The 55,567-nt window shown below is 71.9% G+C and carries 55 protein-coding genes and 1 pseudogene (2 of these 56 cut by a window edge); 44 read left to right on the top strand and 12 right to left on the bottom strand.

Features of this window, described 5'->3' with window-relative positions; all coding sequences use genetic code 11:
* Together BDZ31_RS19770 and pdxR are read right to left on the bottom strand one after the other, a co-directional pair.
* Positions 1-889 carry the 5' portion of a penicillin-binding transpeptidase domain-containing protein gene (locus BDZ31_RS19770; protein ID WP_183344391.1) on the bottom strand. 848 nt of this gene lie to the left of the window's left edge, so 889 of the gene's 1,737 nt are visible here — the first part of the coding sequence; the start codon lies at positions 887-889; its stop codon lies off the left edge, out of view.
* 369 nt (positions 890-1,258) lie between these two features.
* A complete protein-coding gene (pdxR, locus tag BDZ31_RS19775; RefSeq protein WP_183344392.1) occupies positions 1,259-2,662 on the bottom strand; it encodes a MocR-like pyridoxine biosynthesis transcription factor PdxR in 1,404 nt (467 codons plus the stop codon).
* A 184-nt stretch (positions 2,663-2,846) separates the two neighbouring features.
* Between pdxR and BDZ31_RS19780 the strand changes: the two genes are divergently transcribed.
* Positions 2,847-3,719, top strand: coding sequence for a hypothetical protein (locus tag BDZ31_RS19780; protein WP_183344393.1), 873 nt, complete (start codon positions 2,847-2,849; stop codon positions 3,717-3,719).
* A 39-nt stretch (positions 3,720-3,758) separates the two neighbouring features.
* Here BDZ31_RS19780 and BDZ31_RS19785 read toward each other — a convergent pair whose 3' ends face one another.
* A complete protein-coding gene (locus BDZ31_RS19785; protein WP_183344394.1) occupies positions 3,759-4,691 on the bottom strand; it encodes a class I SAM-dependent methyltransferase in 933 nt (310 codons plus the stop codon).
* Positions 4,692-4,721: 30 nt separating this feature from the next.
* On the opposite strand from BDZ31_RS19785, the gene BDZ31_RS19790 reads away from it, so the two are divergent.
* The 4 genes from BDZ31_RS19790 to BDZ31_RS19805 all read left to right on the top strand — a co-directional run bounded on the left by BDZ31_RS19790 (position 4,722) and on the right by BDZ31_RS19805 (position 9,386).
* Positions 4,722-5,495, top strand: coding sequence for a class I SAM-dependent methyltransferase (locus BDZ31_RS19790; RefSeq protein ID WP_183344395.1), 774 nt, complete (start codon positions 4,722-4,724; stop codon positions 5,493-5,495).
* 9 nt (positions 5,496-5,504) lie between these two features.
* Positions 5,505-7,097 carry a glycoside hydrolase family 57 protein gene (locus tag BDZ31_RS19795; RefSeq protein ID WP_183344396.1) on the top strand — a complete coding sequence of 531 codons (1,593 nt, stop codon included), beginning with the start codon at positions 5,505-5,507 and terminating at the stop codon, positions 7,095-7,097.
* Between the two features lie 131 nt (positions 7,098-7,228).
* The gene (locus tag BDZ31_RS19800; protein ID WP_221243205.1) at positions 7,229-8,044 is read left to right on the top strand and encodes a DUF3800 domain-containing protein; all 816 of its coding nucleotides are present in this window, start codon (positions 7,229-7,231) and stop codon (positions 8,042-8,044) included.
* A gap of 139 nt (positions 8,045-8,183) precedes the next feature.
* Positions 8,184-9,386 carry a glycosyltransferase family 4 protein gene (locus BDZ31_RS19805; protein ID WP_183344398.1) on the top strand — a complete coding sequence of 401 codons (1,203 nt, stop codon included), beginning with the start codon at positions 8,184-8,186 and terminating at the stop codon, positions 9,384-9,386.
* Positions 9,387-9,459: 73 nt separating this feature from the next.
* Here the strand turns inward: BDZ31_RS19805 and ahpD are convergent, their stop codons facing one another.
* Together ahpD and BDZ31_RS19815 are read right to left on the bottom strand one after the other, a co-directional pair.
* The gene (ahpD, locus tag BDZ31_RS19810) at positions 9,460-10,002 is read right to left on the bottom strand and encodes an alkylhydroperoxidase, AhpD family (protein WP_183344399.1); all 543 of its coding nucleotides are present in this window, start codon (positions 10,000-10,002) and stop codon (positions 9,460-9,462) included.
* Positions 10,002-10,583 carry a peroxiredoxin gene (locus BDZ31_RS19815; RefSeq protein WP_183344400.1) on the bottom strand — a complete coding sequence of 194 codons (582 nt, stop codon included), beginning with the start codon at positions 10,581-10,583 and terminating at the stop codon, positions 10,002-10,004. Before BDZ31_RS19815 ends, ahpD begins: the two co-directional genes overlap by 1 nt.
* A 104-nt stretch (positions 10,584-10,687) precedes the next feature.
* Between BDZ31_RS19815 and BDZ31_RS19820 the strand changes: the two genes are divergently transcribed.
* Entirely contained in the window at positions 10,688-11,659 is a 972-nt protein-coding gene (locus BDZ31_RS19820) for a hydrogen peroxide-inducible genes activator (protein WP_183344402.1), read from the top strand.
* An 8-nt stretch (positions 11,660-11,667) separates the two neighbouring features.
* Here BDZ31_RS19820 and BDZ31_RS19825 read toward each other — a convergent pair whose 3' ends face one another.
* From BDZ31_RS19825 to BDZ31_RS19835, 3 genes are all read right to left on the bottom strand, one after another.
* A complete protein-coding gene (locus tag BDZ31_RS19825; protein WP_183344405.1) occupies positions 11,668-12,480 on the bottom strand; it encodes an ABC transporter permease in 813 nt (270 codons plus the stop codon).
* 82 nt (positions 12,481-12,562) lie between these two features.
* A complete protein-coding gene (locus tag BDZ31_RS19830; protein ID WP_183344407.1) occupies positions 12,563-13,477 on the bottom strand; it encodes an ABC transporter ATP-binding protein in 915 nt (304 codons plus the stop codon).
* The gene (locus BDZ31_RS19835; protein ID WP_246345600.1) at positions 13,474-14,154 is read right to left on the bottom strand and encodes an acyltransferase; all 681 of its coding nucleotides are present in this window, start codon (positions 14,152-14,154) and stop codon (positions 13,474-13,476) included. Before BDZ31_RS19835 ends, BDZ31_RS19830 begins: the two co-directional genes overlap by 4 nt.
* Before the next feature lie 73 nt (positions 14,155-14,227).
* Here BDZ31_RS19835 and meaB point away from each other — a divergent pair, with 73 nt between their 5' ends.
* Positions 14,228-15,202 carry a methylmalonyl Co-A mutase-associated GTPase MeaB gene (gene meaB / locus BDZ31_RS19840; RefSeq protein WP_183344409.1) on the top strand — a complete coding sequence of 325 codons (975 nt, stop codon included), beginning with the start codon at positions 14,228-14,230 and terminating at the stop codon, positions 15,200-15,202.
* Positions 15,203-15,210: 8 nt separating this feature from the next.
* Here the strand turns inward: meaB and BDZ31_RS19845 are convergent, their stop codons facing one another.
* Positions 15,211-16,119 carry an HAD family hydrolase gene (locus tag BDZ31_RS19845; protein WP_343075650.1) on the bottom strand — a complete coding sequence of 303 codons (909 nt, stop codon included), beginning with the start codon at positions 16,117-16,119 and terminating at the stop codon, positions 15,211-15,213.
* Positions 16,065-17,249, bottom strand: coding sequence for an acetyl-CoA C-acetyltransferase (locus BDZ31_RS19850; protein WP_183344410.1), 1,185 nt, complete (start codon positions 17,247-17,249; stop codon positions 16,065-16,067). Before BDZ31_RS19850 ends, BDZ31_RS19845 begins: the two co-directional genes overlap by 55 nt.
* A 219-nt stretch (positions 17,250-17,468) precedes the next feature.
* On the opposite strand from BDZ31_RS19850, the gene BDZ31_RS19855 reads away from it, so the two are divergent.
* From BDZ31_RS19855 to BDZ31_RS19915, 13 genes are all read left to right on the top strand, one after another.
* Entirely contained in the window at positions 17,469-18,914 is a 1,446-nt protein-coding gene (locus BDZ31_RS19855) for a leucyl aminopeptidase family protein (protein WP_183344411.1), read from the top strand.
* Between the two features lie 97 nt (positions 18,915-19,011).
* Positions 19,012-19,422, top strand: coding sequence for a coenzyme B12-dependent isobutyryl CoA mutase small subunit (gene icmB, locus BDZ31_RS19860; protein ID WP_183344412.1), 411 nt, complete (start codon positions 19,012-19,014; stop codon positions 19,420-19,422).
* A gap of 141 nt (positions 19,423-19,563) precedes the next feature.
* The gene (locus BDZ31_RS19865; protein ID WP_183344413.1) at positions 19,564-20,355 is read left to right on the top strand and encodes an electron transfer flavoprotein subunit beta/FixA family protein; all 792 of its coding nucleotides are present in this window, start codon (positions 19,564-19,566) and stop codon (positions 20,353-20,355) included.
* Position 20,356: 1 nt separating this feature from the next.
* Entirely contained in the window at positions 20,357-21,334 is a 978-nt protein-coding gene (locus BDZ31_RS19870; RefSeq protein WP_183344414.1) for an electron transfer flavoprotein subunit alpha/FixB family protein, read from the top strand.
* A 4-nt stretch (positions 21,335-21,338) separates the two neighbouring features.
* A complete protein-coding gene (locus BDZ31_RS19875; RefSeq protein ID WP_183344415.1) occupies positions 21,339-23,078 on the top strand; it encodes an electron transfer flavoprotein-ubiquinone oxidoreductase in 1,740 nt (579 codons plus the stop codon).
* Between the two features lie 136 nt (positions 23,079-23,214).
* Positions 23,215-24,075: a CARDB domain-containing protein gene (locus tag BDZ31_RS19880; protein ID WP_183344416.1), complete on the top strand. Its 861-nt coding sequence runs from the start codon at positions 23,215-23,217 to the stop codon at positions 24,073-24,075.
* Positions 24,072-24,290, top strand: a complete 219-nt coding sequence (gene rpmE, locus BDZ31_RS19885; protein ID WP_183344417.1) for a 50S ribosomal protein L31 — start codon at positions 24,072-24,074, stop codon at positions 24,288-24,290. The genes BDZ31_RS19880 and rpmE overlap by 4 nt, the downstream gene beginning before the upstream one ends.
* A gap of 75 nt (positions 24,291-24,365) precedes the next feature.
* Positions 24,366-25,415, top strand: a complete 1,050-nt coding sequence (gene prfA / locus BDZ31_RS19890) for a peptide chain release factor 1 (protein WP_183344419.1) — start codon at positions 24,366-24,368, stop codon at positions 25,413-25,415.
* The gene (prmC, locus tag BDZ31_RS19895; protein ID WP_221243207.1) at positions 25,375-26,325 is read left to right on the top strand and encodes a peptide chain release factor N(5)-glutamine methyltransferase; all 951 of its coding nucleotides are present in this window, start codon (positions 25,375-25,377) and stop codon (positions 26,323-26,325) included. The genes prfA and prmC overlap by 41 nt, the downstream gene beginning before the upstream one ends.
* Positions 26,322-26,993, top strand: coding sequence for a Sua5/YciO/YrdC/YwlC family protein (locus tag BDZ31_RS19900; RefSeq protein ID WP_183344421.1), 672 nt, complete (start codon positions 26,322-26,324; stop codon positions 26,991-26,993). The genes prmC and BDZ31_RS19900 overlap by 4 nt, the downstream gene beginning before the upstream one ends.
* A 55-nt stretch (positions 26,994-27,048) precedes the next feature.
* Positions 27,049-27,492 carry an RpiB/LacA/LacB family sugar-phosphate isomerase gene (locus BDZ31_RS19905; protein WP_183344423.1) on the top strand — a complete coding sequence of 148 codons (444 nt, stop codon included), beginning with the start codon at positions 27,049-27,051 and terminating at the stop codon, positions 27,490-27,492.
* On the top strand, positions 27,489-28,784 hold the full coding sequence (gene glyA / locus BDZ31_RS19910) for a serine hydroxymethyltransferase (protein ID WP_183344426.1): 1,296 nt from the start codon (positions 27,489-27,491) through the stop codon (positions 28,782-28,784). Before BDZ31_RS19905 ends, glyA begins: the two co-directional genes overlap by 4 nt.
* Before the next feature lie 63 nt (positions 28,785-28,847).
* On the top strand, positions 28,848-30,074 hold the full coding sequence (locus BDZ31_RS19915) for a glycosyltransferase family 4 protein (RefSeq protein ID WP_183344428.1): 1,227 nt from the start codon (positions 28,848-28,850) through the stop codon (positions 30,072-30,074).
* Here BDZ31_RS19915 and BDZ31_RS19920 read toward each other — a convergent pair.
* Positions 30,056-30,679: a TetR/AcrR family transcriptional regulator gene (locus BDZ31_RS19920; RefSeq protein ID WP_183344430.1), complete on the bottom strand. Its 624-nt coding sequence runs from the start codon at positions 30,677-30,679 to the stop codon at positions 30,056-30,058. The genes BDZ31_RS19915 and BDZ31_RS19920 overlap by 19 nt on opposite strands.
* Positions 30,680-31,020: 341 nt before the next feature.
* Here BDZ31_RS19920 and BDZ31_RS19925 point away from each other — a divergent pair, with 341 nt between their 5' ends.
* From BDZ31_RS19925 to BDZ31_RS20020, 20 genes and pseudogenes are all read left to right on the top strand, one after another.
* On the top strand, positions 31,021-31,215 hold the full coding sequence (locus BDZ31_RS19925; RefSeq protein ID WP_183344432.1) for a hypothetical protein: 195 nt from the start codon (positions 31,021-31,023) through the stop codon (positions 31,213-31,215).
* 10 nt (positions 31,216-31,225) lie between these two features.
* Positions 31,226-31,591, top strand: a complete 366-nt coding sequence (locus tag BDZ31_RS19930; RefSeq protein ID WP_183344434.1) for a hypothetical protein — start codon at positions 31,226-31,228, stop codon at positions 31,589-31,591.
* On the top strand, positions 31,588-32,523 hold the full coding sequence (gene atpB / locus BDZ31_RS19935; RefSeq protein WP_183344436.1) for a F0F1 ATP synthase subunit A: 936 nt from the start codon (positions 31,588-31,590) through the stop codon (positions 32,521-32,523). Before BDZ31_RS19930 ends, atpB begins: the two co-directional genes overlap by 4 nt.
* A gap of 13 nt (positions 32,524-32,536) precedes the next feature.
* Positions 32,537-32,803, top strand: a complete 267-nt coding sequence (atpE, locus tag BDZ31_RS19940) for an ATP synthase F0 subunit C (RefSeq protein WP_343075642.1) — start codon at positions 32,537-32,539, stop codon at positions 32,801-32,803.
* Positions 32,804-32,807: 4 nt separating this feature from the next.
* A complete protein-coding gene (gene atpF, locus BDZ31_RS19945; protein ID WP_183344438.1) occupies positions 32,808-33,395 on the top strand; it encodes a F0F1 ATP synthase subunit B in 588 nt (195 codons plus the stop codon).
* Between the two features lie 6 nt (positions 33,396-33,401).
* Positions 33,402-33,932 carry an ATP synthase F1 subunit delta gene (atpH, locus tag BDZ31_RS19950; RefSeq protein WP_183344440.1) on the top strand — a complete coding sequence of 177 codons (531 nt, stop codon included), beginning with the start codon at positions 33,402-33,404 and terminating at the stop codon, positions 33,930-33,932.
* Between the two features lie 28 nt (positions 33,933-33,960).
* Positions 33,961-35,565, top strand: a complete 1,605-nt coding sequence (gene atpA, locus BDZ31_RS19955) for a F0F1 ATP synthase subunit alpha (protein WP_183344442.1) — start codon at positions 33,961-33,963, stop codon at positions 35,563-35,565.
* A 33-nt stretch (positions 35,566-35,598) separates the two neighbouring features.
* Positions 35,599-36,498, top strand: a complete 900-nt coding sequence (gene atpG, locus BDZ31_RS19960; RefSeq protein WP_183344443.1) for an ATP synthase F1 subunit gamma — start codon at positions 35,599-35,601, stop codon at positions 36,496-36,498.
* A gap of 70 nt (positions 36,499-36,568) precedes the next feature.
* On the top strand, positions 36,569-37,975 hold the full coding sequence (gene atpD, locus BDZ31_RS19965) for a F0F1 ATP synthase subunit beta (RefSeq protein WP_183344446.1): 1,407 nt from the start codon (positions 36,569-36,571) through the stop codon (positions 37,973-37,975).
* A gap of 10 nt (positions 37,976-37,985) precedes the next feature.
* Entirely contained in the window at positions 37,986-38,402 is a 417-nt protein-coding gene (atpC, locus tag BDZ31_RS19970) for an ATP synthase F1 subunit epsilon (protein WP_183344448.1), read from the top strand.
* A gap of 169 nt (positions 38,403-38,571) precedes the next feature.
* Complete coding sequence (locus tag BDZ31_RS19975; protein WP_183344450.1) at positions 38,572-39,711, top strand: M20/M25/M40 family metallo-hydrolase; 1,140 nt, start codon at positions 38,572-38,574, stop codon at positions 39,709-39,711.
* The gene (locus BDZ31_RS19980) at positions 39,708-41,270 is read left to right on the top strand and encodes an LCP family protein (RefSeq protein ID WP_343075643.1); all 1,563 of its coding nucleotides are present in this window, start codon (positions 39,708-39,710) and stop codon (positions 41,268-41,270) included. Before BDZ31_RS19975 ends, BDZ31_RS19980 begins: the two co-directional genes overlap by 4 nt.
* A 16-nt stretch (positions 41,271-41,286) precedes the next feature.
* Positions 41,287-42,582 carry a UDP-glucose dehydrogenase family protein gene (locus BDZ31_RS19985; protein WP_183344452.1) on the top strand — a complete coding sequence of 432 codons (1,296 nt, stop codon included), beginning with the start codon at positions 41,287-41,289 and terminating at the stop codon, positions 42,580-42,582.
* A 34-nt stretch (positions 42,583-42,616) separates the two neighbouring features.
* The gene (locus BDZ31_RS19990) at positions 42,617-43,717 is read left to right on the top strand and encodes a nucleotidyltransferase family protein (protein WP_183344454.1); all 1,101 of its coding nucleotides are present in this window, start codon (positions 42,617-42,619) and stop codon (positions 43,715-43,717) included.
* Positions 43,714-44,763 (top strand): bifunctional phosphoglucose/phosphomannose isomerase, encoded by a 1,050-nt coding sequence (locus BDZ31_RS19995; protein WP_183344456.1) that lies wholly within the window; start codon positions 43,714-43,716, stop codon positions 44,761-44,763. The genes BDZ31_RS19990 and BDZ31_RS19995 overlap by 4 nt, the downstream gene beginning before the upstream one ends.
* Before the next feature lie 82 nt (positions 44,764-44,845).
* Positions 44,846-45,223, top strand: a complete 378-nt coding sequence (locus tag BDZ31_RS20000; protein WP_183344458.1) for a MerR family transcriptional regulator — start codon at positions 44,846-44,848, stop codon at positions 45,221-45,223.
* Between the two features lie 25 nt (positions 45,224-45,248).
* Positions 45,249-46,700: an adenosylhomocysteinase gene (gene ahcY / locus BDZ31_RS20005; protein WP_183344460.1), complete on the top strand. Its 1,452-nt coding sequence runs from the start codon at positions 45,249-45,251 to the stop codon at positions 46,698-46,700.
* A 151-nt stretch (positions 46,701-46,851) separates the two neighbouring features.
* Positions 46,852-48,102, top strand: a pseudogene (locus BDZ31_RS20010) (adenosylhomocysteinase); the annotation flags it as partial.
* A gap of 36 nt (positions 48,103-48,138) precedes the next feature.
* Entirely contained in the window at positions 48,139-48,597 is a 459-nt protein-coding gene (locus tag BDZ31_RS20015; RefSeq protein ID WP_183344462.1) for an Rrf2 family transcriptional regulator, read from the top strand.
* Positions 48,598-48,650: 53 nt separating this feature from the next.
* Positions 48,651-49,640: a nucleotidyltransferase family protein gene (locus tag BDZ31_RS20020; RefSeq protein ID WP_183344464.1), complete on the top strand. Its 990-nt coding sequence runs from the start codon at positions 48,651-48,653 to the stop codon at positions 49,638-49,640.
* A gap of 76 nt (positions 49,641-49,716) precedes the next feature.
* Here the strand turns inward: BDZ31_RS20020 and BDZ31_RS20025 are convergent, their stop codons facing one another.
* Complete coding sequence (locus BDZ31_RS20025; protein ID WP_183344466.1) at positions 49,717-50,631, bottom strand: cytochrome c oxidase assembly protein; 915 nt, start codon at positions 50,629-50,631, stop codon at positions 49,717-49,719.
* A gap of 62 nt (positions 50,632-50,693) precedes the next feature.
* Between BDZ31_RS20025 and BDZ31_RS20030 the strand changes: the two genes are divergently transcribed.
* From BDZ31_RS20030 to BDZ31_RS20045, 4 genes are all read left to right on the top strand, one after another.
* Positions 50,694-51,416, top strand: a complete 723-nt coding sequence (locus BDZ31_RS20030; RefSeq protein WP_183344468.1) for a ComF family protein — start codon at positions 50,694-50,696, stop codon at positions 51,414-51,416.
* Between the two features lie 128 nt (positions 51,417-51,544).
* Complete coding sequence (gene hpf / locus BDZ31_RS20035; protein ID WP_183344470.1) at positions 51,545-51,901, top strand: ribosome hibernation-promoting factor, HPF/YfiA family; 357 nt, start codon at positions 51,545-51,547, stop codon at positions 51,899-51,901.
* A 144-nt stretch (positions 51,902-52,045) separates the two neighbouring features.
* Positions 52,046-54,961: a preprotein translocase subunit SecA gene (gene secA, locus BDZ31_RS20040; RefSeq protein WP_183344472.1), complete on the top strand. Its 2,916-nt coding sequence runs from the start codon at positions 52,046-52,048 to the stop codon at positions 54,959-54,961.
* A 151-nt stretch (positions 54,962-55,112) separates the two neighbouring features.
* On the top strand, positions 55,113-55,567 hold the 5' portion of the coding sequence (locus BDZ31_RS20045) for a hypothetical protein (RefSeq protein ID WP_183344474.1). It continues 175 nt past the right edge of the window; only the first 455 of its 630 coding nucleotides appear in the window; the start codon lies at positions 55,113-55,115; its stop codon lies off the right edge, out of view.

Genomic DNA, 55,567 nt, shown 5'->3' on the forward strand with positions numbered 1-55,567 from the left:
TGAAGGTCGAGCCGGGCGGGCCGAGGCCGGAGAACGGGGTCCCGGCCCAGCCGAGCACGGCCCCGTCGCGCGGGTCGACGGCGACCGCGCCGCCGGGCCGGTCGGCCATCGCGGCGATCGCGGCGCGCACGACGCCGGGGTCGATCGTCGTGCGGACCGGCGGCGCCGGTCTCGGCGCCTGCGCCGCCAGCAGCCGGCCGCCGGCGGTCAGGCGCCCGCCCGGCGTGCCGCGCAGGCGGTCGTCGAGCGCGCGCTCGAGGCCGTTGACGCCGACCTGGGCACCGGGCGGCACGCCCTCGGCGCGCAGCGCCGCGGAGCGCTCGGCGTCGATCGCGCCGCCGGCGTCGGAGTCGGCGGCAGCGACCGCCGCGACCATCCCGACCGTCTCGGCCGCGACCTCGGCGACCGCCGCGTCCGGCGCCCGCTCGGGCCCGGCGGCGAGCACCGCGCCGTCGGCCGCCAGCAGCGACGCGCGCGGCGGCAGCTCGGTTCTCGCCGCGAGCCGCTCCCCGGGGCGCAGGCCGGGGAAGGCGAGGTGAGGGCTCCAGACGACGCCGTCGTCGCCGACCTCGATCGCCGTCTTCGCGCGCACCGTCCCGAACGCGCGCGTCGGGACGCGCAGCGTCGCCTCCGCGCCGTCGTCGGTCTCGCTGACGGCGAGCGCGTGGACCGGCCCGTCCGCCGTCGCCGTCGCGCCGGCGCGGGCGAGCGCGGCGCGCAGGTCGGCGACCGAGACCGCTCTGCTCGATCTCGGGTCGAGCAGGCGGTGCATCGCGCGCGCGTCGCCGCGCTCCCACGCCGCGACCCAGGCGCGGGCGCTCTTCAACCGCTCCGACTCGCCGCCGCAGCTGAACAGCAGGACGACGAGCGTGACGAGCGCGAGCAGCACGGCCGCGAGCGCGGCGCGCCGGCGCAGATGGACGGCGCTGGCGCGCTGGCGGCCGCCGCGGTCGGTGCCACGCGCGGGAGACGCGCTCGGCGGGCGCCCGCCGGCCGCGCGCGGACGCGCAGGCTCCTCCGCGTGCGATCGCGGCTCTCGGTCGGTGCGCCGGCGTCCCCCGCCGCGCTGCGGTGCGTCTCCCATGCCACTCCGTCGCGACTGCGGTCGCCGTTCCCCCGGGCCGATCGGTCCATCCGTGAACCGCGCCCGGCATGCGGGAACGTAGCAGCAGCGACGCATCCTGTGGTTGCGACCGCTCGCTTCGTGGCTCGTCGCGACCCGGCTCGCCGCCGGCGCCGGTGCAGCGGCGCTCGAGCGCTACCGCGCCGCGGCGGCCAGCTCCTCCGCGTAGACGGCGCCGAGCTGCGGGACGAGCCGCGCGATCGCCGCCTCGCTCAGACCGCCGTAGCCGAGCACGACGCCCGGCGGGCCCGGGGCGACGCGGAACCACGACAGGCCGTGGAGGCGCATGCCGCTGCGTTCGGCGCGCGCCAGCAGCGACCGCTCGTCGACCTCCTTGGGCAGCAGCGCGACGGTGTGGAGGCCGGCCGCGACGCCGCCGATCCGCCACGTCGGCAGATGCTCGGCGAGCGCGGCGACGAGCGCGTCGCGACGGGCGCGGTAGCGCGGGCGCATGCGGCGCAGGTGGCGGTCGAGCTCGCCGCGCTCGACGAAGTCGGCGAGCGCCAGCTGGTCGAACACCGGCGTGCCGAGGTCGTCGAGCGCCTTCTCGGCGCGGACGCCGTCGAGCAGCTCCGCCGGCACCGCCAGCCATCCGAGCCGCAGCCCCGGCGCGAGCACCTTGCTGGCGCAGCCGGCGTAGGCGACCAGCTCGGGCGCGAGCCCCTGCAGCGCGCCGACCGGCCCGCGGTCGTAGCGGTACTCGGCGTCGTAGTCGTCCTCGATCACGATCGCCCGCTCGCGGCGGGCCCACTCGAGCAGCTCGGCCCGCCGCCGCGGTCCGAGCACGCCGCCGAGCGGCGACTGGTGGGCCGGCGTGACGAGCGCGGCGTCGGCCGAGAGGCCGTCGAGCAGCTCGGTTCGCAGCCCCTCCGCGTCGACGGCGACCGGCACCGGCTCCAGTCCGCAGTGGGCGAGCACGCCGCGGTGGACCATGAAGCCGGGATCCTCGACGACGACCCGCCGCGCGCCGCGCCGCGCCAGCGCGCGCGCCACCAGCGCGACCCCCTGCGTCAGACCGGTCGTGACGACGAGCCGCTCCGGCGGCGCGCCGACGCCGCGGGCGCGGCCGAGGTAGCGCGCCAGCGTCGCTCGCAGCTCCGGCGCGCCGACCGGGTCGACATAGCCGTAGGCGGCGTCGGGCGCGTCGCGCGCGACCGTCCGCAGCGACCGGATCCAGGCGGCGCGCGGGAAGCCGGCGAGGTCGGGCATGCCGGGGTGGAAGTCCTCGGGCGCGCTGCGCGGGACGCGCGACGGCGGCACCGGCGGCTCGGGCCGGGCGGCGACCGCCGCGACGATCGTGCCGGCGCCGCGGCGTGTCGTCAGGTAGCCCTCGGCCGTCAGCTGCGCGTACGCCTCGACGACGACTCCGCGCGAGACGCTCAGCTGCCGCGCGAGCTCGCGCGTCGCCGGCAGCCGCGTCCCGGGCGCCAGCTGGCCGCCGCGGATGCCGTCGCGCAGCTGCTCCTCGAGCTGCACGTGGAGCGGAAGCGGTCCGCGGCCGTCGTCGCCGGCGCGGTCGAGCGTCAGCAGCAGCTCCACGCGGCCCCGTTCGCCTGGTCCCCTCGGCGGCGTGCGGATTGACCCTGTCGAGTGGTCCGCATCCGCCGTACCGTAGCGCGGCCGAGGGGGCGCTGCGGTGGCGATCGGGCGACGACCGCTGGCGCGCGGCCGCTCGCAGCGCTACCGTCAGGCGCTGACAGAGATCGCTCGACAGGGGAGACGGATGACGGTGACGCATGGGAGCGCCCGCCGGATGCGGACAGCGCTCGTGACGGCGGCGGTGCTCGCCGTGGCCGCGCTCGCGGCGGCCGCCGCGCCGGCGGGGGCGTTGACGCCCCCGCTGCCGCCGACGCTGACGCTCGCTTCGGAGGGCGCAAGCGCGATCGAACTGTGGCGCGCGCCGGAATGCAGGGACTACGTCCTTCCGCCACCTCCTCCCGAGCGCGGGCCGGTCGCCGTGGCGGCCACGTGCATCCTCCCCGAGTCGGAGGTGCCGACGGCGGTCGTCGCGACGCCGGGCACCGTCACGCTGCGCTCGAACCGCGTGCTCAGGTCGTTCCTGAGCGGATACCGACACGAGGTCCCGGGTGCGACCGCGCCGACCGCGACGCGCGTCGACGAGACGACGTGGGCCGTCGCGCTTCCGCAGCTTCCGACGGACACGTTGCTCTGGGTCGCGACCACGGACGCGGCCGGGGAGAGCGACACCTTCTACCTGCGGCTGCGGCAGCCGGCGGTCGTCGACCCGCCGGTGGTCGAGCCGCCGGTGGTCGAGCCGCCTGACGCGACGCCCAGCGCAGCGACGGTCACCATCGCGCGCTCCGGTCGCAGAGGCCGCGTGGCGACGGTCGTCGTGCGCGCGAGCGCGCCGGGCCGGCTGTCGACCTACCTGACGGTGAAGGGCAGACGGCGCAGCCGCGTCGTCAGAACGACCGTGTCGAAGGCCGGCACGGTGCGCGTGCGGATCCCGCTCGGGCGGATCTCGGTGAGAGCGCTCGCCGGCGCCGGCGGCGCCACCGCCGTGCTGAGACCGTCCGATGGCGGCAAGGCCGCCCGCGGCGTGGTGCGCTGGAGCGGCTCGTTCGGCAGACGCTGAGCGCGGGAAGGGCGCCGGCCAGGGGGCCGGTGCTCCCGCTCAGGCGCCCGGCTTGTGGGCCGCGATCAGCAGGTTGTAGAAGATCGCGGCCGGCAGGCGACCTTCGAGCAGCTTGTCGTCGAGCTTCTGGAAGGCGAGGTAGCCGCGGTAGGCATACTGCCGCCAGCGCCACGGCACGTCCTCGGGCTCGGCGGTCGCCTCCAGCACGCGGTTGGTCCAGCCGAACCAGTTGGCCGTCAGCTCCTCGCCGCGGACGTTCACGTCGGCGAAGCCGGCCCTGCGGGCGACGTCGGCGAGGTCGCCGGGCGCGAAGGCGTGGATGTCGACGAACTGCTCGAGCGCGTGGTCCTCGTGGTGGCCCTGCGAGCCGCCGTGGCCGTTGCCGGCGGCGCCGGCCGGGCGGGCTCTCATCAGCCACCGCCACGCCGGGGCGGCGAAGCCTGCGCCGCGCTTGGGGATCTGCGCGAGACGGTCGCCGTAGCGCGACGGCTCGCCGGCGAAGACGACCGTCCCGCCGGGGCGCAGCACGCGGAAGAACTCGCCGAAGGCGCGCTCGAGGTCGGGCAGGTGGTGGAGGACGGCGTGGCCCATCACGAGGTCGAAGGAGGCGTCCTCGAACGGGAGGTCCTCGGCGCCGGTGACGGCGGTCTCGACGTCGAGCCCCAGCCGCTGCGCGTTGCCGCGCAGCGTCTCCACCATCCCCGGCGAGATGTCGGTGCAGGTCGCCCGCTCGATCACGCCCGCCTGCAGCATGCAGAGCGAGAAGTAGCCGGTTCCGGAGCCGATCTCCAGCGCGTCGCCGAAGCCCTCGTCGAGGCGCCGGCCGAGCACCTTGCGCAGCTTCATCAGCACCTGCTGCTGGCCCGGCTCGCCGAAGTCGATGCCCCACTTGGCGTCGTAGCTGTCGGCGGCGACGTCGTGGTACTTCTCGTTGACGAGGCGGATGTCCTCGGCGGTGCTTGGAGCCTCCATAGGCCGCGGGAGTCTACGCTGTCGATCCTCATGGAGACCGCATACGTTCAGTCGAACCAGCCCAAGGGCGTCCCGCCGCTGGAGCTGACCGGCGAGCGCACCCTGCCCGACGTGCCGGAGGAGAACTACTGGTACCGCCGGCACCTCGTCGTCTACGAGTGGATCGCGGCGCGCACGATCGGGCAGCGGGTGGTCGACATGGCCTGCGGCGAGGGCTACGGCAGCGAGGTGCTGTCACGCGGCGCCCGCTCGGTCGTCGGCGTCGACGCCAACCCGGAGGCGCACGAGCACGCGCGGCTGCGCTACAGACGGCCGAACCTCCGCTTCGAGCGCGATCTCGTCGAGCGCTTCTCCGAGCCGTGCGACGCGGTCGTCTTCCTGCAGACGATCGAGCACGTGCAGAACCCGGGCGAGATCCTCGAGCACTTCAAGTCGATGCTGTCGCCGGGCGGCGTCGCCTACGTCTCCACCCCGAACCTGCTGACGCTCGCGCCCGCGGGCGCCGAGAAGTCCGAGAACCCGTGGCACGTGAAGGAGTACCGCGTCGAGGAGTTCCGCGCGCTGTGCGCGGCGCACTTCCCGCAGGTCGAGCTGCACGGCCTCTTCCACGCCCGCAAGCTGGCCGTCCACGAGTTCGCGATCAGACGGCTCGGCTGGGACGCGATCCACAGACGGCTCGGCTTCACGAGAGCGTTCTACGACCGCTTCACACCGGCGATCTCGGCGCGCGACTTCGCGCTGCGCGAGGGCGACGACGCGCTGCTGGCGCGCGCGCTCGACTTCGTCGCCGTCTGCCGCGCGTAGGGTTCGGGCATGACCGGGGCCGACCGCGGCGAGCTGGCGCTCGTCCTCCACACGCACATGCCCTACGTCGAGGGCTACGGGACGTGGCCGTTCGGCGAGGAGTGGCTGTGGGAGGCGATCGCGACCTGCTACCTGCCGCTGCTCGACGCGCTCGACGCCCACGGCGGCGGCAACGTGACGGTGTCGCTGACGCCGGTGCTCGCCGACCAGCTCGCCGCGCCCGGCGTCGCCGACCGCTTCGCCGCCTTCCTGCGCGACGTGCGGCGCGAGACCCACCGGCTCGACGTCGAGGGCTGCCGAGCGGGCGGCAAGGAGGCGTGGGCGCGCGAGCTGGAGCGGGCGGCCGGCGACTACGAGCGCGCGCTGGCGCGGACCGCGGCGCTCGGGGGAGACCTGCTGTCGGCGTTCGCGCCGCACGCTGCCTGGACCTCGTCGGCGACCCACGCCGTCCTGCCGCTGCTGGCGACCGACGCCGGCGTGCGCCTCCAGCTCGACACCGGCATCGCATCGCACCGCGCCCGCTTCGACGGGACGGTCGTCCCGACGTCCGGCGCCGGGCGCGCCGGCGCGGCCGCGTCCGGCGCCGCCGCGCACGCCGGCGCCTCCGCGGTCGGCACCGCCCCGGCGACGGCACGGCCCGGCGCCGCCCCCGCCCGCGAATGGCGCGGCGGCTTCTGGCTGCCCGAGTGCGCCCACGCGCCGTGGCTCGACCCGCTGCTGCAGGAGGCCGGCGTCCACGCGACCTGCGTCGACCTGACCGACGTGCTCGGCCGCGGCGCCGCCGCCCAGCTGACGCCGCTCCAGAGCGCCGACGGCCCGCTGCTCGTGCCGATCGACCGCGCGACGATCGAGCTGGTCTGGAGCGACGCCGGCTACCCGGCGCACGGCCTGTACCGCGACTACCACGCCTTCACGGTCCATCACCACCGCGTCTGGAACAACGCCGGCGGGACCTACGATCCGGCCGCCGCGCGGGCGCAGGTGCGCGTCGACGCCGCGGACTTCGTCGCCCGCACGATCGCCCGCCTCGACGCCGGCGCCGCGGAGCTGGGCCGCCCGGCGCTGGCGGTCTGCGCGATCGACACCGAGCTGCTCGGCCACTGGTGGTACGAGGGCGTCGACTGGCTCGTCGCGGTGCTGGAGGAGGCCGAGCGCCAGGGCCTCGCGATCGCCCACCTCGACGACGCGCTGGAGCGCCATCCGCCGATCCCGGTCACCGACGCGCTCGCAGCCGCCCCGGCTGCCGCCGCCGCCCGCGCGGCGGCCCGGCCCGCCGGCCAGCCGCGCGAGCTGCCGACGACCACCTGGGGCACCCCGCGCGACCTCTCCACCTGGGACGGCCCGCAGGTCGCCGATATCGCCTGGCGGCTGCGCGCGCTGGAGCTGCGCACGCTCGCCGGCCCCCGTCGGCCGGGGCCGCGCGCGCTGCGCGAGCTGCTGGCGCTCCAGGCGAGCGACTGGGCCTTCCAGGTCACCCGCGAGCTGTCGGGCCCCTATCCGCGCGAGCGCTCCGCCGGCCACGCCGCCGCGCTGGAGGCGGCGCTGGCCGGCGAGGAGGGCGACGGCACCGTCCGCGCCCTCGCCCCGTACCTGGCGCGCTGAGCTGGCTCGACTGATATTCTGACCGGGTCAGACATGACATGTCGCCGAACCGGTGCACCGGGCGGCAATCCTACGACCACAGTCACTGTGGTCGTAGTTGTTTTCGGGGCCAGGGAATGCACATCTGTTACGTGGACGAGGCCGGATGCACTGGGCGGCTGCCGACCGCTTCGTCACCGATCCAGCCGGTTCTGGTCATCGCTGGCATCGTCGTTGCTCACGACAGGCTGCGAGGCCTGACGAGCGACTATCTCGAACTCAAGCGGCACTTCTTTCCTGAACTGGCGCCTCGCAGTGGACTCGCGCTCGATGGAGTCTTGGAGGAGATCAAAGGCAACCGCCTGCGAGGAAGCGTCCGCAGCACGAGTCGACGGAAACGACGGCATGCGATCGGCGTGCTCGACACCTTCGTGTCGATTCTGGAACGTCACGAGGCGCGGATCCTGGGGCGGGTGTGGATCAAAGGGATAGGCAGGGAGTTCCGCGGAAGGCCGGTCTATACCTCGTCGATCCAGAGAATCTGCGAGTACCACCAGCGGTACATGGTTGAGCAGGACAGCGTCGGAATCGTGATCACCGACAATCGCAAAGAGGTGCTCAACGTCCCCGTTGCGCATTCCGTGTTCACGCAGAAGAACAGGATCGCGGGAGACCCCTACGGTCGCGTGGTCGAGATCCCCACCTTTGCTCACAGCCAGTGCGCGGTGGGGATCCAGATGAGCGACGTCTTGTGTTCCGCGATGCTGTTCCCACTTGCCACATACGGCTACTGCCTCGGGCACGTCGAGAGCATCCACGTGAGCTCGCGGTACGAAGAGCTGAAGACCCGGTTCGGCGATCGTCTCGAGAGACTGCAGTTCCGGTATCGCGACAACGGACGGTGGCGAGGCGGAATCACCGTGTCCGATGCGATCGCACAGCGGTCCAGCGTCCTCCTGTTTCGCTGACGTGAACGACGGGCGCCAGCGGTCGCTGCCCGCGCGCGCCCTCGCGCCGCACCTGGCGCGCTGAGATGCCCGGCGCCAACCCTTCACGGCTCCACTAGACTCCGCGCGTCCGGTCAGGTTGGCCGGCGAGCCAGCCCCCATGGCCGCGACCCGCATCCTCATCCTGTCCTGGGAGTACCCGCCGCTGATCGAGGGCGGTCTCGCGCGGCACGTGCGCAAGCTCTCCGAGCAGCTGGTGCAGCGCGACGTCGAGGTCCACGTGCTGACGCGCGGCGACGGCGTCAGCCCGATCGAGCAGGAGATGGTGGGCGTCCACGTCCATCGCGTCAGCGAGCCGCGCAAGCCGGCCGACCTCGACGAGTTCCTCAGCTGGATCGAGCAGATGAACGGCGACATGGTCGCCGCCGGCATCGAGCTCGGCGCGCGGATGTCGTTCGACCTCGTCCACGGCCACGACTGGCTCGTCGCGACGGCCGGCGAGGAGCTGTCGCGCAGGCTGCGCTGCCCGTGGGTCGTGACGATCCACGCGACGGAGTACGGCCGTCACCAGGGCTGGGTCGACAAGCATCCGCAGTCGCACATCCACGGCGTCGAGACGTGGATGGCCAACCGGGCCGACGCCGTCATCACCTGCTCGCACTACATGCGCGACCACGTCAGCGACATCTACGGCCTCGACGACCAGCGCGTCGCGGTGATCCCGAACGGGATCGACCCGCTCGACCTGCAGCCGGTCGAGGACCTCGACGCGCTGCGCGCCCGCTTCGCGGCGCCGCACGAGCGGCTGGTCCTCCTGGTCGGGCGGCTCGTCTACGAGAAGGGCTTCCAGATCGCGCTCGAGGCGCTCCCGGGGGTGATCGAGCGGCTCGGCGACGTGCGCTTCCTCGTCGCCGGCTCCGGCACCGCCGAGACCGAGCTGAGGGAGCAGGCCGAAGCGCTCGGGCTGCTCGATCACGGCACCTTCATGGGGTGGATCGGCGACGACGTGCTCCACTCGCTCTACCGCATCGCCGACCTGACGGTCGTGCCGTCGATCTACGAGCCGTTCGGGCTCGTCGCGCTGGAGGCGATGGCCTCCGGCTGCCCGACGATCGTCGCCGACACCGGCGGCCTGCGCGAGGTCGTCCCGAACGAGGAGGTCGGCCTCCGCTTCCGCTCGCGCGACCCGCGGTCGCTCGCGACGATGATGGAGCGGGTGCTGTCGGACGGCGCGCTGCGCGACCGCCTGATCGCCGAGGCGAGCGAGCACGTGCTGCGCTTCGACTGGGCCGACATCGCGCGCCAGACCGTCGCGGTCTACGGCGAGCTCGGCGAGCTGCGCCGCGGCCCGCTCGCGGTCTGAGGCGCGGGCGCGGCGGAGCGGCGGAGCGAGCGGCGGAGCGGCACCCGCGGGCGCCGCTCCACCGTGAGCGTCCTCAGGCGAGCGACGCGGCGCCGAGCGTCGCGTCGATCTCGACCGCCTGCGCGACGCCGGCGACGACCGCCGCGACGCGCAGCGCGTCGAAGACCTGCTCGCGCGTCAGGCCGGCCTCGCGCACGACCTGCTCGTGCGACTCGAGGCAGGCGCCGCAGCCGTTGATCGAGGAGACGGCCAGCGACCACAGCTCGAAGTCGACTCTGTCGACCCCGGGCTTGCCGATGATCTGCATCCGCAGGGAGGCGCGCAGGTCGTCGTAGGCGCCGTGCAGCAGGTGCTTGGCGCGGTAGAAGACGTTGTTCATCCCCATGATCGAGGCCGCGCCGAGCGCCGCGTCGAACGCCTCCTCGGAGAGGTGCTCGCGCGCCTCCTCGGCCAGCTCGGCCAGCGTCCGCTGCGAGCGGGTCGCGGCGGCGCTGGCGAGCACGGTCCCCCACAGCTGCTGCTCGGAGAGCGTCGAGCTGGAGGTGACCGAGCCGATGTTGAGCTTCAGGTCCTTCGCGTAGGCGGGCAGCGACCCGCGCAGCGTCTCGAGCGCCATCAGGCGGCGCTCATCAGGGCGCCGGCGTCGATCGTCGCCTCGCCCTTCTTCCAGTTGCAGGCGCACAGCTCGTCGCTCTGGAGCGCGTCGAGCACGCGCAGGACCTCGTCGACGTTGCGGCCGACCGAGCCGGCCGTGACCATCGCGAACTGGATCTCGTTGTTCGGGTCGACGAGGAAGGTCGCGCGGTCGGCGACGCCGTCGGCGTTGAGGACGCCGAGCGCGCTCGTCAGCTCGCGCTTGAGGTCGGAGGCCATCGGGATCGCGAGGTCGCGCAGGTCCTCGTGGTCGCGGCGCCACGCGTAGTGGACGAACTCCGAGTCGGTCGAGACGCCGATCACGTCGCAGTCGCGGTCGTCGAACTCCTCGGCGAGGCGGCCGAAGGCGGCGATCTCGGTCGGGCAGACGAAGGTGAAGTCCTTCGGCCAGAAGAAGACGACCCGCCAGCGGTCCTCGCCGACGTTCTGGCTGCTCACCGTCGTGAAGTAGTCCTCCGGCTGCTTGGCGTCGACGGAGGAGAGATCGCCGGGGATGACGGCCGTCAGCTCGTAGGCGGGGAACTGGTCACCGATGGTCAGCATGCGTGCTCCAACTGGTTCGAATCGAAGGGGGATACGACTGCGGGCAACCGTATGAGAGCGGCGCTGAGCTGAGAAATCGGCCAATCCGTCACAGTGTGTTCGCGATGACCGATCGAACTGCCCAGATCTCCCGCAAACACGGGAGATCCGCGCCGACGCTGGCGCAGTTGCGCGCCTTCGTGGCGGTCTGTGAGATGCGTCACTTCGGACGTGCGGCGGAGCGGCTCGGGATCGGCCAGTCGACGCTCTCGCAGGCGGTCGCGGCGCTGGAGGCCAACGCCGGCGCCCAGCTGGTCGAGCGCAGCACCCGGCATGTCGTCGTGACCGCCGTCGGGCGGCGGCTGCTGGCGCATGCGCGCGCCGCCGTCGCGGCCGCCGACGCCTTCGCCGAGGAGGCGGCCGGAGCCGGCGGGCTGCTGTCCGGGCCGCTGCGGCTCGGCCTGATACCGACGGTCGCGCCGTACCTGCTGCCGGCGCTGCTGTCGTGCGCGGCGCGCGAGGCGCCGGAGCTGGAGCTTGCCGTCCACGAGGAGCAGACCGAGCCGCTCGTCGCGGCGCTGCGCGCCGGCGAGGTCGACGCCGCGGTGCTGGCGCTGCCGCTGGAGGAGAGCGACCTGCGCGAGCTGCCGCTCTACGACGAGGAGCTGGTCGTGCTCGTCCCGTCCGGCCACGCCTGGGCCGGGCAGACCGGCCTCGCGCCCGAGGCGGTCGGCGAGGCCGGCCTGCTGCTGCTGGAGCCCGGCCACTGCCTGCGCGATCAGACGCTCGCGCTCTGCGGCGAGCAGGCCGCGGCGCGCGGCGCGGGGGCGGCGGCGAACGCGATCTCGCTGCCGACGATCGTCCAGCTCGTCGCCGGCGGGCTCGGCGTCACGGTCGTCCCGGCGACCGCCTTGCGGGTCGAGGCGCGCCGCGCGAGGGTCGCGACGGCGAGACTGGCCGGCGACCCGCCGCCCCGCCGCCGCGTCGGGCTCGCCTGGCGGGCCTCCTCGGCGCGCGAGGAGCAGTACGCCGAGCTGGCGGCGCTGCTGCGGCGCGGCGTCCGCAGCGCCCGCCTGCCGGTCCGCGCCGCCCGCTGACGGCCGCCTCAGTCGATCAGCCGTACGCGCAGCCGCCAGATCGCCAGCCGCCACATCGCGACGCCGAAGGCGATCAGGAAGGCGAGGTGGCCGAGGTCGGGCAGCGGGTCGATGCCCATCACGACCAGGTCGCGCACGAGCTGGACGCAGTGGTAGAGCGGGTTGACCTGCGCGATCGCCTGGATCGCGTCGGGCAGCCCGTCGATCGGGAAGAAGGTGCCGGCGATCAGGAACAGCGGCGTCAGCAGGCCGCTCTGGACGTAGTTGAAGTTGTCGATCGAGCCGGCGATCGCGGCGATCGCGACGCCGAAGGCGGCGAAGCCCGCGCCGGTCACGAAGCAGACGATCGGGACCAGCAGCGCCGTCCATTTCGGCGACAGCCCGAAGGCGATCGCGACCAGCAGCGGCGCGTTGCCGTAGACGCCGGCGCGCAGCCCGATCCAGAGGATCTCGGAGGTGGCGATCTCGTCGACGTCGACCGGCGCGGCGAGGAAGGCGTCGTACGTTCTCTGGAAGCGGTACTTGATGAAGGTCCCGTACATCGCCGGGAAGGCGGAGGAGAAGAGGACCGCCGTGGCGACGATGCCGGTGCCGATGTACTCCTTGTAGTCGAGCCCGTTGACGCTCGAGACGAGCGCGCCGAAGCCGAAGCCGAAGGCGAGCAGGTAGATCGTCGGGTCGACGACCGAGGAGAAGGTCGTCGTCTTCCAGTAGCGCGTGAAGATCGTCGCGTCGCGGCTCATCACCCCGAGCAGGGCGGTCGGCTCGATCCGCCGCATCCGGCGACGGCGCTTCGGCCGCGGCGGCGCTGCGACGCTCATGCGCCGGCCTCCCAAGCAGCCGGGAGAATGAGCCGCCAGGCGAGTTCTCCCAATGGAAGGCAAGCCCTCTGGGCGCAGCTTTTCACTCGATCTCCTCCCCGGTCAGCGTCACGAAGGCGTCCTCGAGCGTCGCGGCGCGGCGCTCGCCGTCGGGCAGCCCGCCGTTGTGGCGCTCGGCGTGGAGGATCGCGAGCGCCGGCCCGGAGCGGCGCGTGACCCAGCCCTCGCGCGCGGCCTGCTCGCGCAGCTCGGCGAGCCTCGCGGGCGAGCCGTAGACCTCGTGGGCCTCGCGGCCGGCGTGCTCCAGCACGAGCTCGGCAGGGCGGCCCTGCGTGACGATGCGGCCTCTCGACATGACCGCGACGGTGTCGGCGAGCCGCTCGGCCTCCTCGATGTAGTGGGTCGACATCAGCACGGTGGTGCCCTCGCTGCGGAGGTTGTCGATCAGCGACCACAGCTCCTGGCGCACCTGCGGGTCGAGCCCGACGGTCGGCTCGTCGAGCAGCACCAGGCGCGGCCGGTGGACGAGGCCGCGCGCGATCAGCAGCCGCCGGCGCATGCCGCCGGAGAGCAGGTCGACGCGCGTGTCGGCGCGGTCGACGAGGTTCGCGATCTCCAGCGCCCGCCGCACGGCGGCGGCGCGATCGCCCTTCGGCACGCGGTAGAGCCGTGCGAAGACGGTCAGGATCTGGCGGCAGGTCAGCTCGACGTCGAGGTTGTCGAGCTGCGGCACGACGCCCATCTCGGCGCGCGCCTGCTTGGAGCTCTCCGGCAGCTGGTAGCCGAGCACCTCGATCGCGCCCTCGGTCGGGATCGTCTGCGAGGTCAGCATCCGCATCGTCGTCGACTTGCCGGCGCCGTTCGGACCCAGCAGGCCGAGGCAGATGCCGCTCGGGACCTCGAGGTCGAGCCCGGCGACCGCGGTCAGCGCGCCGAATCTCTTGACGACGCCCCGCAGCGCGATCGCGACGCCGTGCTCCTCGCCCGCGCCGCTCATGCCCACCGCATCCTCCTCGGCGCCTCGCGACGGCGGATCTCGCGCGCCGGGGCGCCCACCACGACGGCGTCGTCGGCGACGTCGCGCGTGACGACCGAGCTGGTCCCGACGATCGCGTTGTCGCCGACCGTGACGCCGCGCAGCAGCGCCGCGCCGTAGCCGATCCAGACGTTGTTGCCGACGCGCACGTCGCGCTTGTAGATCCCCTGAAGTCGGATCGGCCGCTCGACCTCGACGACGCCGTGGTCGAAGTCGATCAGCATCACGCGGTCGGCGATGATGCACTCGCGGCCGATCGAGACGTGCTGGTAGCTGGAGATCGTGCACTCCTGGCCGAGCACCGACTTGGCGCCGATTCGCACCTCGCCCTCGTGCGCGCGCACCTTCGTGCCGTGGCCGAGCCACGACCAGCGGCCGAGCACGACCTTCGCGTCCCTGCCGATCTCGAATCTGACGCCGGGGCAGACGAAGGCGATGCCGTCGGTCTGGAGCCGTCCGCGCCACCGCAGCTTCAGCCACGCCAGCCGCAGGAAGAGCACGGCGTAGCGGTGGTTGAGCATGCCGTTGCGGCGCACGAACCGCAGCAGCGCGCGCGGCCCGCCGGACAGCGGCGGCGGCTCTCCTCGCAGCTCGAAGACGGGAACGTCGACGTCGGTCGGCGCCATGACGGGCTCCATCGCCGGGATGCTAATGGGGCGGGGCGCCGATCGGGTCCGTCCGCGCGCGGCTCCTGCGATGATCCGCCGTCGCATGGCGCAGGATGAACGGACGCTCGCCCAGCGGCTGCTCGCGGGCGACAAGCGCGCGCTGGCGCGCGCGATCACCTTGGTCGAGGACGACCGCCCCGAGGGCTGGGAGCTGGTCAGGGAGATCTACCCGCACACGGGCAGAGCGGCGGTCGTCGGCTTCACCGGCCCGCCCGGCGTCGGCAAGTCGACGCTGCTCGGCGCGCTGACGAGAGCCGAGCGCGCACGCGGGCGGACGGTCGGCGTGCTGTCGATCGACCCCTCGTCGCCGTTCACGCAGGGCGCGCTGCTCGGCGATCGCATCCGCCTCACCGAGCACTTCCTCGACGCGGGCGTCTTCATCCGCTCGATGGCCAACCGCGGCGCGCTCGGCGGGCTGTCGGAGGCGGCGCTGCAGGGCGCGCTGCTGATGGACGCCGCCGGCCGCGACGTCGTCTTCGTCGAGACGGTCGGCGTCGGCCAGGCGGAGGTCGACGTGATCGACCACGCCGACACGGTCGTGCTGGCGCTGATGCCCGGCTCGGGCGACTCGATCCAGGCGCTGAAGGCCGGCGTGATGGAGATCCCCGACGTGATCGTCGTCAACAAGGCCGACCACCCGCTGACCGACACGATGGTGCGCGAGATCCGCGGCGTCCTGTCGCTCGGCCCGCAGAAGGGCTGGCGCGTGCCGATCGTCAAGACGCAGGCGGCCTTCGGGATCGGGATCGACGAGCTGGCCGAGAAGCTGGAGGAGCATCGCGCGTACATCCAGGCCGAGGGCACGCTGCTGGAGCGCCGCCGCCGCAACCTGATGAACGAGGTCGTCGCGATCGCGACGGCGCGGATGCGCCGCCAGCTGGAGGCGTCGATCCGCGACGACGCCGGCGTGCAGGAGCTGCTCGACGAGGTCTGCGAGCGGCGCCTGGACCCGGCCAGCGCCGCGACCGAGATCCTCGCCCGCAACGCGGGCGCGGTCGAACGCCAGCACGACGGCTGAGCGTCCGCTCAGCGCAGCCAGCGAACGCGCGACGGCGGGGGAGCGGGCGGCGCGCCGCGCCGTCGGCCGACCATCAGGCTGCCGGCACCGCCGATCGCGACCGCCGCGACCGCCGTGCCGGCGAGCGCGAGCCGCCTGCCGAGCCGCTCGAAGCGCAGCACCTGCCAGCCCTCCTCGCGCGCGACCCGCCCCAGCTCGGCGTCCGGGTTGACCGCCACCGGATGGCCGACGACGCGCAGCATCGGCAGGTCCGACTCGGAGTCCGAGTAGGCCCAGGAGGCGGCGAGGTCGATCCCCTCGCGGGCGGCGAGGGCGCGGATCGCCTCGGCCTTGCCCTCGCGGTAGGTGAAGGGCCCGTCCGGGCGGCCGGTGTAGCGGCCGTCGGCGATCTCCGATCTGGCGCCGAGCCCGCCGTCGAACGTCAGCACCTGCGCCAGCACCTCCGCCAGCTCGTGCGCCGCGGCGGTGACGATGTAGACCGGGCGGCCGGCGTCCTGGTGCTCGTAGGCGACGCGCAGCATCTGCGGGTAGACGCGCGGCAGGATCCCGGCGAGCACCTCGGGCCCGAGCCGCATGACGTCGCGGACCGGCACGTCGCGCATCAGGTCGAAGATCTGGGCGCGGACGGCGTCGGTGCCGGCGTCGGTCGAGCCCTGGAGGCGGAACTTCACGTTCGCCCACGCGCCGGCGGCGAGCTGGCGGCGGGTCAGGATCCCCTGCCGGTAGGAGGCGCGCGCGAACTCGAACGCGGAGGAGCCGGCCATCAGCGTCCGGTCGAGGTCGAAGAAGGCGGCGCCGCGCCCGGCGCCGCCCTCGTCCGCGCCCGCCCCGGCGGGCGCGGAGCCGCTGTCGGGCGGCTGGGTCAGGACTTCGGGACCTCCAGGATGACGGCGTCGCCCTGGCCGCCGCCCGAGCAGATCGCGGCGACGCCGATGCCGCCGCCGCGGCGCTGCAGCTCGAGCGCCAGCGAGCCGAGTATGCGGGCGCCGGAGGCGCCGATCGGGTGGCCGAGCGCGACCGCGCCGCCGTTGACGTTGACCTTGTCCTCATCGATGCCGAGCATGCGGATCGAGTTGAGGGTGACAGAGGCGAACGCCTCGTTGATCTCCCACAGGTCGACGTCCGCGGGCGAGAGGCCGGCCTTCTTCAGCGCGGCGAAGGCGGCGTTCGCCGGCGTTCTCGCGAGGTAGGCGAACTCCTCGGCGATCTGCGCCTGGCCGACGATCGTCGCGATCGGCCTCTTGCCGTTGGCCTGCGCCCAGTCGCTGGAGGCGAGCACGAGCGCGCCGGCGCCGTCGTTGACGCCGGGGGCGTTGCCGGCGGTGTGGGTGCCGTCCTTGACGAAGATCGGCTTCAGCGCGGCGAGCGCCTCCAGCGTCGTGCCGGGGCGCGGCGCCTCGTCGGTCTCGACGACGGTGTCGCCCTTGCGACCCTTGACCGTCACCGGGACGATCTCCTCCGGCAGACGGCCCTCGTCGGTCGCCTTCAGCGCCAGCTCGTGCGAGCGGACGGCCCAGCGGTCCATGTCGGCGCGGGTCATCTCCAGCTCGGCGGCGACCTCGCTCGCCTCGTGGGCCATGTGCTTGCCGCTGAACGGGTTGGTGAGGCCGTCGTTGATCATCGCGTCGAGCGCCTTGCCGTCGCCCATGCGGTAGCCGAAGCGGGCGCCCTTCAGCAGGTACGGCGCGTTGCTCATCGACTCCATGCCGCCCGCGACCGCGACCTCGACGTCGCCGGCGCGGATCGCCGCGTCGAGGATGCCGGCGGCGCGCACGCCGGAGGCGCAGACCTTGTTGATCGTCTCCGAGGAGACCTCCTTCGGGATGCCGCCCTTGATCTGCGCCTGGCGCGAGGGGATCTGCCCCTGGCCGGCCTGCAGGACCTGGCCCATCACGACGTGCTCGATCTGCTCGGGGGCGACGTCGGCGCGCTCGAGCGCCGCCTTGATCGCGATGCCGCCGAGCTCGGTGGCGTCGAGCGACGAGAGGCCGCCGCCGAGCTTGCCGATCGGCGTGCGCGCGGCGCTGAGGATCACGGTTCTGGGCATCGGGTGATCTCCGTTCCGGGGTGAAGGGCTCCAGCCGTGCGACGGCCGTGATCCGATCGTAGAGCGCGTCAGCGCCGACGGACGCCGATCGGCCGGCTCGCTCGGCGTCGTGCAGCCCGCGGGCAGCAACGACGATGCGGGTCGCGAGCTCCCGCGACCGCTGCGCAGGGCCGGCTGGCCGCCGTGGAACTCGCAATGCGAAGCACGTAGGCTGGCCCGATGAACATCGAGGCCACGACGAAGGCGCCGCTGGAGAGCGGCGCGGACACGATCGCGGTCGGGGTCTTCGACGGCGAGGACATCGCCCACGACGTCGCCGACGGCACGCTCCAGCGCCTGTTGGACTCCGGGGAGGCCCGTCGCGCCTTCAAGCACCTCGCCGTCGCCCACGCCGAGGGACGCCGCTGGATCGTCGTCGGCCTCGGCGACCGCGCCCGCTTCGACGGCGACCGCGCCCGCGTCGCGGCGGCCGCCGTCCACGCGCGGGCACGCGAGCTGAGCGCCGCCGCGCTCTGCTGGGAGGTGCCCCACCACCTCGACGACACGCGCGTCGCCGCGCTGGTCGAGGGGACGGTGCTCGCCGGCTACCGCTTCGACCGCTACCGCAACCACCCGGAGGAGGACGGCGCGCTCGAGCGGCTCGTCGTCAGCGCTCACCATCCGATCGACGCCACCGTCGAGGCCGCGGCCGTCGTCGCCGCGGCCCAGAACCGCGCGCGCGACCTGCAGAACACGCCGAGCAACGAGCTGACTCCCGAGCGGCTCGCCCACCGCGCCCAGGAGCTGGTCGCCGAGGCCGACGGCCTGTCGCTGGAGGTGCGCGGCGAGGAGGAGATCGGCGCGCTCGGGATGGGCGCCTTCGCCGCCGTCGCGCGCGGCTCCGAGCAGGATGCGCGCCTGATCGAGCTGAGATACGACGGCCCCGGCGCCGACTCGGCCGGCCCGCTGCTGGCGCTCGTCGGCAAGGCGGTGACGTTCGACACCGGCGGCATCTCGATCAAGCCGGCGATGAGAATGTCGGAGATGAAGTTCGACATGTCGGGCGGCGCCGCCGTGCTGGAGGCGATCGGCGCGATCGCGCGGCTGCGGCTGCCGATCCGCGTGCTCGGCGTGATCGGCGCGACCGAGAACATGCCGAGCGGGCGCGCCGTCAAGCCCGGCGACATCGTGCGCGCCTCCAACGGCACGACGATCGAGGTCGTCAACACCGACGCCGAGGGCCGTCTCGTGCTCGCCGACTGCCTCGCGCACGCGGTCAACCACGGCGCGCAGCGGATCGTCGACGTGGCGACGCTGACCGGCGCGATCGTCACGACCTTCGGCGCCAGCCACGCCGGCCTGATCGCCAACGACGACGAGTGGGCGGCGGCGGTCGAGGCGGCCGGGCGCGCCAGCGGCGAGCTCGTCTGGCGGCTGCCGCTGCACTCCGACTACGCCGACGCGATCAAGGGCCGCTACGCCGACGTCGTCAACTCGACCGAGAACCGCAAGGCGGCCTCGATCACGGCCGGCGAGTTCCTCCGCCGGTTCGTCGGCGAGGTCCCGTGGGCGCATCTCGACATCGCCGGCACGGCCAACGACACCGGCCGCCAGCCGACGCCGTCGGGGGGCTCGGGCTACGGCGTGCGGCTGCTGGTCGAGCTGGCCCGGCGGCTGGCCGCCTGAGCGCGCGCTTACCTACTGCACTCCTTCGCGGCGGGGCTTCCCTACTATTCGCCCCGCCGCGACGCCGTCGTCCCCAACCCGGTGCGCGGACACCGAGATGTCCTCAACAACAGAGCGAAAGATCCGCGTCGTCGTCGCCAAGCCCGGGCTGGACGGCCACGACCGCGGAGCGAAGATCATCGCCCGCGCCCTCCGCGACGCCGGCATGGAGGTGATCTACACCGGTCTGCACCAGACGCCGGAGCAGATCGTCGAGACCGTGATCCAGGAGGACGCCGACGCCGTCGGGCTGTCGATCCTCTCGGGCGCGCACATGACGCTGGTGCCGCGCGTCGTCGAGCTGCTGCGCGAGCAGGACGTCGACGACGTGCTGGTCTGCGTCGGCGGGACGATCCCGGCCGACGACATCCCCCAGCTCAAGGAAGTCGGCGTCTCCGAGGTCTTCACGCCGGGTGCGCCGACGCAGGACATCATCGACTTCATCCGCGGCGCGGTCCGCGCAAGCTGACGGGTCCCGTCCCGCTCAGGCGGGGCGCATGCGGTGTCGCACGGCCACCCATGCGATTGACTGGTCAGTCAACGGAGGTATCATGCCGCGCATCACATCGCCACGAACGTTCGTTTGGCTCTTTCTGAGGAGGCACCCGAGTTGAAGATTTGCGTCCTGGTCAAAGAGGTGCCGGACGCCGCCGTCGAGAAGCGCATCGACCCCTCGACGGGGCGGATGGACCGCAGCGGGGAGAAGAACCTCAACCCGTACGACACGCACGCCATCGAGGCTGCGATGCAGCTGAAGGAGGGCGGCGCCCTCCAGGTCGACGAGATCGTCGCCGTGACGATGGGCCCGGAGTCCGCCGTGCGCGCGCTCCACAAGGCCGTCTCGCTCGGCGCCGACCGCTCGATCCACCTGACCGACGCCGCGCTCGCCGGCTCTGACGTCGCCGCGACGGGCTACGCGCTCGCGAAGGCGCTCGAGAAGGAGCAGCCCGACGTCGTCCTGCTCGGGCAGCAGTCCGACGACGGCGAGTGCTACACGATCGGCGCGGTCGTCGCCGAGCACCTGAAGGCGCCGTCGCTGACCCAGGTGATCAAGCTCGACGTCGTCGACGGCGGCCTGCGCTGCGAGCGCCAGGCCGAGTACGGCTACGACACCGTCCAGGTCTCGCTTCCGGCCGTGATCTCGGTCGGCGACGCGATCAACGAGCCGCGCTACCCGTCGCTGAAGGCGATCATGGGCGCGAAGAAGAAGCCGCTGGAGACCGCCTCGGCGGCCGACGCCGGCATCGACGCCTCGCTGGTCGGCGGGGACGGCTCGCGCGTGCAGTGCGGCGAGTTCAAGGCGCCGCCCGCGAAGGCCGCCGGCACGATCATCGAGGACGAGGACACGGACGCGACCGTCGAGCAGATCGTCGCGTGGCTGGACGAAAGGAAGCTGATCTGAGATGGGCGGGATTCTCGTCTACGTCCTGCATTACGAGGGCGCGCTCAACAAGAACTCGCTCGGTGCCGTCTCGGAGGGCGCGAAGCTCGCCGGTGAGCTCGGCGTCGACTGCGACGCCGTCGTCGTCGGCGGCGGCGACCTGACGAACGAGCTGCTCGGCACGCTCGGCAGCTACGGTGCGAAGAAGGTCTACCGCGCCGAGGGCGCCGAGGGCCTCGCGCAGCCGGTCATCGACGTGATCGACAAGGTCATCGCCGACAACGGCCACAACTACGTGATCTTCGGCGGCGGCCTGCTCGGCTTCGAGATCGGCGCCGGCCTCGCCGCGCGTCGCAACGCCGGCGTCACGATGGAGGTCACCAACGTCGTCGTCGAGGGTGGCAAGCTGATCGCCGAGCGCCCGATCCTCGGCGACTCGCAGATCTCGCGCTCCCACTACAAGGGCGACCTCGGGATCATCATCGGCCGCATCAACGCCTTCGAGGTCAAGGAGACCGGCGGCGGCGCGGCCGAGGTCGTCGACGTCCAGGTCGACTACTCGCCGTGGTCCAACCAGGCGACGATGGTCCAGCGCGGCGAGCAGCGCGGCGCGGACGTCAACATCGAGGACGCCGACGTCCTCGTCGCCGGCGGCCGCGGCCTCGGCAAGGCCGAGGGCTTCCAGCTGTGCGAGGACCTCGCGGGCGTGCTCGGCGGCGCCGTCGCCGCGACGCGCGCGGTCGTCGACGCCGGCTGGTACCCGTACGCGGCCCAGATCGGCCAGACCGGCAAGTCGGTCGCGCCGAAGCTCTACCTCGCGGCCGGCATCTCCGGCGCGATCCAGCACAAGGTCGGCATGCAGGCCTCGGAGCACATCGTCGCGATCAACAAGGACGCGAACGCTCCGATCTTCGAGTTCAGCGACCTCGGCATCGTCGGGGACCTGAACAAGATCCTGCCGAAGCTGACGGAGGCCGTGAAGGCCAAGAAGGGCGGTTGATCGAATGGCCGGCAGCAGCAACGGCCGGGTCGTCCCGGCGGCGTATCCGCCGCCGGTCGACTCGCCGAGAGAGTTCATCAAGCGCGGCCTCGATCCCGAGGACGAGCTGATCGAGGTCGGCGTCGCGATCGTCGGAGGCGGCACGGCAGGTCTCGCGGCCGCGAACCGGCTGTTGCAGCTGCTGGCCGACGATCCGGAGCTGATGGAGAGCCTCGGCGAGGTTCCCGTCGCCGTGCTCGAGAAGGCGAAGACCTGCGGCGGCCACACCCTCTCGGGCGCGGTCGTCCGCCCCGAGCCGCTCCAGGAGCTGTACCCGGACATGACCCGGGAGGACTGGCGCAAGGAGGGCTTCGCCTTCGGCGAGGTGACCAAGGAGGCCGTCTACCTCACGCCGACGAGCAAGGCGAAGGTGCGGATCCCGACGCCGCCGAACTTCAAGAACCACGGCAACGAGGTGATCTCGGTCGCGGCGCTCGCCCGCTACCAGCAGCGGATCGCCGAGGAGCAGGGCGCCTACATCCTCACCGAGACCTCCGCGACCCAGCTGATCGTCGACGAGGGCCGCGTCGTCGGCGTCCGCTCCGGCGACAAGGGCCGCGGCAAGGACGGTCAGCCGCTCGGCAACTTCGAGCCGGGCACCGACATCAAGGCGAGATACGTGATCCTCGCCGAGGGCTGCTGGGGCTCGCTCACCGGCGCCGCGATCCGCGAGTTCGACCTCGACAGGGACCGCGAGCCGCAGGTGTGGGAGCTGGGCGTCAAGGAGGTCTGGAAGGTCCCGAGACCGCTCGACCGCCTGATCCACACGATGGGCCCGTGGCCGCTGAAGCTGTCGTCGAAGTACGGCCAGGTCGGCGGCACGTGGATCTACCCGATGAAGGACGAGAGAACCGGCGACGACCTCGTCTCGATCGGCTTCGTGATGGAGCTGGAGTACGCCGACGCGACGACGTCGGTCCACGACATGCTCCAGCTGTTCAAGCTGCACCCGCTGGTGAGAGGGATCCTCGAGGGCGGCGAGCGCGTCGCGTGGGGCGCGAAGGCGCTGCCGGGCGGCGGCTACTGGTCGATGCCGAAGCTGTCGATGCCGGGCGCGCTGCTGGTCGGCGACGCCGCCGGCATGGTCGACACGATGGCGCTGAAGGGCGTCCACCACTGCATCAACTCCGGCAAGATCGCCGGCGAGGTGATCTACGACGCGCTGAAGGCCGGCGAGGACTCGATCGAGATCTACGAGGAGAAGATCGAGAACTCGATCACCGGCAGAGAGCTGTACGAGGTCCGCAACGCCCGCCAGCCGCTCCAGCAGGGCATGATCAAGGCCGGTCCGGCGATCGGCATGTCGATCCTGTCGAAGGGCAAGCTGCCCCCGGGCCGTCTGAAGTGGCACAAGAACGACGAGAAGGGGATGTTCATCGGCAAGACCGCCGAGATCTACCCGAGACCGGACAACAGATACACGTTCGACAAGCTCTCGTCGGTCTTCATCACCGGCAACGCGACCCGCGACGACGCGCCCAACCACATCCGCGTGCGCAGAAACGTCCCGCGCGAGGTGGCGGAGACGTGGAAGTGGATGTGCCCCGCCGGCGTCTACGAGATCCCCGAGGACGCGCCGGAGAGCGGCAACGTCGACGTGATCGTCAACTACACCAACTGCGTGCAGTGCGGTGCGATCACGGCGAAGGGCGGTCGCCTCACGACCCCCGAGGGCGGCGACGGGCCGCTCTACACGATCACCTGAGCGAACCCTCCTGAGGGCCGTGCGCGCCGCCGGCGCGCGCGGCCCCCGTCGCTCCGGCCGTCGTCACCTGCGGTGGGGTGTGAACACGGTCACATCCACGCAACTTCTCTCGCCGGGCGTGGTTATAGCGGTCACCATGAGACGCGCAGGCACGATCACGCGCGTCCTCCCGGCCTTGCTGACCCTCGCGCTGGCCGCCGGCATCCCGGCGACCGCGGCGTCGGCGGCGACCGCCGGGACGACGGCGAAGAGAACCCGGGCGATCCCGCCGCCCCCATCCAAGAGCGGCTCCAAGCCGGCCTACTCGGCGCGGCTGCTCCAGTGCAGACGGTCGCCGCAGACGGCGAGCCGCACCGCGACGGTCAGCGCCGTCATGCGGCCGACCGCCGCGGGCAGAAGACTGTCGCTGCGCGTCGCCCTGTATCAGCGCCCGCTCGGCGGCGGCCGCTGGGCGCTGCGCGCCGACGTCCCCGGGCTGAGCGAGTGGACCAGCCCGAGCGATTCGTCGATCGGCAGCCGCGCCGCCGACGTCTACCGCTACCGCCAGGCGGTCGGGCGGCTCGCCGTCCCGTACGCGTACCGCTTCAGAGTGACCTTCCGCTGGAGCGACGCGAACGGCCGCCCGGTCGCGGAGGCCGTCGTCAACACGGCGACCTGCCGGGAGCCCGACCTGCGGCCCGACCTCGTGCTGACGAGAGCGGTCGCCGACCCCCTCCTGCCCGGCCAGACGAGCGCGCGCTACATCGTCACGGTCCGCAACGTCGGCCGCGCCGCCGCCACCGGCGTGCAGGTCGCGGCGACCTTCTCCTCGCCGACGCGCACCGTCCGCAAGCTGGCGCCGTCGGAGAGCGCCGACCTCGTCTTCTGGGGCCCGCCGTGCGGCGGCGCCGAGCCGGCGCCGAGCTTCCTCGCCGATCCCTCCAACCTGATCGACGAGGCGCGCGAGACCAACAACAGCCTCGTCGCGACCTGCCCGGCTACACTGGACGGACCATGAAGCCCGACATCCACCCCAACTACGTCGAGTCGCACGTCCGCTGCACGTGCGGCAACACGTTCACGACCCGCTCTGTGGAGCCGACGATCAACGTCGAGATCTGCTCGGCGTGCCACCCGTTCTACACCGGCAGACAGAAGCTCGTCGACACCGGTGGACGTGTGGAGCGCTTCCAGCGCCGCGCCGCGAAGCGCGCCGCCAAGGCCGGCGCCTGACGCATACCGTGCCGCTCGCCGCCGCCCGCTGAGCCGCGGCGAGCTCGCACCCGCTGCTGCCTTACACTCGACCCCATGATCGAGCAGCTCGTCGAGCAGATCGAGTCCCGGTTCGAGGAACTCGAGCAGCAGATGTCGGATCCCGAGGTGATCGGGGACCGTGAACGCTACGCCGAGACGGGCCGCCAGTACCGCGACCTCGAGGAGGCGGCGCGCCTCGCCGCCGAGTGGCGCCGCGCCGCCGACGACGCCGCCGGCGCGCGCGAGCTGCTGGAGGAGGACGGCGACGACCCCGAGCTGCGGGAGCTGCTGTCGAGAGCGAGAGAGCGGCTCGACGCGCTCGACGAGGAGATCCGCCTCGCGATGGTCGAGAAGGATCCCAACGACGACAAGAACGTGATCGTCGAGATCCGCCCCGGCGCCGGCGGCGACGAGGCCGGCCTGTTCGCCGGCGACCTCTACCGCATGTTCACCCGCTACGCCGAGCGGCGCGGCTTCAAGACCGAGCCGATGGCGGAGAGCGACGGCCAGTTCACCTTCGCGGTCAAGGGCGACGGCGCCTACTCGGTCTTCAAGTTCGAGGGCGGGACCCATCGCGTCCAGCGCGTCCCGGAGACCGAGTCGCAGGGCCGCATCCACACCTCGACCGCGACCGTCGCGGTGCTGCCGGAGGCCGAGGAGGTTGACGTCGCCGTCGACCCCAACGACCTTCAGATCGACGTCTACCGCTCGTCGGGGCCCGGCGGGCAGTCGGTCAACACGACCGACTCGGCGGTCCGCATCACGCACAGACCGTCGGGGATCGTCGTCTCGATGCAGGACGAGAAGTCGCAGCTGCAGAACCGCGAGAAGGCGATGCGGGTGCTGCGCGCGCGGCTCTACGAGGCGGCGCTCGCCGAGCAGCAGGCGGAGCTGTCGGCCAACCGCCTCGCGCAGGTCGGCAGCGGCGAGCGGGCCGAGAAGATCCGCACGTACAACTTCCCCCAGGGCCGTGTGACCGACCACCGCATCAAGCTGACGGTCCACAACCTCGACGCCGTGCTCGCCGGCGAGCTCGACGAGGTCTCCGACGCGCTGCAGGACGATGAGAAGCGGCGTCGACTCCAGCAGCAGGCAGAGGCCTGAGGCCGGCGCGGCCGCGCCGGCGGGCGACGCGACGGCGGCCTCGCCCGGGACCGGCTCGGCGCCCGATCCGGAGGGGTGGGCCTTCGCCGACGGTCCCTCGGTGCGGATGTCGCTCGCGATCGCGACCGCCGACCTGCGCGAGGCCGGCTGCGACAACCCGCGGCTCGACGCCGAGCTGCTGCTCGCCGACGCGCTGCGCGCGACGCGGACCTCGCTCCATCTGCACCCGGAGCGGATCCTCGCCGCCGACGAGAGCGCGCGCTTCGCGGCGGCGGTCGCCCGCCGCCGCGCCCGCGAGCCGGTCGCCTACATCCGCGGCACGCGCGGCTTCCGCCACATCGACCTGATCGTCGACCGGCGCGTGCTCGTGCCGCGGCCGGAGACCGAGCTGCTGGTCGAGGTCGCGCTGCGCCTGCCGCGCGGCGCGCGCGTCGCCGACGTCGGCACCGGCAGCGGCGCCGTCGCGCTCGCCCTCAAGCACGAGCGGCCCGACCTGCAGGTGGTGGCGACCGACGTCAGCGCCGACGCGCTCGCCGTCGCGCGGGCCAACGCGGAGGCGCTGCGGCTCGACGTCGCCTTCGTACAGGGCGACCTGCTCGACGCCGTCGCGGGGCCGCTCGACGCCGTCCTCTCCAACCCGCCGTACGTCCCCGACGGCGACCGCGACGGGCTGGAGCCCGAGGTTGCGGTCCACGAGCCCGCGCTGGCGCTGTTCGCCGGCGGCGACGGGCTCGACGTGCTGCGCCGCCTCGCCCGCGCCGCCGCGGCCCGGGCGCCGTTCGTCGCCTTCGAGCTGGGGCAGGGGCAGGCCGGCGCCGTCGCGGAGCTGCTGCGGGAGGCGGGGATGAGCACGGTCGCCGCCCATCGCGACCTCGCCGGGATCGAGCGGGTCGTCGTGGGGGAGCGGTGAGCGGCCGCGCGCTGACCGCGGCCGACGCCGACGCCTTCTCCGCCTGCCTCGCCGGCGGCGGCGTCGCCGTCTTCCCCACCGACACGGTCTACGGACTGGCCGCCCGCGCCGGCGACGAGGCGGCCGTCGCGCGCATCTACGCGCTGAAGGGCCGCGCGCCGGACAAGCCGGCCGCGACGATGTGGTTCGACCGCGACGTCGCGCTGGCCGCGCTCGAGGCCGAGTCGCCGCTCGGCCCGCGCCTTCGCGCCGCCTGCGAGGCGCTGCTGCCCGGCGGCGTCACGCTGCTGCTGCCGGACATCGCCGCCTCCGCGGGCGGCGTGCCGCGCTCGCCCGCGGGGCGAGAGCCGGATCCGCAGTCTCCGGCGCAAGCGCCGGCGCGCGGGGTGCGCGTGCCGCGGCTGGAGGGACCGTTGGCGGCGCTGGCGGTGGTGCCGCATGCCGTGACGCAGTCGAGCGCCAACCTCGCCGGCGGGCCCGACCCGCGCACCGTCGCCGAGATCCCCGCGGCGATCCGCGCCGGCGCCGACCTCGTGCTCGACGCCGGGCCGCTGCCCGGGACGCCGTCGACCGTCGTCGACCTGCGCCGCTACGAAGCCGACGGCAGCTGGGCGATCGTGCGCCGCGGCGCGGTGGCGGAGGCGGCGGTCGCGGCGGCGCTCGGCTGAGCGCCGCGCCGCGGCCGGGTGCGGCGAGTGCCGTTGGTACTCTCGTGCGGCCGCCATGAAGATCGCCATCGCCTCAGACCACGCCGGCTTCGCGCTGAAGTCGCATCTCGCCGCGGCGCTCGCCGCCGCCGGCCACGACGTCGCCGACCTCGGGACCGACGGCCCCGACTCGGTCGACTACCCGCAGTTCGCCGAGCCGGCCGCCGAGCTCGTCGGGAGGGGGGAGGTCGACCGCGGCGTGCTCGTCTGCGGCTCCGGCAACGGCGTCGCGATCGTCGCCAACAAGGTCCACGGCGTCCGCGCGGTCAACGCCCACGACGTGGAGGAGGCCGAGATGTGCCGGCGCCACAACGACGCCAACGTCGTCACCCTGTCGGGCGCGCGCCTGACGCCGGACGCGGCCGACGCGATCGTCGCCGCGTTCCTCGCCACCGACTTCGACGGCGGTCGCCACGCCCGCCGCGTCAACCAGATCACCGCGATGGAGACGCCCGCATGACCGACCTTCCCGCCGACTTCTTCAACAAGCCGCTCGCCGAGGTCGACCCGGAGATCGCGGACGCGCTCCAGCGCGAGCTGGAGCGCCAGCAGCGAACGCTGGAGATGATCGCCTCGGAGAACTTCGTCCCGCAGGCGGTCCTCGACTGTCAGGGCAGCGTGCTGACGAACAAGTACGCCGAGGGCTACCCCGGCCGCCGCTACTACGGCGGCTGCGAGTGGGTCGACGTCGCCGAGCAGCTGGCGATCGACCGCGCCAAGGAGCTGTTCGGCGCCGAGCACGCCAACGTCCAGGCGCACTCCGGCGCGCAGGCCAACACCGCCGTCTACCACGCCCTGCTGCAGCCGGGCGACACGATCATGGGCCTCGAGCTGGCCCACGGCGGCCATCTCTCGCACGGCATGAGAATCAACGTCTCCGGCCGCCTGTACGACATCGCCCCGTACCAGGTGCGGCGCGAGACGAGCCTGATCGACATGGACGACGTCGAGCGGATCGCCAAGGAGCGCAAGCCGAAGCTGCTGCTCGCCGGCTGGTCGGCCTACACGCGCCAGCTCGACTTCGCCCGCTTCCGCGAGATCGCCGACGCGGTCGGCGCCCTCCTGATGGTCGACATGGCGCACTTCGCCGGCCTCGTCGCGGCCGGCCTGCACCCGAACCCGGTGCCGTACGCCGACGTCGTCACGACGACGACGCACAAGACGATCGGCGGCGGCCGCGGCGGCCTGATCCTCTGCAGAGAGGAGCACGCCAGAAAGATCAACTCGGCGATCTTCCCCGGCCAGCAGGGCGGTCCGCTGGAGCACGTGATCGCCGGCAAGGCGGTCGCGTTCAAGATCGCGATGAGCGACGCCTTCAAGGAGCGCCAGCGGCGCACGATCGCCGGCGCGCAGGCGCTCGCGACGGAGCTGCTGGAGGGCGGCGCCGAGCACGGCGTCAGCGTGCTGACGGGCGGCACCGACGTCCATCTCGTGCTCGCCGACCTGCGCGAGTCCGAGCTCGACGGCCAGCAGGCGGAGGACCGCCTCCACGAGGTCGGCATCACCGTCAACCGCAACGCCGTCCCGTTCGACCCGCGTCCGCCGATGGTCTCCAGCGGCCTGCGGATCGGCTCGCCGGCGCTCGCCACGCGCGGCTTCCAGGTCGACGACTTCCACGAGGTCGGCAAGGTGATCGCCGCGACGCTGTCGCCGGCCTTCGAGACGCGCAAGGCCGAGCTCGCCGAGCGCGTGAGCGCGCTGGCCGACAAGCACCCGCTGTACGCGCACCTGGGCACGCCGACGCCCGCCTAGCGGCACGGCCCGGACCGCGGCAGGCGCCGCGGTCCACCGGCCCTGCCACACTCTGTCCCCGGCATGAACGAGCTCGACGCCGTCTTCGCCTTCCTCGTCGCCCTGGCCGTGGCAGCGATCACGACCCCGCTGGCGGCGAGGCTGGCCTTCCGGATCGGCGCCGTCGACGAGCCGCGGGAGCGCGGCCTCGCCGCGCGCGCGACGCCGCTGCTCGGCGGCCTGGCGATCCTCGCGGGGGTCCTCGTCGCGGCGGCGATCTGGCTGCCGCTCACCGACGAGACGCGCGGGATCCTGCTCGGCGCCGCGCTGATCGCGCTCGTCGGCGCGATCGACGACGTGATCGACCTGCCGCCGCAGTGGAAGCTGCTGGGGCAGGTCGCGGCGGCGGTGATCCCGGTCGCCGCCGGCGTGCGGGTCGAGAACATCACGCTGCCGTTCCTCGGCGCCGTCGACTTCGGCGAGCTCGGCGGCGTGCTGACGGTGATCGGCCTCGTCGGCTTGATGAACGTCGTCAACTTCTCCGACGGCGTCGACGGGCTCGCCGCCGGCGTCTGCGCGATCAGCGCCGTCGCCTTCTCGATCATCGCCTTCGACCTCGGGCGCGACGGCGCCGGCGTGCTCGCCGCGATCGTCGCCGGCGCCGCGCTCGGCTTCCTCTTCCACAACTTCCACCCGGCGTCGATCTTCATGGGCGACTGCGGCGCGCTGCTGCTCGGCTTCCTGCTCGGCTGCGTCGCCGTGCAGGGCACGCTCAAGACCAACGCGCTGATCGCGCTCGTCGGGCCGCTGGCGATCCTCGCCGTGCCCTTCCTCGACACGAGCTTCGTCGTCGCGCGACGGCTGAAGTACCGCCGCGCGCCGTGGTCGGCGGACGCGCAGCACTTCCACCACCGGCTGGCGCGGGTCGGCTTCAGCCAGCGTCGCACGGTGCTCTACCTGTACGCCTGGACGATCCTGCTCGCCGGGCTCGCGGTCGCGCTGCGCTTCATCCCGTACACGGACAACCACGGCAACTTCAACCTCGGCTGGACGCTGCTGCTCGGCGCCGTCGCGCTGTTCGTCGCCGGCGCCAGCGTCTACCTCGTGATGGTGCTGGAGATCCTCAAGCTGAAGCGGCTGCGGGCGTGGCAGATGCGCCGCGCCGACCCGACGACGACCGAGCACGAGATCGTCGCGCAGGTCGAGAGCGACCTCGAGACGGGCGAGTTCGCCGCCGTCGAGGAGGGCGGCTCCGGCCAGCGGCGGTCGGGGCAGCCCCCGGCGCCGGCCTCTCAGCGCGGCGCGCCGTAGACGGCCGACAGCCAGATCCGCAGCAGCGCGTCGACGAACGGCTGCTCCGGCACGCTGCCGGGCTGGACCAGCCGCTCGTAGGCGCTGCGCTCGGTCATCCACACGAGCGCGAAGGCGGTGGCGTGCGCGGGGACCGCGGGGTCGGCGTTCCCGTCTGCCTGCTCGCGCTCGATCCGCTCGCGCGTCGAGTCGACGAAGCGGCCGACGAGCGCGCGCCAGAAGACGGCGACCTCCTCGTCGTAGGCGGCCGCCTCGACGATCGCCCGCAGCAGCGCCGGATGGCGGTGGTAGATGCCGACGATCTTCGCGATCGCGTCCCTCAGCTCGGCGCGGCCGTCGCCGTCGCCGGCCCACCAGCGCTCGGCCTCGCCGAACAGCTCGTCGGCGACGCCCGCGGTCAGCCGCCTCAGCAGCTCGCGCTTGTCGCGGAAGTAGAAGTAGAAGGCGGTGCGGGAGATGCCGGCGCGCGTCGCGATCCGCTCGATCCCCAGCTCCGAGTAGGCGGCGCCCTCCTCCAGCAGCGCCTCGGTCGCCTCCAGCACGCTCGCCTCGACGGCCGCCCGCTTGGAGCTCTGCGCCTCGGTCCGTCGGCTCAGCGATGCCATCCGGGCCAGCCTATCGCCCGCGCAGACCCTCCGCCGCAGGCGCCGGCGGCCGTCGGCCGGGGGCCGCGGCGCCCGCGGCGACGGCGTCGATCTCAGACCCAAAACCGACTCGCGCGCGGGCCGGCCCGTCTATCGCGCGGGCGCGTGCGCGTGTAGAAACCGAGTGGCGACTGTCACTAAGTTGTTACAAGCCGGCACGAGTCGGTAAGCTCTTCATAAGCCCGCAGGCAAAGCGTCTTCCGCCAGGCCCGCGGAGACCCGCCCCGCCGGTGCGGGTCCTTTTCATGTCTTGGCGGTGACGCCCGCAATGTGTTCCCCCGACTTCCCCGAGCCGCAATCCGATGACGAACGACCGCCCGCCGACGCGGGGGGCCGTCGCCGGCTCGATCATGCTCGCCGCGACGCTGCTGTGCGCCGGCGTCGGGCTTGGGGTCGGAGCGCTCGTGGGCGCGACTGTGCCGCTCTTGATCGTCGGCTTGGGCGTAGGCTTCGCCGCCGGCATCGCGCTCGTGCGTGCGCACTTCGGTGACCTCTGACAACTGACTGATGATCTTCCTCCGTCAACTCGACGTCGTGCTGCTCTTGCTCGCGCTGCCGATCTTCCTCGCGGCCGACCAGCCGCCGCTCGGCTGGGCGGCGACGACGATCGCGTGGATCGGCCAGAAGGCGCTGCAGGCCGCGCTCGAGCGCAAGGCCGCCAACTCTGAGGACCCGAAGCACTTCTTCCGCTTCATGGCCGGCTCGCTGATCGGACGTTCGTGGCTGCTTGCCCTTACGATCTTCGCCGTCGGCATCGTCGATCGCGACGCCGGGCTCGCCGCAGCCGTGCTCGCCCTCGTCGTCTTCACCTGTTACCTCGCCATCTCACTCATCATGCGTGCCCCGCAGAACCACTCGGAGCGTCCCCTTTGAACCTGCGTCGTCACCCACGTCTCCTGCTCGCGTCGCTCACGACGCTGCTCACGCTCCTGCTGCTCTCGCCGGTCGCGGCGTTCGCGGCCGAGTCGGGCGCTGACGAGCCGGCGCTGAACCCGTCCGACGAGTTCGCGCTCCCGGACTGGATCTCGATCAACATCGGCGGGCTCGACCTGTCGATCAACAAGGCCGTCTTCTACATCTTCCTCGCGACGGCCCTGACCGTCGGCGTGATGATCTACGCGGCGCGCAAGATGGCCTCCCGCCCGACGGGCCGCCTGCAGACGGTCACCGAGATGGCGTTCGGCCTCATGCGCGACAACATCACGCGCGGCAACATGGACACGAGAATGGCGGCGAAGTGGTTCCCCTTCATCGCCACGCTGTTCCTCTTCATCTGGTTCTCGAACATGATCGGGTACCTGCCGCTGCCGACGAACACGTCGCACACGTTCGATCTCTTCGGCCTCGAGGTCCCGACCTTCGCGCTCTACGCGGCGACCGCCAACATCTCGGTCCCGCTCGTGCTCGCGATCGTCGTCTGGATCGCGTACCACGTCGAGGGCATCCGCAAGCACGGCTTCTTCGGCTACATCCGCAGCTGGGTGCCGGCCGGCGTCGAGGGCTTCATGGTCGGCCCGATCCTGGCGATCGAGGCGCTCTCGCACTTCGTCCGCCTCATCTCGCTCTCGCTGCGACTGTTCGCGAACATCCTCGCCGGCCACCTCCTCATCCTCTTCATGGCGGGCGGCCTCGTCGTCCTGCTCGGGATGGGCGTGTTCGGCTCCGTCGTCCTCGGCATCTCGACCGGGACGCTGGCCGTGATCTTCTTCCTCTTCGAGATCGGCCTGGTCGCGACGCTCCAGGCATTCATCTTCAGCACTCTTACCGCGATCTATCTCGGCGGCGCCGTCGCCGAGGAACACTAAGGAGAACCCGCAAGTGGACCTGATCCTGATCACCGCACAGGTCGCCGCCGAGACCGGCGAGACCGCCGGCCGCGCGATCGGCCTCGGCCTCGGCACCGGCCTCGCCGCGCTCGGTACGGGCATCGGCCTCGGCTTCATCTTCGGCAAGACGATCGAGGCTGTCTCGCGTCAGCCCGAGCTGAGAAACGACATCCAGTCGATCCAGTGGCTCGGCTTCGCGCTCACCGAGGCGACCGTCTTCTACGGGTTCATCGCCGGCCTGATCGCCTTCTTCGTCTAAGCCGATGTTCGCCGCAATCGACACCATCGCGGCGCCCCTCGTCCTGGCCGCGACCACTGAGGACGACGGGCTCAACCCGCTCGTCAAGGTCGTCCCCGGCCTGATGATCTGGACGCTGCTGGCGTTCCTCGTCGCCCTCCTGCTGCTGCGCAAGTACGCGTGGCCGCAGATCACGAGAATCCTCGACCAGCGCCAGCACCAGATCGAGGAGTCGATCGACGCGGCCGAGCGCACCCGGGCCGAAGCCGACGAGCTGCTCGCCGAGTACCGGCAGCGGCTCGCGGACGCCCGCGCTCAGGCCGACGAGATCGTCGCCAAGGCCGAACGTGCCGGCGAGGTCGCCGAGCGCGAGGGCCTCGAGGCGGCGAAGGTCAAGCGCGAGGAGCTGCTGGAGCAGACCCGCCGCGACATCGAGGGCGAGACCCGCCGCGCGATCCAGGAGATCCGCCGCGAGGTCGCCGACCTCACCGTCCAGGCGACCGAGAAGGTCACCAAGAAGACCCTGTCCGCCGACGACCAGAAGCGGCTCGTCGAGGAGGCGCTGTCCGAGCTGGACTTCAGCGCGCTCTCCGGCGAGAACCGGAGGAACTAGGTCCCGATGGAAGAGATCGCCCAGGTCTACTCGCGCGCGCTGTTCGAGGTTGCCAAGGAGCACGGCAAGCTCGACGTCGCGCGCGAGCAGCTCGGCCAGTTCGCCGACGCGTTGGAGCAGAACCGCGACCTCGCGGTCTTCTTCTTCTCGCCGTACTTCTCCACCGAGGAGAAGAAGGACGGCCTGCGCAGAACGGTGGAGGGCGCCGACCCGACCGTCCTCAACTTCCTCGAGACGCTGCTCGAACGTCACCGCATGCCGGCCGTCTACCGCATCCGTGCGGAGTTCGACCGGATGTGGGACGAGGAGAACAAGCTGCTGCCGGTCGAGGTCACGAGCGCGATCGACCTCGACGAGGCGACCGTCAAGAGCCTCGGCGACCGCATCGGCCAGCAGACCGGCCAGCGCGTCGAGCTGACGAGCAAGGTCGACCCCTCGATCCTCGGCGGGATCGTGCTGCGCGTCGGGAACCAGATCCTCGACGCCTCGATCAAGCACCGACTCGACCAACTTCGCAAGCACGTCGCGCAGGCATAGGCCTGTCATAGGAGCCAAGACCACCACCATGCAGATCAAGCCCGACGAGATCACCTCCATCCTCAAGAGCCGCATCGAGGGCCTCGACAGCGGCAGCGCCGACCTGACCGAGGTCGGCACCGTGCTGTCCGTCGCGGACGGCATCGCCCGCGTGCACGGGCTCGAGAACTGCATGTCGTTCGAGATGCTCGAGCTGCCGCACGACGTCACCGGCCTCGCCCTCAACCTCGAGTCCGACAACGTCGGCGTCGTGCTGTTCGGCGACTGGCAGAAGGTCGTCGAGGGCGACACCGTCAAGCGCACCGGCAGACTGCTCGAGATCCCGGTCGGCGAGGCCCTGCTCGGCCGCATCGTCGACCCGCTCGGCAACCCGCTCGACGGCAAGGGCGACATCGTCACGTCCGAGAGCCGCCCGGCCGAGTTCAAGGCGCCCGGCGTCGTCCAGCGCCAGCCGGTCACCGAGCCGATGCAGACCGGCCTGAAGGCCGTCGACGCGATGATCCCGATCGGCCGCGGCCAGCGCGAGCTGATCATCGGCGACCGCCAGACCGGCAAGACGGCGATCGCGATCGACACGATCATCAACAACAAGGACTCGGGCGTCGTCTCGGTCTACGTCGCGATCGGCCAGCGCCTCGCGACCGTCGTCGGCATCGCCGAGACGCTCGCGGAGAACGGCGCGCTCGACTCGACGATCATCGTCGCCGCGGCTGCCGACGAGGCCGCGCCGATCAAGTTCATGGCTCCGTACGCCGGCGCCGCGATGGCCGAGTACTTCCTCTACAAGGGCAGACACGCGCTGGCGGTCTACGACGACCTCACCAAGCACGCGTACGCCTATCGCCAGATGTCGCTCCTGCTCCGCCGCCCGCCGGGCCGCGAGGCGTACCCGGGCGACGTCTTCTACCTCCACTCCCGCCTGCTGGAGCGCTCGGTCAAGCTCAACGACGAGCTCGGCGGCGGCTCGATGACGGCGCTGCCGATCATCGAGACGCAGGGCGGCGACGTGTCGGCGTACATCCCGACCAACGTCATCTCGATCACCGACGGCCAGATCTTCCTCGAGCCGAAGCTGTTCTTCTCCGGCGTCCGCCCGGCGATCAACGTCGGCATCTCGGTCTCGCGCGTCGGCGGCAACGCCCAGATCAAGCCGATGAAGAAGGTCGCCGGCAAGATCAAGCTCGAGCTGTCGCAGTTCCGCGAGCTGGAGGCGTTCGCGCAGTTCGGCTCCGACCTCGACGCCGACACGCAGCGCACGCTCGCCCGCGGTCAGCGCCTCGTCAGAACGCTGAACCAGAACGAGCGCTCGCCGCTGTCGGTCGAGGACCAGGTCATCCAGATCTACGCCGCGACCAACGGCTACCTCGACCGCATCGCGCTCGAGAAGGTCGAGAAGTTCCTCGAGGGCCTGACCCGTCGCGCCCACGCCGAGGCGGGCGACCTGCGCAAGGCGATCGCCGGCGGCGACTGGTCCGACGACACCGAGCAGGCGGTCGACGCGCTCGTCAAGGCGTACGCCGAGGACTTCGGCTACGACCTCGACGAGGAGGGCCAGCCGCTCGAGGAGGGCGCCGCTCCGGCGGTCCGCTCCGCGGCCAGCGAAGAGCGCGAGCAGGAGGCGGCGGCCGTCTAGCGCCCCGCGCGACCAGGACGAGCAGCTCAGACCATGGCTCAGCGAGACGTCAAGAACCGCATCGCGTCGGTCAAGAACATCCAGAAGATCACGCGCGCGATGGAGATGGTCGCGGCGGCGCGCCTGCGGCGCGCCGAGACGCGGATCGCTGCGCTGCGCCCGTACGCCGGCGCGATCCGCCGCATGACCCGTCAGGCGGCGGAGGCGGCCGGCGACGTGCCGGCGCTGCCGATCCTGGCCGATCGCGATCAGGAGCAGCGCGTCGCGCTGCTCCTGGTGACGGCCGACCGCGGCCTCGCCGGCGCGTTCAACTCGCAGATCATCCGCGCCGGCACGCGCACCGGCGACGAGTACACCGCCGAGGGGCGGCAGGTCGTCTACTACGCGACCGGCCGCCGCGGCGTGTCGTCGCTGACCTTCCGCAACCGCACGCCCGAGCAGGGCTTCACGGGCTTCACCGAGCGCCCCTCGTACGCCAACGCGCGCGAGATCGCCAACGTGCTGACCGCCGCCTACATCGACGGCAAGGTCGACCGCGTCGAGATCCTCTACAACGGCTACATCTCGCCGATGTCGCAGGAGGTCCGCCGCGAGACGCTGCTGCCGCTGCAGAAGGCGACGATCCTCGACGAGCAGGGCGCCGAGGGCGAGCAGGAGGAGGTCGGCGGCGCCCAGGCGCTGGTCGACTACGAGCCCGAGCCGGAGGAGATCCTCGCCCGCCTCGTGCCGGACTACGTCGAGATCTCGATCTTCCGCGCCCTGCTGGAGTCGACGGCGTCGGAGCTTGGCGCGCGCATGACCGCGATGCGCAGCGCCTCCGACAACGCCGGCGAGATCATCGACGACCTCACGCTCGAGATGAACCGCGCACGTCAGGCGGAGATCACGCAGGAGATCATGGAAGTCGTCGCCGGCGCCGAGGCGCTGGGGTGACATCGGCCGAAGGCCGGCGCTCGCGACGGCCGTAGGACGAAACCCTTTTTATCTGGAGACCACGAAACCAATGTCAGCCACCGCAGAGACCCAGACCAAGAACCTGGGGCGGATCGAGGAGATCCAGGGCGTCGTCATCGAGGCCGTCTTCCCTGATCAGCTGCCCCACATCAACAACGCGCTCGAGATCGACATCGACGGCGGCGTCCTCGTCTGCGAGGTCCAGCAGCACCTCGGCGACGATCGCGTCCGCGCGGTGGCGATGGACTCGACCGACGGCCTCGCCCGCGGCGTCGAGGTCCGCGACACCGGCGGCCCGATCACCGTCCCGGTCGGCCGCGCGACGCTCGGCCGCATCTTCAACGTGCTCGGCGAGCCGATCGACCTCGCCGGCGACGTGCAGGCCGACGAGCATCGTCCGATCCACGCGCCGGCCCCGTCGGTCGAGGAGCTGACCCCGACGACCGAGATGTTCGAGACGGGCATCAAGGTCATCGACCTGCTCGCGCCGTACGCGAAGGGCGGCAAGGTCGGCCTCTTCGGCGGCGCCGGCGTCGGCAAGACCGTCCTGATCCAGGAGCTGATCGACAACCTCGCCCGCGAGCACGGCGGCCTCTCGGCCTTCTGCGGCGTCGGCGAGCGCTCGCGCGAGGGGAACGACCTCTGGCTCGAGATGAAGGAGTCGGGCACGATCGACAAGACGATGCTCGTCTTCGGCCAGATGAACGAGCCCCCGGGCGCCCGCATGCGCGTCGCGCTGTCGGGCCTGACGATGGCGGAGTACTTCCGCGACCAGGGCCAGGACGTGCTGCTGTTCATCGACAACATCTTCCGCTTCGTGCAGGCGGGCTCCGAGGTCTCCGCGCTTCTGGGCCGCATGCCGTCGCAGGTCGGCTACCAGCCGACGCTCGAGTCGGAGATGGGCCAGCTGCAGGAGCGGATCACCTCGACCCGCCAGGGCTCGGTCACCTCGGTGCAGGCCGTCTACGTCCCCGCCGACGACCTCACCGACCCGGCGCCGGCGTCGGTGTTCGCCCACCTCAACGCGACGACCGTGCTCTCGCGCTCGATCTCGGAGAAGGGCATCTACCCGGCCGTCGACCCGCTCGACTCGACCTCGACGATCCTCAAGCCGGACATCCTTGGCGAGGAGCACTACGAGGTCGCCAACCAGGTGAAGGAGATCCTCCAGCGCTACAAGGAGCTGCAGGACATCATCGCCATCCTTGGCATCGACGAGCTCTCCGACGAGGACAAGGTCATCGTCCAGCGCGCCCGCAAGGTCGAGCGCTTCCTCTCGCAGCCGTTCCACGTCGCGGAGCAGTTCACCGGCATCTCCGGCTCCTACGTGCCGATCGCCGAGACGATCCGCGGCTTCAAGGAGATCATCGAGGGCAAGCACGACGACCTGCCGGAGCGCGTCTTCCTGCTCAAGGGCACGATCGACGACGTCGTCGAGGCCGCGAAGAAGGGCTGAGGCGGCGCTCGTGGCCCGGACCAAGTTCCACGTCGAGGTCCTCACCCCTGAGGGGGAGGTCTTCAACGACGACGTCGAGATGATCGCGACGAAGACGGTCGGCGGCTCGATCGGCATCCTCGCGCATCACCAGCCGCTGCTGGCGATGCTCGACCCGGCCGAGCTGCGCCTGTACCGCTCCGAGAGCGAGACGGTGCGCTTCGCGCAGGGCGAGGGCTACCTCCAGGTCGCCGGCGACGGCAGCGTGCTGATCCTCGTCGAGGACGCGCACGACCCGACGACGCTCGACACGGCCGAGCTGGCCGAGCAGCTGCGGGCTGCCGAGGACGCCTTCGCGAAGGCCGACTCGCACTCCGAGGAGCAGCGCGTCGCCGCGCGCGACAAGCGCCGGCTGGAGGCGTTCCAGCGGATCGCCGAGGGCGGCTGAGCACGGCTCGCCGTCACACCCGCTTCACGTCGAAGGGCCCGCTCGCCGAGCGGGCCCTTCGCCGTTGCGGCGGCGTGGGGCGCAGGTGTCGCACGCCGGGCCGCGAGAGGGCCGATCGCCGCCCCCGCCGGCCGGCCGGTCCTGCCCGATCTCTATCCTTCTCCCGACCGTGGTCGACGAACGCGCGCTCGCCGAACGCCTCATCACGTACGACACGTCGCGCGCCGAGGAGCTGGCGGCCGCGGCGGCGTTCGTGCGCGGCTGGCTGGAGGCGCGCGAGATCGAGGTGCGTGAGCACACCCACAACGGCCTGCCCGTGATCGTCGCTGACGTCGGGCCGACCGACGCGCCGACGGTCGTCTTCCACGGCCACCTCGACGTGGTGCCCGGCCTCCAGGAGCAGTACGAGCCGCGGACCGAGGGGGACAGGCTGATCGGCCGCGGCGCCTACGACATGAAGGGCGGCCTCGCGGCGATGATGTGCGCGCTGAAGGACTGCGCCGCGCAGGACAGGGTGCGCGTCCGCTTCATCTGCGTGCCCGACGAGGAGGCCGAGGACGTCGACGCCCGCTCGACCGACGAGCTGGTCGCCTCCGGCATGAGCGCCGACTTCGCGATCACCGGGGAGCCGACCGACCTGCACATCGGCGTGCAGGCGAAGGGGGTGCTGGCGATGAGGATCGACGTCGCCGGCCGCTCGGCACACGGCTCGACCCCGTGGCTCGGCGACAGCGCGGTGCTGAAGGCGTTCGACGTCTTCCGCCGGATCGAGGCGCTGCCGTTCGCGCGCGAGTCCTCCGAGCTGTTCGACCGGCCGTCGATCAACCTCGGCCGGATCCAGGGCGGCGACGCCTTCAACAAGGTCCCCGACCGCTGCGAGATGGTCGTCGACGTGCGGTACCTGCCCGGGCAGGACCCCGGCGCGATCCTCGCCGACATCCGCGCGATCGACGACGTGACGGTGACGCGCACGCTCGTGCGGGCGCCGGCGTACGTCTCGCGCAGCCACCCGTACGTGCGGGCGCTGCGCGACGCGATCGCCCGCACGCTCGAGGACGAGGCGGTCAGCGTCGGCCGCGACGGCGCCTCCGACGCGATCTCGTTCCTGGAGGCGGGGATCCCGGCGGTCGAGTTCGGGCCGTCCGGCAGCGGTCACCACGGGCCCGACGAATGGGTGTCGATCGCCTCGCTGCAGCGCTACCGCCGCGCGCTCGGCGACTTCGTCCGCACGTTGCCCGAATGGCTGGAGCGCGACCGCGCGGGCGAGCCCGGCGGCGGACTGCACGCGATCGAGGGAGGACTGGCGTGAGCCACCACGTTCCGGGGCCGGACGACTACGAGTTCCCCTCGCGCGGACGCGCCGGGATGTGGATCCGCTACATCGTCGCGGCGGTCGTCGTGATCGTGCTGACGGCCGGCGCGACGGCGACCGCGGGCCTGCTGGAGGTGCAGAACTTCGTCGACGACCTGCGCGCCGGCGGCACGATCAGGGGCACCGAGAGAGCGATCACCCGCGCCGACGCGGGCGACCCGCGGACGATCCTGCTGATCGGCTCCGACCACCGCTTCGGCGACGACGGGAGAAACGCGCGCTCGGACACGATGATGCTCGTGCGGATCGACCCGGACGCGGAGGCGACGACGGTGCTCTCGATACCGCGCGATCTGAGAGTCTCGTTCAGAGACAGAGACGGCGGGTTCCATCCCGACACGAAGATCAACGAGACGTACACGCTCGGCGGCGAGGCGCTGACGGCAGAGGTCATCAGCGAGACGTTCGGGATCGACATCAACCACATCGCGAACGTCAACTTCAGAGGCTTCCGCGAGGCGATCGACGCGATCGGCTGCGTCTACGTCGACGTCGACCGCCGCTACTACCACTCGAACATCGGCGTCCCGATCGGCCAGCAGTACGCCGAGATCGACATCATGCCGGGCTATCAGATGATGTGCGGGGAGAGAGCGCTCGACTACGTCCGCTACCGGCACGAGGACAACGACCTCGTGCGCGGCGCGCGCCAGCAGGACTTCCTGCGCCAGATCCGCTCGCAGTACGACGCCCGCGACTTCATCGACGACCCGCACAAGCTGACGAAGGTGATCGGCAGACGGATGCAGACCGACAAGGGGCTGCAGTCGAAGGAGGCGCTGATCGACCTCGGCACGCTGATCGCGTTCTCGGCCAGCAAGCCGATCCAGCAGGTCGCGATCAGACCGCTCTACACCAGAGGCGTCAACGGCGCCTCCTACGTCGAGATGGCGCCGGGGGAGGTCGAGCGGGTGAGGCAGGAGTTCCTCAACCCGGCGGCCGCGCCGAAGGCGCCGAAGCCGAAGCGCAGAGGCGGCCGCCGCGGCGGCGGGCGCAGAAAGCAGCAGGCGCCGAGCGGCAACGACGGCCTCTTCGACATGGGCGAGACCGGCAAGCAGTACGCGCTCCAGCTCGGCTTCATCAGGATCCCGGTCTACTATCCGCGCTGGATCCCCAACCCCAACGGCTACATGACGCCCAACGGCGGTGCCGAGGGCGGCTACCCGCTCAGATACCGGATGAAGTCCGGCGACGGCCCGATGAAGGCCGCCTACCGCTTCGTCGTCAACGTCGGCGGCGACGCCTATCCCGGCAACTACATGGGCGTGCAGGGCCTCGCCTGGACCGATCCGCCGATCCTCAAGAACCCCTCCTCCGACAGCCGCACGATCAACGGCAAGAAGCTCGACCTCTACTACGACGGCACGAGACTGCGCCTCGTCGCCTGGAGGACCCCCAGAGCGGTCTATTGGATCTCCAACACGCTGGAGAAGCGGCTCACCAACGACCAGATGCTGAGAATCGCCGGTTCGCTGACACGCCTCGGCGGGCGCTAGTAGGGTTCGCCGCCGCATGAGCCAATCCCAGCGCGAACCGATCGCCGTGATCGGCACCGGCTACGTCGGACTCGTGACCGCTGCCGGCTTCGCCGAGCTCGGCAACGAGGTCTGGTGCGTCGACATCGACGCGTCCAAGATCGACCTCCTCAACCGAGGCGAGATCCCCATCTACGAGCCCGGCCTCGCCGAGTCGATCGCCGCCAACCGCGAACGACTCCACTTCTCGACCGAGCTCGGCCCGGCGCTCGAGCATGCGCGCCTGCTGTTCGTCGCCGTCGGGACCCCGCCGACCTACTCGGGCGACGCCGACCTCAGCGCCGTCCACGCCGTGGTCGACGCGATGCCGGCCTCCGACCGCCACGCGCTCGTGATGAAGTCGACGGTGCCGGTCGGCACCGGCGACTCGATCAAGCGCGCCTTCGCCACCCGCGGCAAGGACGGCTTCCGCTACGTCTCCTGCCCCGAGTTCCTCAAGGAGGGCTCGGCGCTGGCGGACTTCCGCCATCCCGATCGCGTCGTCGTCGGCGACGACGGCGACTGGGCCGGCCAGGCGGTCGTCGACCTCTACGCGCCGCTCGGCGCGCCGCTCGTGCGCACCGACATCCGCAGCGCCGAGATGGTCAAGCTCGCCTCCAACGCCTTCCTCGCGACGAAGATCTCGTTCATCAACGAGATCGCCAACGTCTGCGAGGAGACCGGCGCCGACGTCGAGGAGGTCGCGCGGGGGATGGGCCTCGACGCGCGCATCGGCGAGAAGTTCCTGCGCCCCGGCATCGGCTACGGCGGCTCGTGCTTCCCGAAGGACGTCAGCGCGCTGAAGCTGCTCGCCGGCAACTCGGGCTACCACTTCCAGCTGCTGAACGCGGTGATCGAGGTCAACGAGCTGCAGAAGCGGCGCGTGATCAGAAAGCTGCAGAAGCATCTCGGCACGCTCGTCGGCAAGCGCGTCGCGCTGCTCGGGCTCGCCTTCAAGGCCAACACCGACGACATGCGCGAGGCATCGTCGCTCGTGCTCGCGTCGCGCCTCCAGGGCGAGGGCGCGCTCGTCAGCGCCTACGACCCGCTCGCCGAGACGGAGGCGCGCAAGCTGATGACCGGCGTCGACTTCGCCGACTCGGCGCTCGGCGCGCTCGAGCAGGCCGACGCGGTCGTGCTCGTGACCGAATGGGCGGAGTTCAAGGAGCTCGACTGGAAGGCGGCCGCCGAGCGGATGGCCGGCACGGTCGTGATCGACGGCCGCAACCACCTCGACGCAGGCGAGCTGGCCGCCGCCGGCTTCACCTACGAGGGCGTGGGGCGCGGGACGTGACAGACGGCCGCGGAATGCCGACAGGGGACGCCAGATGCAGGCGCTGATCCTCGCCGGCGGCCAGGGCACCCGGCTGCGGCCGCTGACCGCGACGGTGCCGAAGCCGGTCGTGCCGCTGGTCGACCGGCCCTTCATCGCGTTCATGCTCGACTGGCTGCGCGGCCACGGCGTCGACGACGTCGTCATCTCCTGCGGCTTCCTCGCCTCGGGCGTGCGCAACGTGCTCGGCGACGGCAGCAGCTGGGGCGTCAGACTGCGCTACGTCGAGGAGCCGAGACCGCTCGGGACCGGCGGCGCGGTCAAGTTCGCCGAGCCGCTGCTCGACGAGCGGGTGCTGATCCTCAACGGCGACGTGCTGACCGACATCGACCTGACCGCGCAGCTCGCGCAGCACGAGCGCACCGGCGCGCGGCTGACGCTGGCGCTGATCGGCGTCGACGACCCGTCGGCCTACGGGCTCGTGAGACTCAACGACGACGACAGCGTCTGCGCCTTCCTCGAGAAGCCGAGCCCCGACCAGATCGACACCAACCTCGTCAACGCCGGCGCCTACGTGCTCGAGCGCGAGGTGCTCGACGCGATCCCGCCGGGACGCAACGTCTCGATCGAGCGCGAGGTCTTCCCGACCCTCGTCGACAACGGCCTCTACGGCTGCTCCGCAGATGCCTACTGGCTCGACATCGGCACGCCCGAGCGCTACCTCCAGGCGACCCACGACATCCTCGACGGCGCCGTGCGCACGTCGGTGCCCGACGGCTACGACGGTCGCAACGTCGCGCTCGCCGCCGACGCCGAGGTGCGCGGCCGGGTCGTCGGACCGGCGCATGTCGGCAGCGGCGTGCGCGTCGCCCAGGGCGCGCTCGTCAGCGGCCGCACGGTGCTCGGCCGCAACGTCGAGATCGGCCCCGGCGCCCACGTCGACGGAGCGGTCGTGCTCGACGGCGCCGTCGTCGGCCCGCACGCGACCGTGACGAACGCGATCGTCGGCCCCGGCGTGCAGCTCGGCGCCCGCTGCCGCGTCGGCGAGGGCGTCGTGCTCGGCGAGGGCGTCGTGCTCGGCGACGAGAACCACCTCGACGCGGGCGCGCGCGTCTTCCCGAACGTCTCCCTTCCCGATGGAGCGATCAAGTTTTGAGCGACCTCACCCGTGAAGCGATCGAAGCGGTCGACCTCTCCAAGCAGGTCGACGACATCCTTGGCACCCCCGACCACCTGCGCGACGCGCTGTGGCGCGTCGAGTCGGCGAGCCTGACGCCGCACGACGCCCCGGGCGGCTTCATCGTCGCCGGCATGGGCGGGTCGGCGATCGGCGGCGCCCTGGCGGCGAGCGTGCTCGGCGACCGCGCGTCGCGGCCGATCGCCGTGGCGCGCGACTACGGCCTGCCGGCCTGGACGACGCACGAGGCGACCGTCCTCTGCGCGAGCTACTCCGGCAACACGGAGGAGACGCTCGCCGCCTACGAGGCGGCCGGCGTGATCGGCGCCCAGCGGATCGTCGCGACGACCGGCGGCAAGCTCGCCGCGGCCGCGCGTGCGGACGGCGTGCCGGTGATCCCGCTGCCGGGGATGTTCCAGCCGCGCGTCGCCGTCGGCTACATGCTCGTCGTCGCGCTCGAGGTCGCCGCGCTGTGCGGCGCCGCCGAGTCGCTGCACTCCGAGATCGACGTCGCCGCCGCTCACACCGAGGCGCTCGTCGCCGAGTGGGGGCCTGACAGCGCCGAGGACAGCCTGGCGAAGCAGATCGCGCGCGGCATCCACGGGACGATCCCGCAGATCGCCGGCGCCGGCCTGACCACGCCGATCGCCTACCGCTGGAAGACGCAGCTCAACGAGAACGCGAAGGTCCCGGCCTTCGCCGCCGAGCTGCCGGAGCTCAACCACAACGAGCTCGTCGGCTGGCAGGGCGCCGCCGACCTCGCCCGCTTCAGCGCCGTCTTCCTCGACGACTCCGACCTGCACCCGCGCGTGCGGCAGCGGATCGAGCTGACGCGCGGGCTGATCAGCGCGACCGCTGCCAGCTCCTTCCGCGTCGAGGGCCGTGGCGAGACGCGCACCGAGCGCCTCGTCTCGCTCGTCCTGCTCGGCGATCTCGTCTCGCTGTACGCCGCGGTCCTGCGCGGCATCGACCCGACCCCGGTCGACGCGATCGAGCGCTTCAAGACGGTGCTGGCCGGCGGCTGACGCTGGGCGTTCCGCGCCGCGGGCGGTCCGCGGACCGCCCGCGCGGAACCTTGACACGTCTCTGGTAAGGTTGGCCGCGCCGATGGCGACGGACGCGCTCACGATCCACGAGTCCGCGGAGACGACCGGCTGGTCGCCCCGCATGCTGCGCTACATCGAGCGCAGCGGCCTCGTCGTGCCCGCGCGCTCGGCGTCCGGCTACCGCCTCTACGGCGCTGCCGAGCTGCAGCGCCTGCGCACCCTGCGCGAGCTGCTCGAGCGGTTCGAGCTCGGGCTCTCCGACGTCGCGTTCGCGCAACGGCTCGGCGAGGACGCCGAGCTGCGCGGCGCGGTCGAGGAATGGCTCGAAGCCGAGCCGGCCCGGCCCGAGCACGTCGCCGCCGGCGACTGGCTCGGCTGGGAGCAGGACAAGCACCAGAAGCTTCTCGCGGCCGCCGCCACGCCGCCTGCCAACGTCTGAGGAAACGACCGGAGGAATCCACGGGATGACCGCCACATCGACCACGCCGGACTTCAAGGTCGCCGACCTCTCCCTGGCCGCCTTCGGGCGCAAGGAGATCGAGCTGGCCGAGCACGAGATGCCCGGCCTGATGGCGATCCGCAAGGAGTACGCCGCCGCCCAGCCGCTGAAGGGCGCGCGCATCATGGGCTCCCTGCACATGACGATCCAGACGGCCGTGCTGATCGAGACGCTGACCGCGCTCGGCGCCGAGGTCCGCTGGGTCTCCTGCAACATCTTCTCGACGCAGGACCACGCCGCCGCGGCCGTCGCCGTCGGCCCGAACGGAACGCCTGAAGATCCGCAGGGCATCCCGGTCTTCGCCTGGAAGGGCGAGACGCTCGAGGAGTACTGGTGGTGCACCGAGCAGGCGCTCACCTGGCCGGGCCACGGCGGCCCGAACATGATCCTCGACGACGGCGGCGACGCGACGATGCTCGTCCACAAGGGCACCGAGTACGAGGCCGCCGGCGCGGTCCCGAACCCGGCCGACGCCGAGTCCGAGGAGTTCAGGGTCTTCCTCACGCTGCTGCAGAAGTCGCTCGCCGAGGATCCGCAGAAGTGGACGAAGATCGGCCAGGGCATCAAGGGCGTCACCGAGGAGACGACGACCGGCGTCCACCGCCTCTACGAGATGACCGAGCAGGGCACGCTCCTGTTCCCGGCGATCAACGTCAACGACTCGGTCACGAAGTCGAAGTTCGACAACCTCTACGGCTGCCGCCACTCGCTGATCGACGGCATCAACCGCGCGACCGACGTGATGATCGGCGGCAAGGTCGCCGTCGTCTGCGGCTTCGGCGACGTCGGCAAGGGCTGCGCCGAGTCGCTGCGCGGCCAGGGCGCCCGCGTCATCGTCACCGAGATCGACCCGATCTGCGCGCTCCAGGCGGCGATGCAGGGCTACGAGGTGAAGACGCTCGAGGACGTCATCGGCGTCGGCGACATCTTCATCACGACGACGGGCAACAAGGACATCATCACCGTCGACCACATGGCGCAGATGAAGCACCAGGCGATCGTCGGCAACATCGGCCACTTCGACAACGAGATCGACATCGCCGGCCTGACGAAGTTCCCGGGCATCGTGCGCGAGACGATCAAGCCGCAGGTCGACGAGTGGCGCTTCCCGGACGGCCACACGATCATCATGCTCTCCGAGGGCCGCCTGCTGAACCTCGGCAACGCGACCGGCCACCCCTCGTTCGTGATGTCGAACTCCTTCACGAACCAGACGATCGCGCAGATCGAGCTGTTCACGAAGCCGGGCGAGTACGAGAAGAAGGTCTACGTGCTGCCCAAGCACCTCGACGAGAAGGTCGCCCGTCTCCACCTCGACGCGCTCGGCGTCAAGCTGACGAAGCTCAGCGAGGAGCAGGCCGCCTACATCGGCGTCCCGGTCGACGGCCCCTACAAGCCGGACCACTATCGCTACTAGAGACCCGCAGAACGCGAGTTCCCCGGGCGCCCCGGACTCGGGGCGCCGTCGTGGAACTCGCAATGCGAAGCACGACCCGCAGCACGCGAGTTCCCCGGGCGCCCCGGACTCGGGGCGCCGTCGTGGAACTCGCAATGCCGAGCTCGCTCGGCACGACGTCGCCGACCTCGGCCTGGCCGAGGTCGGCGCGGCGCGGATCGCGTGGGCCGACGCCGAGATGCCGGTCCTGCGCTCGATCCGCGAGCGCTTCGCCGTCGAGCGCCCGCTCGACGGCGTCCGCGTCGGCGTCTGCCTCCACGTCACGACCGAGACGGCCAACCTCGTCCGCACGCTGATCGCGGGCGGGGCGCAGGTGGCGCTCTGCGCCGCCAACCCGCTCGACACGCAGGACGACGTCGCCGCCGCGCTGGTCGACCGCCACGGCGCCGAGGTCCACGCCATCCACGGCGAGGACATGGCGACCTACTACGACCACATCGAGGCGGTGCTCGCCACCCGCCCGCAGCTGACGATGGACGACGGCGCCGACCTCGTCTCGCGCGTCCACAGCCATCGCACCGAGCTGCTCGGCGAGATCGTCGGGGGGACCGAGGAGACGACCTCGGGCGTCGTGCGGCTGCGCGCGCTGGAGGCGCAGGGGAAGCTCGGGTTCCCGATCGTCGCCGTCAACGAGGCGCAGACCAAGCACCTCTTCGACAACCGCTACGGCACCGGACAGTCGGTCCTCGACGGCATCCTGCGCGCGACCAACATGCTGCTCGCCGGCCGCGTCGTCGCCGTCTTCGGCTACGGCTGGTGCGGCCAGGGGATCGCGCTGCGGGCGAAGGGCGCCGGCGCCCACGTCGTCGTCTGCGAGGTCGACCCGGTGCGCGCGCTGGAGGCGAAGCTCGACGGCTTCGAGGTGACGCGCGGCGCGCTCGCGGCGGCGAGAGCCGACGTGCTGATCGCGGCGACCGGCGGCCGCGACGTGATCGGCGCCGAGCACTACGACGCGCTGAGAGACGGCGCGGTGCTCTGCAACGCCGGCCACTTCGACGTCGAGCTCGACCTGCCGTCGCTGTACGAGCGCGCCGCCGAGCGCCGCGAGGTGCGGCCGCACGTCGAGCAGTTCGTCTTCGCCGACGGCCGGCGCGTCCACCTGCTGGCGAGAGGCCGCGTCGTCAACCTCGCCGCGGCGGAGGGCAACCCCGCGGCCGTGATGGACCTGTCGTTCGCCAACCAGGCGCTGGCGGCCGAGCACCTGGTCCGCTCCGCGGGCGCGCTCGAACCGCGCGTCCACGACGTCCCGCGCGCGCTCGACGCCGAGATCGCGCGGCTCAAGCTGGCCTCCCTCGGCGTCGAGATCGACACGCTCACCGACGCCCAGCGCGACTACCTCACCAGCTGGGAGATCGGCACGTAGACGCACGCCGGCGGCGGGTCGTCCACAATCCGCTGCGTGCGCATCTCCGCGAAGACCGACTACGCCGTGCGAGCGGCCGTCGAGCTGGCCGCCCACGGCGACGAGCACCCGCTCAAGAGCGAGCGCATCGCGCAGGCGCAGGGGATACCGCTGCGCTTCCTCGAGAACATCCTCGTGCAGCTCCGCCAGGGCGGGATCGTCGTCTCCCGCCGCGGGGCCGAGGGCGGCTACCGGCTCGCGGAGCCAGCCGACTCGATCACCGTCGCCGACGTGATCCGCGCGATCGACGGCCCGCTCGCCGCCGTCGCGGGCGAGCGCCCCGAGAAGCTCGGGTTCGAGGGGACTGCCGAGCCGCTGCGCGACGTGTGGGTGGCGGTGCGCGCGAGCCTCCGCGACGTGCTCGAGCACGTGACGCTCGCCGACCTCGCCTCCGGCGAGCTGCCGGACGCGGTGAGAGCGCGTACGGCCGATCCGGACGCCTGGCTCACCCGATAGTGGATCGGGCGCGCGTGGCGCTCGCCCGCGCGGACGCGCTAGGGTCCGCCCCGATGAAAGCCATGGTCCTCGCCGCGGGTCTCGGTACGCGCCTCCGCCCGCTCACGTACGAGATCCCCAAGCCGATGGTCCCGGTCCTCGACCGGCCCGTGATGGCGCACATCGTCGATCTGCTCGAACGCCACGGCTACGAGGAGATCGTCGCGAACCTCCACTACTTCCCGGACACGATCCGCCGCTACTTCGGCGATCGGATCGTCTACCGCGAGGAGCCGGAGCTGCTCGGCACGGCCGGCGGCGTCCGCAACTGCGCCGACTTCTTCGGCGACGAGACCTTCCTGATCATCTCGGGCGACGCGCTCACCGACATCGACCTGTCGCGCTTCGTCCAGCGCCACCGCGAGGCCGGCGGCGTCGCGACGCTCGCCGTCAAGCGGGTCGCCGACACGCGCGAGTTCGGCGTCGTGCTGCACGACGACAAGGGCCGCATCACCGGCTTCCAGGAGAAGCCCGAGCCCTCCGAGGCGCTGTCGGACCTCGGCAACTGCGGCATCTACCTGTTCGAGCCGCAGATCTTCGACTACTTCCCCGACCAGCCGTTCGTCGACTGGGCCAACGACGTCTTCCCGGCGCTGCTCGCCCAGGACGTGCCGTTCCACATCCACGAGATCGACGAGTACTGGAACGACGTCGGCTCGCTGACGGAGCTGAAGGAGGGGACCTTCGACGCGCTGCGCGGCCAGCTGCAGCTCGAGGTCGAGGGCGACGTCGTCGCCGAGGACGTGATCGCGGGCGAGGGCACGACGCTCGACGGCGCGACGCTGATCGAGCCGCCGGTCTGGATCGGCCGCGACGTGCGGATCGGCAGAGACGTACGGCTCCAGGGCCCGCTCGTGATCGGCGACGGCGCCGCGATCGCCGACGGCGCCGCGCTGAAGGACGCGATCGTGCTGCCCGGCACCGAGGTCGCCGCCGGCGGCATCCTGATCGGCGCGATCGCCGGCAACACCGGCATCGTCGAGCGGCTGCGCCCGCGGCGCTGAGCCGGGCGCCCGCGACGCTGAGCGGAGGCGGCCGCGGCGCCGAGAGCGGGGGCGGCCGCGCCGGCGCGGCCGCCGCCTACGCGGCGGGTCCCTCGCCCGGCCGGGCCGGGGCCGGCTGACCCTTCGGCACCTCGATCACGCCCGGATGGGGTCCGGGCGCCGCCTGGACCTTCGCCGCGCGCTCCTCGGGCGTGCCGTAGCGCTCCTCGCGCTGGTCGCGCTTCTCCGATTCGTCGAGCATCCGCATGAACAGGTACGCGATGGCGATGCCCATCACGAGCGCCTGCTCGATCGCCATGATCGCGCCGGCCATCGCCTGGTCGGAGAGCGGCGAGAGGCCCCAGTACTCCGGCTGCTCCTTGTAGTAGTCGTAGACCGCAACGGGCGCGAAGGTCATCGCGATCCCGAGCAGGCCGACGGTGGCCTTCGTGCTGGCCATGTAGACGATCGGCGTCATCCCCTCGCGGCGCAGGCGGGTCGAGACCGGCGAGAGCAGATGCCACCAGTAGAGGAAGCCGGCCGTGCCGAAGGTGAGGTGCTCGGCGAGGTGGACGGTGCTGTTCTCGGCGGCGGCGTCGTACAGCGCCGGGACGTGCCAGAACCACATCGCGAGGGTGTAGAAGAGGATCGCGAACAGCGGCGAGGCGATGAAGCCGACGCGCCGCTCGACCCAGTGGATGCGGCGGGTCGCCGGGCGCAGCAGCACCTTGGTGAAGCCAAGGATGATCAGCACCGGCGCGATGTCGAGCAGCAGCACGTGCTGGACCATGTGCATCGAGATGATCTGCTCGCCAAGGATGTCGATCGGCGAGACCAGCGCCGCGAACAGCGCCGTGACCCCGAGCAGGAACGAAGCCAGCCGCCAGCGGCTGGGCGGATGGGGCTCGGATCCGACGCGGCAGTCGCGCCAGCGCCACACGTAGACGCCGACGTAGACGGCCAGGCCGATGAGGATCCCCGGCGCGAAGTTCCACGATGCATCAGGAGACATGCGAGCCGATTGTGGCAGTCGCGGGGTGGCGAGGCCGCGACGGTGTCGGCGAGGCTGCCGCGATGGCACGCCGCGACTCCGCTTTGGGCGGCGCAGAGCTGCTGCGCCGCGTCGCCGCCGAGCTGCTGGCGGCGCTGGTGCCGCCGGCCTGCCTCGCCTGCCGCGCCCCGCTGCGCGACGCGGGCGCGCGGCTCTGCGCCGGCTGCCGCCGGGCGCTGCCGTGGCTGACCGGCCCGCGCTGCGAGCGCTGCGGCCTGCCGTCGCCGTGCGGCGCGACCTGCCCGGCCGCCGGCGCCGCCTTCGAGCGGTCGTGGGCGCCGCTGGCGCACGACGGACCGGCGCGGGCGCTCGTCGCGGCGCTGAAGTTCCGCGGCGCGCTGCCGGTCGCCGACCTGATGGCGGCGCAGATCGCCGCCGGCGCTCCGGCCGCCCTGCTCGACGGAGCCGTGCTCGTGCCCGTCCCGTCGCACCCGGCCCGGCGTCGCGCCCGCGGCTTCGACCAGGCTGAGCTGATCGCGGCCGCGCTCGCCCGTCGCCGCGGGCTGCCGCTCGCCGCCTGCCTGCGGCGGGGCGGCGCCGCCACGCGGCAGCTCGGCGCCTCGCGCGACGCGCGGCTGGCGCGCGGCCGGCTCGCGCTCGCCGCCGCCGGCCGGGCGCCGGCCCGCGCGCTGCTGGTCGACGACGTCCACACGACCGGCGCGACGCTCGACGCCTGCGCGCGAGCGCTGCGCGCGGCCGGCGCCGAGCGGGTCGCGGCGGTCGCCTACGCGCGTGCGCTGCCATGACGTCGACGTGCCAGCGGCCGGCGCCGTCCGGAGGCTCCGGACATTTCGTCCAGCCCTTTTTCCGATCCCGCCTCCGCGGGGACTACTATCGAGGTACACCACGTGCCCACCCAGAGAAGGGGGAGCCCATGCGCATCGAGGTCAAGGGACGCAACACGTCCGTCACCCAGGCCCAGCGGGAGCAGATCGAACGTCGCTTCCGCAAGATCGCGCGGCAGGTGTCGGAGCTGGCGCAGCTCGAGGTCGAGCTGATCGAGGAGAGCAACCCCTCGATCGCCGAGGCGCAGATCGCCGAGGCGACGCTCAAGCTCAAAGGCGTGACGTTGCGAGCAAGGGCCTCGGCCGCGGACATGGGGCACGCGATCAACCTCTGCGAGGACCAGCTCGCGGTCCAGGTCAAACGCCACCGGGACAAGCGCCGCAAGCGGCGCGAGACGCGCGCGGCGCAGCAGGCGGCCGCATGGGGTGCGCAGGCGCAGACGTAGCGCCGCGCCGGAAGATATTTAATCGCCCTTTAGCAACCGCTCCGCAGGCCCGGAAACCGCCTGCGGAGCGGGGTTTGCGGGCATCAGTCTGAACCATCACACGAGGGTTGCATTCGGCCCCTTTGCCGATGCTACGCTAGCCCCATGTCGTTGATCGATCGGGCGCTTCGCCTTGGCGAAGGAAAGAAGTTCAAGGGGTACGAGCAGCGCGTTGCGAAGATCAACGCGCTCGAGCCCGAGTACGAGGCGATGTCGGACGAGGAGCTGCGCGAGGCCGCCGACGAGCTGCGCGAACGCGCCCGCGGCGAGAACGCCGAGCCGCTCGACGACCTGCTCTACGACTGCTTCGCGCTCGTGCGCGAGGCCGGCCGGCGCACGATGGGCATGCGCCACTTCGACGTGCAGATGATCGGCGGCATGGTCCTCCACGACGGCAACATCGCGGAGATGCGCACCGGCGAGGGCAAGACGCTGACCGGCACCCTGCCCGCGATCCTCAACTCGCTCGCCGGCAAGGGCGTCCACATCGTCACGGTCAACGACTACCTCGCCCGCCGCGACTGCGAGTGGATGTCGCCGATCTACGACCTGCTCGGCGTCAGCTACGGCGTCCTGCAGAACATGCAGCCGGCGGAGGAGAAGCGCGCCGCCTACGCGGCCGACATCACCTACGGCACGAACTCCGAGTTCGGCTTCGACTACCTGCGCGACAACATGGCCGGCTCGCTGGAGGACAAGGTCCAGCACGGCGGCCGCGACCTCGGTGAGATCCGCAGCGCCAAGGACCGGCTCGACCGCCGCTCGGCCGCCCACACCTTCGCGATCGTCGACGAGGTCGACAACATCCTGATCGACGAGGCGCGCACGCCGCTGATCATCTCCGGCGCACCGGAGGAGGCCGGCGAGCTGTACGCGAGATTCGCGCGCCTCGCGCCGATGCTGACCCCGGGCAGAAGACCGGAGGGGATGGACCCGCGGCAGAAGAAGGAGTTCGTCGCGGACTACGACTACGAGTTCGACGAGAAGCACAGAACCGTCTCGATCACCGAGCGCGGCGTCGAGAAGGCCGAGCGCTTCCTCGGCATAGACCATCTCTACCGCGCCGAGAACGGGCATCTCGTCAACCACCTGATCCAGTCGCTGCGCGCCCAGGCGCTCTACAGACGCGACGTCGACTACGCCGTCATCGACGGCGAGGTCGTGATCATCGACGAGTTCACCGGACGCATCCTCGAAGGCCGCCGCTGGTCGGAGGGCCTCCACCAGGCCGTCGAGGCCAAGGAGGGCGTCGCCGTCACCGAAGAGAACCAGACGATGGCGACGATCACCTACCAGAACTACTTCCGCCTCTACGACAAGCTGTCCGGCATGACCGGCACCGCCATCACCGAGGCGACCGAGTTCATGAAGATCTACAGACTCGGCGTCGTCCAGGTCCCGACCAACCGGCCGATGATCCGGATAGACCAGAACGACCAGGTCTTCAAGACGAAGGAAGGCAAGTGGACGGCGGTCGTCGACGAGATCGTCGCGCGGCACGAGAAGGGCCAGCCGGTGCTCGTCGGCACGATCTCGGTCGAGGTCTCCGAGCTGCTCGGCGAGCGGCTGAGACGCCACGGCGTCCCGCACACCGTCCTCAACGCCAAGCCCGAGCACGCCGAGCGCGAGGGCGAGACGGTCGCCGAGGCCGGCCGCCCCGGCGCCGTCACGATCGCGACGAACATGGCCGGCCGCGGCGTCGACATCAAGCTCGGCGGCAACGCCGAGCACCTCGTCCGCAAGGAGCTCGCGAAGCTCGGCCTCAGACCCGGCGATCCCGACTACGAGGAGCACGAGGCGAAGCTGCTCCCGCAGTTCGAGGAGAGAGTCGCCGCCGACCGCGCGAAGGTCGAGGAGGCCGGAGGCCTCTGCATCATCGGCACCGAGCGCCACGAGTCGCGCCGCATCGACAACCAGCTGCGGGGCCGCGCCGGCCGTCAGGGCGACCCGGGCGAGACGCGCTTCTACCTCTCCGCCGAGGACGACCTCGTGCGCCTCTTCGCCGGCGAGCGGATCTACAAGATCCTCGACCGCTTCGGCACGACCGACGACGAGGGCAAGGAGGAGCCGATCGAGGCCGGCCTGCTCTCGAAGCAGATCGAGAAGGCGCAGAAGAAGGTCGAGGAGCAGAACTTCCTGATTCGCAAGCGCGTGCTCGAGTACGACGACGTCATGAACGAGCAGCGGCGGATCGTCTACGCCTACCGCGACGAGGTGCTCGAGGGCCGCGACATGGGCGACGAGGCCCGCGAGCAGATCGGCGACATGCTCGCTCGCATGGTCGAGGAGTCGACGCCCGGCGACTACATCGAGGACTGGGACGTCGACGGCCTGTTCGCCCGCGTCGGCGAGATATTCCCGCTCAGCATCGGCCAGGACGAGGTCGACCCCGACTCGATCGAGCGCGAGGAGCTGATCCGCCTCTTCGCCGACGAGGCGATGAGACGGTACGACGAGCGCGAGGAGGAGCTCGGCGACGAGCTGATGCGCATGCTCGAGCGCTACCTGCTGCTGCAGATCATCGATCAGCGCTGGCAGGAGCACCTCTACGACATGGACTACCTGCGCGAGGGCATCCACCTGCGCGGGTTCGCCCAGATCGAGCCGATCGTCGCGTACAAGAACGAGGGCTACAGACTGTTCCAGGACCTGATGAACACGATCTGGTCCGACTTCGCGCGGATGATCTTCAACGTCCAGGTCCAGGTCGAGACCGGCGAGGAGCAGCAGCAGGCCGCGCCGGCTCCGCCGCAGGTGCCGACGACGACGAGCAACAGCTCGTGGACGAGCGGCGGCTTCACCTACTCGGGCTCTGCCAGCAGCACGATGGCTCCGTACGCCGCGATGGCGACCGACCCGGACGCGGCCGCGCTCGGCGCGCACGAGCAGCCCGCCCCGGAGGAGCCGGACGCCGGCCCGAGAGTCGAGCAGCGCAGGGTCGACGCCGTCGACCAGATCGGCCGCAACGACCCCTGCTGGTGCGGGAGCGGCAAGAAGTACAAGAAGTGCCACGGCAGCTGAGCGCGCCGCTCGTCTGAGCGCCGGCGCGCCAGCTGTGGTCGCTTCGCCGACCTCGGCCTACCCTTCGGCGTGACCTTTCCGTCGCCGCCGCCTCTTCCCATGCGAGGCGGCGCCGACGGCGTCGCGCCACAGACGGAGACGAGGAGGACGGATGAACGGCCGAACGACACGGATCGCCCAGGTCGCGATGGTGGTGGTCGCGCTGCTGCTCGGCACCGCGACCGCGACGGCGCTGGCGCGCCATGGCGCCGACGACGGACCGGGCGGCACGACCGGGACGACGCAGACCGGCACGACCGGCACGACGACGACGCCCGCGCAGGCGCCCGCGAGACGGATCCGCGTCGTCGGGATCGTCACCGCACGCGACGAGGCGGCGAGAAGCTTCACGCTCGAGGCGAAGAACCGCAAGCCGGTCGCGAAGACGGCGAAGCAGCGCCGCAAGGTGGCCAAGCACGGGCGCAAGCACCGCGCGACGCGCACCTACACCGTGCTCGCCGGCGAGCTGGCGATCCCCGCCGTCGGTCGACAGGTGCTCGTGAAGGGCACGGTCGAGGGCACGACGATCACCGCGACGCGCGTCAAGGTGCTGCGCGGCGACGACAA

The sequence above is a fragment of the Conexibacter arvalis genome (assembly GCF_014199525.1).
GTDB lineage: Bacteria > Actinomycetota > Thermoleophilia > Solirubrobacterales > Solirubrobacteraceae > Conexibacter > Conexibacter arvalis.

What these genes read in the sequence shown, in the direction of transcription:
- BDZ31_RS19805 (WP_183344398.1), top strand. Translation starts at nt 8,184, where the DNA reads ATGGCCGCGACCCGCATCCTCATCCTGTCCTGGGAGTACCCGCCGCTG.
- atpF (WP_183344438.1), top strand. Translation starts at nt 32,808, where the DNA reads ATGTTCGCCGCAATCGACACCATCGCGGCGCCCCTCGTCCTGGCCGCG.
- BDZ31_RS19880 (WP_183344416.1), top strand. Translation starts at nt 23,215, where the DNA reads ATGAGACGCGCAGGCACGATCACGCGCGTCCTCCCGGCCTTGCTGACC.
- BDZ31_RS19875 (WP_183344415.1), top strand. Translation starts at nt 21,339, where the DNA reads ATGGCCGGCAGCAGCAACGGCCGGGTCGTCCCGGCGGCGTATCCGCCG.
- BDZ31_RS19835 (WP_246345600.1), bottom strand. Translation starts at nt 14,154, where the DNA reads ATGGAGCCCGTCATGGCGCCGACCGACGTCGACGTTCCCGTCTTCGAG.
- BDZ31_RS19820 (WP_183344402.1), top strand. Translation starts at nt 10,688, where the DNA reads ATGACCGATCGAACTGCCCAGATCTCCCGCAAACACGGGAGATCCGCG.
- icmB (WP_183344412.1), top strand. Translation starts at nt 19,012, where the DNA reads ATGTCCTCAACAACAGAGCGAAAGATCCGCGTCGTCGTCGCCAAGCCC.
- BDZ31_RS19825 (WP_183344405.1), bottom strand. Translation starts at nt 12,480, where the DNA reads ATGAGCGTCGCAGCGCCGCCGCGGCCGAAGCGCCGTCGCCGGATGCGG.
- BDZ31_RS19830 (WP_183344407.1), bottom strand. Translation starts at nt 13,477, where the DNA reads ATGAGCGGCGCGGGCGAGGAGCACGGCGTCGCGATCGCGCTGCGGGGC.
- BDZ31_RS19905 (WP_183344423.1), top strand. Translation starts at nt 27,049, where the DNA reads ATGAAGATCGCCATCGCCTCAGACCACGCCGGCTTCGCGCTGAAGTCG.
- meaB (WP_183344409.1), top strand. Translation starts at nt 14,228, where the DNA reads ATGGCGCAGGATGAACGGACGCTCGCCCAGCGGCTGCTCGCGGGCGAC.
- BDZ31_RS19815 (WP_183344400.1), bottom strand. Translation starts at nt 10,583, where the DNA reads ATGCTGACCATCGGTGACCAGTTCCCCGCCTACGAGCTGACGGCCGTC.
- atpG (WP_183344443.1), top strand. Translation starts at nt 35,599, where the DNA reads ATGGCTCAGCGAGACGTCAAGAACCGCATCGCGTCGGTCAAGAACATC.
- BDZ31_RS19855 (WP_183344411.1), top strand. Translation starts at nt 17,469, where the DNA reads ATGAACATCGAGGCCACGACGAAGGCGCCGCTGGAGAGCGGCGCGGAC.
- BDZ31_RS19985 (WP_183344452.1), top strand. Translation starts at nt 41,287, where the DNA reads ATGAGCCAATCCCAGCGCGAACCGATCGCCGTGATCGGCACCGGCTAC.
- atpD (WP_183344446.1), top strand. Translation starts at nt 36,569, where the DNA reads ATGTCAGCCACCGCAGAGACCCAGACCAAGAACCTGGGGCGGATCGAG.
- BDZ31_RS20020 (WP_183344464.1), top strand. Translation starts at nt 48,651, where the DNA reads ATGAAAGCCATGGTCCTCGCCGCGGGTCTCGGTACGCGCCTCCGCCCG.
- ahpD (WP_183344399.1), bottom strand. Translation starts at nt 10,002, where the DNA reads ATGGCGCTCGAGACGCTGCGCGGGTCGCTGCCCGCCTACGCGAAGGAC.
- hpf (WP_183344470.1), top strand. Translation starts at nt 51,545, where the DNA reads ATGCGCATCGAGGTCAAGGGACGCAACACGTCCGTCACCCAGGCCCAG.
- BDZ31_RS19785 (WP_183344394.1), bottom strand. Translation starts at nt 4,691, where the DNA reads ATGGAGGCTCCAAGCACCGCCGAGGACATCCGCCTCGTCAACGAGAAG.
- rpmE (WP_183344417.1), top strand. Translation starts at nt 24,072, where the DNA reads ATGAAGCCCGACATCCACCCCAACTACGTCGAGTCGCACGTCCGCTGC.
- prmC (WP_221243207.1), top strand. Translation starts at nt 25,375, where the DNA reads ATGAGAAGCGGCGTCGACTCCAGCAGCAGGCAGAGGCCTGAGGCCGGC.
- glyA (WP_183344426.1), top strand. Translation starts at nt 27,489, where the DNA reads ATGACCGACCTTCCCGCCGACTTCTTCAACAAGCCGCTCGCCGAGGTC.
- prfA (WP_183344419.1), top strand. Translation starts at nt 24,366, where the DNA reads ATGATCGAGCAGCTCGTCGAGCAGATCGAGTCCCGGTTCGAGGAACTC.
- BDZ31_RS19795 (WP_183344396.1), top strand. Translation starts at nt 5,505, where the DNA reads ATGACCGGGGCCGACCGCGGCGAGCTGGCGCTCGTCCTCCACACGCAC.
- BDZ31_RS19790 (WP_183344395.1), top strand. Translation starts at nt 4,722, where the DNA reads ATGGAGACCGCATACGTTCAGTCGAACCAGCCCAAGGGCGTCCCGCCG.
- atpA (WP_183344442.1), top strand. Translation starts at nt 33,961, where the DNA reads ATGCAGATCAAGCCCGACGAGATCACCTCCATCCTCAAGAGCCGCATC.
- BDZ31_RS20000 (WP_183344458.1), top strand. Translation starts at nt 44,846, where the DNA reads ATGGCGACGGACGCGCTCACGATCCACGAGTCCGCGGAGACGACCGGC.
- BDZ31_RS19920 (WP_183344430.1), bottom strand. Translation starts at nt 30,679, where the DNA reads ATGGCATCGCTGAGCCGACGGACCGAGGCGCAGAGCTCCAAGCGGGCG.
- atpH (WP_183344440.1), top strand. Translation starts at nt 33,402, where the DNA reads ATGGAAGAGATCGCCCAGGTCTACTCGCGCGCGCTGTTCGAGGTTGCC.
- BDZ31_RS19850 (WP_183344410.1), bottom strand. Translation starts at nt 17,249, where the DNA reads ATGCCCAGAACCGTGATCCTCAGCGCCGCGCGCACGCCGATCGGCAAG.
- BDZ31_RS19780 (WP_183344393.1), top strand. Translation starts at nt 2,847, where the DNA reads ATGACGGTGACGCATGGGAGCGCCCGCCGGATGCGGACAGCGCTCGTG.
- BDZ31_RS19990 (WP_183344454.1), top strand. Translation starts at nt 42,617, where the DNA reads ATGCAGGCGCTGATCCTCGCCGGCGGCCAGGGCACCCGGCTGCGGCCG.
- BDZ31_RS19930 (WP_183344434.1), top strand. Translation starts at nt 31,226, where the DNA reads ATGATCTTCCTCCGTCAACTCGACGTCGTGCTGCTCTTGCTCGCGCTG.
- BDZ31_RS19915 (WP_183344428.1), top strand. Translation starts at nt 28,848, where the DNA reads ATGAACGAGCTCGACGCCGTCTTCGCCTTCCTCGTCGCCCTGGCCGTG.
- BDZ31_RS19870 (WP_183344414.1), top strand. Translation starts at nt 20,357, where the DNA reads ATGGGCGGGATTCTCGTCTACGTCCTGCATTACGAGGGCGCGCTCAAC.
- BDZ31_RS20030 (WP_183344468.1), top strand. Translation starts at nt 50,694, where the DNA reads ATGGCACGCCGCGACTCCGCTTTGGGCGGCGCAGAGCTGCTGCGCCGC.
- BDZ31_RS19925 (WP_183344432.1), top strand. Translation starts at nt 31,021, where the DNA reads ATGACGAACGACCGCCCGCCGACGCGGGGGGCCGTCGCCGGCTCGATC.
- secA (WP_183344472.1), top strand. Translation starts at nt 52,046, where the DNA reads ATGTCGTTGATCGATCGGGCGCTTCGCCTTGGCGAAGGAAAGAAGTTC.
- BDZ31_RS20025 (WP_183344466.1), bottom strand. Translation starts at nt 50,631, where the DNA reads ATGTCTCCTGATGCATCGTGGAACTTCGCGCCGGGGATCCTCATCGGC.
- ahcY (WP_183344460.1), top strand. Translation starts at nt 45,249, where the DNA reads ATGACCGCCACATCGACCACGCCGGACTTCAAGGTCGCCGACCTCTCC.